A 57,415-nucleotide genomic window follows, 5' to 3' on the forward strand; every position below is an offset into this window, starting at 1 on the left:
CATCGTTCATCAGGCTCAGGCGCGGGTCGTACATCGTACGCAACAGGCCTTCAACCTTGAGGTTCGGATTGAGCAGCTCGGCGATGCGCTTGATGTTATCCACAAGGTCGCTCAAGCCTTCGAGTGCGAAGTACTCGCACTGCATGGGGATAATCACCCCGTCGGCGGCTACCAGTGCGTTCAAGGTCAGCATCGAGAGTGACGGCGGGCAGTCGATCAAAATGTAATCGTAGTTTTCGCGGATCGGGGCCAACGCACTGCGCAGGCGGCTCTCCTTCATCTGCATTTCCAGCAGAACCACTTCGGCCGCGGTCAGGTCCCGGTTGGCCGGCAACAGCTGGTAACCGCCGTGCTCGGAGAAATGCATGGCCTGGGCCAGGTCGCATTCCCCGATCAACAGGTCATAGACCGAGTTTTCCAGGCCGTGTTTATCCACACCGCTACCCATGGTGGCGTTGCCCTGTGGATCGAGATCGATCAGCAATACCCGACGCTTGGTTGCGACCAGGGATGCTGCGAGGTTGATACAGGTGGTGGTCTTGCCCACACCACCCTTTTGGTTCGCTATCGCGAATACCTTAGCCATTCTTGCTTGTGTTCCCAATCATGCCGTGCGGCGCAGTATCAGCAGATGGCGTTGGCCTTGGCAACCAGGAACGGCCAGGGCGTGTTCGCTATCGAGGTGGAAGTCTGTCGGCAATGCTACCAGCTCATCGGCGGGATGAACGCCCTTCATTGCCAGCCAGCGTGTATCGGTGTCACCGAGGTGGCGCGTCCAGTTGCTGAAGTTTTCCATGCTGCTGAAGGCCCGGGAGATGATCCCGTTGAAGGGTTGTGCAGGCTGGAACGCTTCGACGCGACTGTGGATAACTTGCAGGTTATCCAGTTTCAGCTCGAGCTTGACCTGTGTCAGGAAGCGGGTTTTCTTGCCGTTGCTGTCCAGGCAGGTCACTTGTGACTCGGGAAAGAGGATGGCCAGGGGAATGCCCGGCATACCGCCACCGCTTCCAACGTCGAGCCAGCGACCGTTTTCGACGAACGACATCACGCTCAGGCTATCGAGCAAATGACGGGACACCATTTCGTCGGGATCGCGGACCGCGGTGAGGTTGTAGGCCTTGTTCCATTTTATCAACAGGGCCAGATAACCCAACAGCTGTGCATGCTGGGTTTCGGTCAGAGCGACACCGAGCTGACGAGCGCCTGTGGATAACTCTTCTGCGTGTTGCGGGGTGACCAACGAACTCAAGCGCTTTGCTCCAACTGACGGCCCGCGCCGCGTTTTTTCAGATGAATCATCAACAGGGAAATGGCTGCCGGTGTCACGCCCGGGATGCGTGACGCCTGACCCAATGTCTCTGGACGGGTCGCGCCGAGCTTGCTCTGGATCTCTTTGGACAGGCCGGAAATGTTTGTGTAATCGATATCCACAGGCAGTTTTGTGTCTTCACTGGCCCGCAGACGGGCGATTTCATCCTGCTGGCGGTCGATGTAACCCGCGTACTTGGTCTTGATTTCGACCTGCTCGGCAACCTGTGGATCTTCTGCGCCCCCACCGGTCACGGCGATCAGACCAGCGTAGTCGATTTCCGGACGGCTCAGCAGATTGAGCAAGTTGTATTCATGGGTCAGTGGCGTGCCGAATTTTTCGGCAATCGCATCGCCCTGTTCGGTGCCCGGCCGTACCCAGGTGCTTTTCAAACGCTGCTCTTCCAGCTCGATGCTTTCGCGTTTTTTGCAGAACGCCGCCCAACGCGCGTCATCGACCAGACCCAATTCGCGGCCTTTTTCGGTCAAGCGCAGGTCAGCGTTGTCTTCACGCAGGATCAGGCGATATTCGGCACGGGAGGTGAACATCCGGTACGGCTCCTGGGTCCCGAGCGTAATCAGGTCATCGACCAATACGCCGATGTAGGCTTCGTCCCGACGCGGGCACCAGGCGTCTTTTCCTTGGGCACGCAGTGCGGCGTTGGTCCCGGCCAGCAAACCCTGGGCGCCAGCTTCTTCGTAACCGGTGGTGCCATTGATTTGCCCGGCAAAAAACAGACCGCCGATGACTTTGGTTTCCAGACTGTACTTCAGGTCACGCGGGTCGAAATAGTCGTATTCGATCGCGTAGCCAGGACGCACGATGTGTGCGTTTTCCATGCCGCGGATCGATTGCACGATCTGCAACTGCACATCGAACGGCAAGGAGGTGGAGATTCCGTTCGGGTACAGCTCGTTTGTCGTCAAGCCTTCCGGTTCGATGAAAACCTGATGGCTTTGCTTGTCGGCAAAACGATGAATCTTGTCTTCGATCGATGGGCAATAACGCGGACCGATGCCTTCGATCTCACCGGCAGCGGAATACATCGGCGAACGGTCGAGGTTCGCGGCAATGATTTCGTGAGTCCGTGCATTGGTGTGGGTTATCCAGCAACTGACCTGTCGCGGATGCTGCTCTTTGGACCCCATGAACGACATCACCGGAATCGGTGTATCGCCTGCTTGCTCGGTCATCACGGAAAAATCCACAGACCGTGCGTCGATACGCGGCGGTGTTCCGGTTTTCAGGCGACCAACACGCAGTGGCAATTCCCGAAGACGCTGAGCCAGCGCAATCGATGGCGGATCACCCGCGCGACCGCCGGAGAAATTCTGCAAACCGATGTGGATAAGTCCACCAAGGAAGGTACCTGTGGTCAAAACCACCGAATCGGCGAGGAAACGCAGGCCCATTTGGGTGACAACACCCCGGACTTGTTCTTGCTCGACGATCAAGTCATCAGCTGCCTGTTGAAATATCCACAGGTTCGGCTGGTTTTCCAGGATTTCGCGTACGGCCGCCTTGTACAGAACCCGGTCCGCCTGAGCACGGGTTGCACGTACGGCTGGGCCTTTGCGGCTATTCAACACGCGAAACTGGATGCCGCCTTTATCGGTAGCAATGGCCATCGCACCGCCGAGGGCGTCGATTTCCTTGACCAGATGGCTTTTGCCGATCCCGCCAATGGCCGGGTTGCAACTCATGGCACCGAGGGTTTCCACGTTATGCGTCAGCAATAGGGTCTTGACCCCCATACGTGCTGAGGCCAGTGCTGCCTCGGTACCGGCATGACCGCCGCCGATGACGATCACTTCAAAACGGGAAGGGAAATCCACCACGCACCTCGTGCCTGCTTAATTAGGTAATTCAGGAATAGTTTGAGCTCAGGTTTTCGGACCTGGTCGACAAGTATAGGGACTTCGCCCTTCCTAAAGAACCCTTTGCACAAAATTTAACCAGCTGTGGAAAAGTGGCGGTTATAGAAATTAAAAAGAGAGAAATTTATTAAATCTTTGTTTTTATGTTTATTTCTACTGACCGACCTTTCTGTGGATAGATTGCTACAGCCCAATAAATACGTTGTGTACAGAGATTCAAAACCCTGTGGTCATGTGCCAATGAGGCCCTTGGATAACCGGTTTAAGCCTGTGGATGAATGGGGTGCTTATCCACAGGGGCGGTTATCTTCAGTTTTGAGGCCCTGTTATCAACTGCCTTTAGCCGCGGTTATTAACAGGGCTTAATCCACAGAAAAGCGTCGATCGAAAGAAAGTCGGGCAAGGAAAAGCCGCTCAAGCAGAAAAATCTGCTCGACACTGGAGGGATGGTTTTGAAAATGGAGGGGGCAGACAGGCCAGGACGGCCTGCCTGTAGATAACAGAAAGACTATTTACCGATGCAGAAGCTGGAAAAAATTCGTCCCAACAGGTCATCGGAGCTGAATGCACCGGTGATTTCTCCCAGCGACTGTTGAGCCTGGCGCAAATCCTCGGCAAGTAATTCTCCGGCACCCGCCAGGGTCAATTGCGCGCGGCCGTGCTCAAGGGATGCACTGGCATGACGCAATGCTTCCAGGTGGCGCCTGCGAGCACTGAAGCTGCTTTCCGAGGTTTGTTCATAGCCCATGCAAGCCTTCAGGTGGTCGCGCAGCAACTCCAGGCCAACACCTGCAGACTTGGCGCTGAGGCTAATGGTGACGTGCCCGTCATCGCTGACTTCCAAGGCCATGGCTTCGCCTGTAAGGTCGGCTTTGTTGCGGATCAACGTGACTTTCGCCGGATCTGGGCGGGTTTCGAGGAACTCAGGCCATAGTGCGAATGGATCGAGCGCTTCCGGCGCGGTTGCATCGACGACGAGCAGCACCCGATCGGCCTCGCCGATGGCTTTCAATGCCCGCTCAACACCAATTTTTTCCACATGGTCGTCGGTATCGCGCAACCCGGCGGTATCCACCACGTGCAGCGGCATGCCATCGATGTGGATATGTTCGCGAAGGACGTCCCGCGTGGTGCCGGCGATCTCGGTGACGATGGCCGCTTCACGGCCGGCCAGCGCATTGAGCAGGCTGGACTTACCCGCATTCGGACGACCGGCGATGACCACGGTCATGCCGTCGCGCAGCAAGGCGCCCTGTCCGGCCTCCCGCATCACGGTGGATAACTCATCGCGCACCTTGTCGAGCATGCCCAGTACGTGACCGTCGGCCAGGAAGTCGATTTCCTCTTCCGGAAAGTCGATCGCCGCTTCGACATAAATACGCAACCCGATGAGTTGCTCCGTAAGGTTATGCACACGAGCCGAAAAGGCGCCTTGCAGGGAGCGCAATGCGTTGCGGGCCGCCTGAGCAGAACTGGCTTCGATCAGGTCGGCGATGGCTTCGGCCTGGGCCAGGTCGAGCTTGTCGTTCAGGAACGCACGTTCGCTGAATTCTCCCGGTCGGGCCAGACGACAGCCAAGTTCAAGACAGCGTTGAAGCAGCATATCCAGAACAACCGGGCCTCCGTGCCCCTGTAACTCCAACACATCTTCGCCAGTGAAAGAGTTCGGTCCGGGAAAATACAACGCGATGCCCTGATCGAGCACTTCGTCGTTTTCACCGAGGAACGGGCCGTAGTGAGCGAATCGCGGCTTGAGCACACGACCGCTAAAGGCCTCGGCCGCAACGCTGGCCAACGGCCCGGAAATACGAACGATGCCTACACCACCCCGACCTTGAGCGGTGGCGACGGCGGCAATGGTTTCACGAGGAGCGCTCATAAACCGGTATCCAGACAAAAGTGACAGATAGCAAAACGCCCCACTAGGGGGCGTTTTGAGTGGTTACCCACAGTGTAAGTCAGGCAGTCGCTTTGGCAGCTGCTTCGATCTTACGAGTGATGTACCACTGTTGGGCGATCGACAGGCAGTTGTTCACTACCCAGTACAGCACCAGACCGGCCGGGAACCACAGGAAGAAGAAGGTGAAGATGATTGGCATCAGCTTCATCACCTTGGCCTGCATCGGATCCGGTGGAGTCGGGTTCAACTGCTGCTGGATGAACATGGTTGCACCCATGATGATCGGCAGAATGAAGAACGGATCCTTGATCGACAGATCGGTAATCCACAGCATGAACGGCGCTTGGCGCATTTCAACGCTTTCCAGCAGAACCCAGTACAGCGAAAGGAATACCGGCATCTGCACGAGGATTGGCAAGCAACCACCCAGCGGATTGATCTTCTCTTTCTTGTACAGCTCCATCATGGCTTGCGACATTTTCTGCCGGTCATCGCCATGTTGCTCTTTCAGTGCAGCCAGTTTCGGCGCTACTGCACGCATGCGCGCCATGGATTTGTAGCTGGCGGCCGACAGAGGGAAGAAGATCCCCTTGATCAGCATGGTCAGGAAGATGATCGACCAGCCCCAGTTACCCACAATCGCGTGGATGTGTTGCAGCAACCAGAAGATCGGTTGTGCGATGAACCACAGGATGCCGTAGTCGACGGTCAGTTCCAGACCTGGGGACAACTCTTTCAGGACAGCCTGGCTTTTCGGCCCGGCGTACAGGACAGCGCTGGTTTCAGCCTTGGCACCCGGTGCAACGGTCAAAGATGGACCGGTGTAACCGATGATGTAGTTGCCTTTGCTGTCTTTACGGGTCTGAACGACGTTGTTTTCGCCCTTCGCCGGAATCCACGCGGTCACGAAGTAGTGTTGCAACCAGGCAACCCAGCCTCCGGTAACGGTTTCTTTAAGCGCAGCCTTGTCCATGTCCTTCATGGACACTTTCTTGTACGGTTCCGAACTTGTCCACAGGGCAGCGCCCAGGTAAGTCGCGGTACCAGTGGCGGTGCTGGAAGACGGATCGGAGCTGGCATCGCGCTTCAATTGCGCGAACATTGCACCCGACCAGGGCTGTGCGCTCTGGTTGTCGATCAGGTAGGAAACGGTTACGTCATACAGGCCGCGTTTCAGGGTGAAACGCTTGATGTAGTTGACGCCGTCCTTGCTGAATTTCAGATCCACGACCAGTTGGTTCTGGCCATCAGCCAGTTGATAAACCTTCTTCTCCGCCGAGTAAACCGGACGACCAGCAGGACTTGCATCCGGGCCGTTGCTGCCAATCAGGCCACTTTGCGCCAGATATGTCCGCTCGTTGCCGTTGTCGAACAGCTGGAATGGAATTTCCGGATGGTCCTGGCGACGTGGATACAGCGGCAATCTCAGTTGTGCGACATCACCACCTTGTGGATCGATGGCCAGATCGAGCACATCCGTTTTGATCTGGATGAGGTCGGTACTTGCAGCAACCGGAGTTTCGGCAGGTGCGCTGGTATCGTTTGCGGCGTGTGGAATGTCGTCACTGACGGACGCTTTATTGCCAGTGGCCGTATCCGGGAGGCCCGGTGCGGTCGTACTGGAAGCAACATTCTGAGTCGGCAAGGCAGCTTGGCCATAGTCCTGGTTCCATTTAAGAACCATAACGTAGGACACGATTGCCAGGGCGACGATCAGGATCGTGCGTTTGATATCCATGATTACTCGGCCATCGAAGAAGAACGGGAGGTAGGGATAGATGGAACCGGGTCATAACCACCGGGATTCCACGGATGACAGCGACCTAAACGACGAAAGGTCAGCCAGCCACCGCGCAGAAGGCCATGATTTTCAATGGCTTCTAACGCGTAGCAGGAACAACTGGGGTAGAAACGACAGTGACTGGCCATTAGGGGACTAATGGCGTAGCGATAAAACTGGATCGGAACGAGTGCCAGTTTACGCATCTGGACTGTCTACCCCTACAGTTTCGGTTTTGACTGCTGGTACCGGCGTGCTGCGTGCCAGACGCTTCCAGAGTTTGCCGAAATGCTGAATCAATTCGGGGTTTTCTACGTCACCCAAACCTTTGCGCGCGACGATAACGATGTCCCAGCCGACCAGCAAATCCTGGTTCAGGCGAAACGATTCGCGCATCAGACGTTTGAGGCGATTGCGCTCGACGGAGAGCTTTACGCTCTTTTTCCCGATAACCAGCCCGAGACGGGGGTGATCAAGATCGTTGTTGCGCGCAAGGAGCAGGAGATTTTTCCCCGGTACCTTGCCGGTAGGGGAGTCAAAGACTGCCTTGAAATGCCGGGGAGTAAGCAGACGCTTTTCCCGACTGAAGTCCTGACTCACCTCCAGTGCCGGCTTATCAAACTGCCAGACGCGCACGACCTTTGGCGCGACGACGCGACAGAACGGCACGGCCGTTCTTGGTAGCCATGCGAGCACGGAAACCGTGGGTACGAGCGCGTTTGATAGTGCTTGGTTGGAAAGTACGTTTCATTGTCGTGTTACCTGGTTCGTCCACAACGGGCCGGAATGGCCCCCGTTTTAAGAGACCGGGGATTCTAGAGAAAGCAAGCCTCTAGGTCAATTTCCAACCAACGTTTCCTTATAAATAGATCTCCAGAGGTTTTGTTCGGCCCTGATCCTTCGACAAACATAAAAATAAAGAAGGAAAGTATTTAAAGCTTTTCTGTAAAGCTTATAAAGGCTAGGGTCGCCCTCATCTGTGGATAACTGGCCTCAGCCCTTGTTGTACAAGCTGTACAGAGAATGACAACTACAGTGGAAAACCGTGTTCAGCCTGTGCTGCGCTGTCGGAAAACCTGTGTGTGAAAGGCAGTCTTATCCACAGCCAGGTTATCCACCGAGTTTCGCCCCCACTTGTGCAATGAGCTTAGAGGGGGTTATCCACAGACCTTATGCACAGACCATTGGTCGTCTTTTTGCCGTATAGAACCGTGATTCTTCTCGGTGCACGACTCACCTACGTGTGGATAAGTCGGCGTCTGGCCGTTACAATGGCCGCTTGTTTTTGCCTCACCGGCTTTCAACTTAGGGGATCTCCGTGTCAGTGGAACTTTGGCAGCAGTGCGTGGAGCTTTTGCGCGATGAGCTGCCTGCCCAACAATTCAACACTTGGATCCGTCCACTACAGGTCGAAGCCGAAGGCGACGAGTTGCGTGTCTATGCACCCAATCGTTTCGTCCTGGACTGGGTCAACGAGAAATACCTGAGTCGCGTCCTCGAGTTGCTCGACGAGCACGGCAACGGTATGGCGCCTGCGCTTTCCTTATTAATAGGCAGCAAACGCAGTTCTGCTCCGCGCGCTGCGCCGAATGCACCACTGGCCGCAGCGGCGGCCTCCCAGGTTCAGGCTGCTGCCGCGCCTGCGGCTGTGCCACCTCCTGCACCATCGAACAAGCGTTCGACGCCCAAGCCCGCTGAAGTCAGCGAGCAAGAACCTTCGCGTGACAGCTTCGACCCCATGGCCGGCGCCAGTTCGCAACAGGCTCCGGTTCGCGCCGAGCAACGTACCGTCCAGGTGGAAGGCGCGCTCAAGCACACCAGCTACCTGAACCGCACCTTTACCTTCGAGAACTTTGTCGAGGGTAAGTCCAACCAACTGGCCCGGGCCGCAGCCTGGCAAGTGGCGGACAACCCCAAGCACGGTTACAACCCGTTGTTCCTTTATGGTGGTGTAGGCTTGGGTAAAACCCACTTGATGCACGCTGTGGGTAACCACCTATTAAAGAAGAATCCGAACGCCAAGGTCGTGTACCTGCATTCCGAGCGCTTCGTGGCCGACATGGTCAAGGCTCTGCAGTTGAACGCGATCAACGAATTCAAGCGCTTCTACCGTTCGGTGGATGCATTGCTCATCGATGACATTCAATTCTTCGCCCGCAAGGAACGTTCCCAGGAAGAGTTTTTCCACACCTTCAACGCTCTGCTTGAAGGTGGCCAGCAGGTCATTCTTACCAGTGACCGCTACCCGAAAGAAATTGAAGGCCTTGAAGAACGCCTGAAGTCTCGCTTCGGCTGGGGCCTCACGGTGGCTGTGGAGCCGCCGGAACTGGAAACCCGTGTCGCGATCCTGATGAAGAAAGCCGACCAGGCCAAAGTCGATCTGCCCCACGATGCAGCGTTCTTCATTGCCCAACGCATTCGCTCCAACGTCCGTGAACTGGAAGGCGCGCTCAAACGCGTGATCGCCCATTCGCACTTCATGGGTCGCGATATCACCATTGAGCTGATTCGCGAGTCCCTGAAGGATTTGTTGGCGCTGCAAGACAAACTGGTCTCTGTGGATAACATTCAGCGCACCGTCGCCGAGTACTACAAGATCAAGATCTCGGATTTGCTGTCCAAACGTCGTTCACGTTCGGTTGCCCGCCCACGTCAGGTCGCCATGGCGTTGTCCAAGGAACTGACCAACCACAGCTTGCCGGAAATCGGTGATGTGTTTGGTGGGCGTGACCACACGACTGTTTTGCACGCCTGCCGAAAGATCAACGAACTTAAGGAATCCGACGCGGACATCCGCGAGGACTACAAGAACCTGCTGCGTACACTGACCACTTGATGAACACCAGCGCAGCTTTTAAGGCAAGGGACTAGACCATGCATTTCACCATTCAACGCGAAGCCCTGTTGAAACCCCTGCAACTGGTCGCAGGCGTCGTCGAGCGCCGACAGACCTTGCCGGTGCTCTCCAACGTGCTGCTGGTTGTCGAAGGCCAGCAATTGTCGCTGACCGGTACCGACCTTGAAGTCGAGCTGGTTGGTCGAGTGCAGCTCGAAGAGCCTGCTGAAACAGGTTCCATCACCGTGCCTGCACGTAAACTGATGGATATCTGCAAAAGCCTGCCGAACGACGCGCTGATCGACATCAAGGTCGATGAACAGAAGCTGGTAGTGAAGGCCGGCCGGAGCCGCTTCACCCTCTCGACCTTGCCAGCCAACGATTTCCCTACCGTGGAAGAAGGTCCGGGTTCGCTGACGTGCAGCCTGGAACAATCCAAACTGCGTCGCCTGATCGAGCGCACCAGCTTCGCCATGGCCCAGCAGGACGTACGGTACTACCTCAACGGCATGCTGCTGGAAGTCTCGGCAGGCGTTATTCGCGCCGTGGCCACCGACGGTCACCGCTTGGCGATGTGTTCGATGCAGGCTGATATCGGCCAACCGGACCGCCATCAGGTGATTGTGCCGCGCAAGGGTATCCTTGAACTGGCACGTTTGCTGACCGAGCCGGACGGTATCGTCAGCATCGTCCTGGGTCAGCACCACATTCGCGCAACCACCGGTGAGTTCACCTTCACCTCGAAACTGGTAGACGGCAAATTCCCGGACTACGAGCGTGTTCTGCCAAAAGGCGGGGACAAGCTGGTGTTGGGTGATCGTCAGGCGCTGCGCGAGGCATTCAGCCGCACCGCGATCCTGTCCAACGAAAAATACCGCGGCATCCGCCTGCAACTGGCTCCTGGTCAGCTGAAGATCCAGGCGAACAACCCGGAGCAGGAGGAAGCGGAAGAAGAAGTTGGCGTGGAGTACAACGGCGGCTCCCTGGAAATCGGCTTCAACGTCAGCTACTTGCTCGACGTACTGGGCGTGATGACCACCGAGCAGGTCCGCCTGATCCTGTCCGACTCCAACAGCAGTGCGCTGGTACAAGAGTCTGACAACGACGACTCGGCCTACGTCGTCATGCCGATGCGTCTGTAATCATGTTCAGCAGAAGCTAGATGTCCTTAAGTCGCGTCTCGGTCACCGCGGTGCGCAATCTGCATCCGGTGACCTTCTCCCCCTCCCCCCGAATCAATATTCTTTACGGCGCCAACGGCAGCGGCAAAACCAGTGTCCTGGAAGCCATTCATCTGCTGGGGCTCGCGCGTTCGTTTCGCAGCACCCGCCTGTTACCTGTCATTCAATACGAACAATTGGCGTGCACGGTATTCGGCCAGGTCGAACTCGCCGAAGGCGGACACAGCGCCTTGGGCATTTCGCGGGACCGCCAGGGGGAGTTCCAGATCCGGATCGACGGGCAGAACGCGCGTAGCGCGGCGCAACTGGCCGAGATCCTGCCGCTGCAGTTGATCAACCCGGACAGCTTCCGCTTGCTGGAGGGGGCGCCGAAGATTCGCCGACAGTTCCTCGACTGGGGCGTGTTCCACGTGGAACCTCGTTTCATGTCTACCTGGCAACGCCTGCAGAAGGCCCTGCGCCAGAGAAACTCTTGGCTGCGGCATGGTACACTTGACGCCGTTTCGCAAGCGGTTTGGGACAGGGAACTGTGCCAGGCCAGCGCTGAAATAGATGAATACCGCCGCGCCTATATCAAAGCCTTGAAACCGGTGTTTGAACAGACCTTGAGCGAACTGGTTGAGCTTGAGGGCCTAACGCTCAGCTATTACCGGGGCTGGGACAAAGACCGTGAACTGAGCGCTGTGCTCGCCGGATCCCTTCAGCGGGATCAGCAGATGGGGCATACCCAGGCAGGACCGCAACGAGCTGATTTGCGCCTCAGATTGGGCGCTCACAATGCCGCGGACATCCTGTCCCGAGGACAGCAAAAGTTGGTGGTCTGCGCATTGCGGATTGCCCAAGGTCACCTGGTCAGCCAGGCCCGACGCGGTCAGTGTATTTATCTGGTGGATGACTTGCCGTCCGAACTGGACGAGCAGCATCGCCGTGCGCTTTGCCGCTTGCTGGAAGACTTACGCTGCCAGGTGTTTATCACCTGTGTAGACCACGAATTATTGAGGGAAGGCTGGCAGACGGAAACGCCAGTCGCCCTGTTCCACGTGGAACAGGGCCGTATCACCCAGACCCACGACCATCGGGAGTGAAGGCATTGAGCGAAGAAAATACGTACGACTCAACGAGCATTAAAGTGCTGAAAGGCCTGGATGCCGTACGCAAACGTCCCGGTATGTACATTGGTGACACCGACGATGGCAGCGGTCTGCACCACATGGTGTTCGAGGTGGTCGATAACTCGATCGACGAAGCGCTCGCCGGCCACTGCGACGACATCAGCATCATCATTCACCCGGATGAATCCATCACCGTCAAAGACAACGGTCGTGGCATCCCGGTAGACGTGCACAAGGAAGAAGGCGTTTCGGCAGCCGAGGTCATCATGACCGTGCTGCACGCCGGCGGTAAGTTCGATGACAACTCCTACAAGGTATCCGGCGGCCTGCACGGTGTAGGCGTGTCGGTAGTGAACGCCCTGTCTGAAGAGCTCGTCCTCACCGTTCGCCGCAGCGGCAAGATCTGGGAACAGACCTACGTCCATGGTGTTCCGCAGGAACCGATGAAGATCGTTGGTGACAGCGAAACCACCGGCACCCAGATCCACTTCAAGGCTTCCAGCGAAACCTTCAAGAACATCCACTTCAGCTGGGACATCCTGGCCAAGCGGATTCGTGAACTGTCCTTCCTCAACTCCGGTGTCGGCATCGTCCTCAAGGATGAGCGCAGCGGCAAGGAAGAACTGTTCAAGTACGAAGGCGGCTTGCGCGCGTTCGTTGAATACCTGAACACCAACAAGACCCCGGTCAACCAGGTGTTCCATTTCAACATCCAGCGCGAAGACGGCATCGGCGTGGAAATCGCCCTGCAGTGGAACGACAGTTTCAACGAGAACCTGTTGTGCTTCACCAACAACATTCCGCAGCGCGATGGCGGTACTCACCTGGTGGGTTTCCGTTCCGCCCTGACGCGTAACCTCAACACGTATATCGAAGCCGAAGGCCTGGCGAAGAAGCACAAGGTCGCGACCACCGGTGACGATGCCCGTGAAGGCCTGACTGCGATCATTTCGGTAAAAGTGCCGGATCCGAAGTTCAGCTCCCAGACCAAGGACAAGCTGGTCTCTTCCGAAGTGAAGACCGCGGTCGAACAGGAAATGGGCAAGTACTTCTCCGACTTCCTGCTGGAAAACCCGAACGAAGCCAAGCTGGTTGTCGGTAAGATGATCGACGCGGCACGTGCTCGTGAAGCGGCGCGCAAGGCCCGTGAGATGACCCGCCGTAAAGGCGCGCTGGACATTGCCGGCCTGCCGGGCAAACTGGCTGACTGCCAGGAAAAGGACCCTGCCCTCTCCGAACTGTACCTCGTGGAAGGTGACTCTGCTGGCGGCTCCGCCAAGCAGGGACGCAACCGCAAGACCCAGGCGATCCTCCCGCTCAAGGGTAAGATCCTGAACGTCGAGAAGGCACGTTTTGACAAGATGATCTCGTCCCAGGAAGTGGGCACCTTGATCACCGCGCTCGGCTGCGGCATCGGTCGCGAAGAGTACAACATCGACAAGTTGCGTTATCACAACATCATCATCATGACCGATGCTGACGTCGACGGTTCGCACATTCGTACCCTGCTTCTGACGTTCTTCTTCCGTCAGCTCCCAGAGTTGATCGAGCGCGGCTACATCTATATCGCCCAGCCACCGCTGTACAAGGTCAAGAAAGGCAAGCAAGAGCAATACATCAAAGACGACGACGCCATGGAAGAGTACATGACGCAGTCGGCCCTGGAAGATGCGAGCCTGCACCTGAATGAAGAGGCACCGGGCATCTCCGGCGAAGCCCTTGAGCGCCTGGTGAATGACTTCCGCCTGGTGATGAAGACCCTCAAGCGTCTGTCGCGCCTGTACCCACAGGAACTGACCGAGCACTTCATCTACCTGCCGGCCGTGAGCCTGGAGCAACTGTCCGATCACGCAGCGATGCAGGATTGGCTGGCCCAGTATGAAGTGCGTCTGCGCACCGTCGAGAAGTCTGGCCTGGTCTACAAGGCCAGCCTGCGTGAAGACCGTGAGCGTAATGTCTGGCTGCCAGAGGTCGAGCTGATCTCCCACGGTCTGTCGAACTACGTCACGTTCAACCGCGACTTCTTCGGCAGCAACGACTACAAGACCGTCGTATCCCTGGGCGCTCAGTTGAGCACTCTGCTCGACGATGGAGCATACATCCAGCGTGGCGAACGTAAGAAAGCGGTCACCGAGTTCAAGGAAGCCCTGGAATGGTTGATGGGTGAAAGCACCAAGCGCCACACCATTCAGCGATACAAAGGACTGGGTGAAATGAACCCGGACCAGCTCTGGGAAACCACCATGGACCCAAGCGTTCGCCGGATGCTGAAAGTAACCATCGAGGACGCCATTGGCGCGGACCAGATCTTCAACACCCTGATGGGTGATGCGGTCGAGCCTCGCCGTGACTTCATCGAAAGCAACGCCCTGGCGGTTTCCAACCTGGACTTCTGATCCCGGTTCAATCGCCAAATAAAAAAGGCCAACGTCGAGCGTTGGCCTTTTTTGTGGTAAAAAATAAATCCTCTGCGAGTGTGAAACACCCACATTACAGGCATAAAAAAACCGGCTATATCAGCCGGTTTTTTTGCGCCCAAAAAAAACTTATGCACGTTTTTCGGTTTTTTTATGGTTTAAGAAATATCTATATAAATCATCAAGTTAGAATCAAAAAACAGCACTTTTCTCACAAACGGTACACAGGTTATCCACAGAACCTCAGACAACCACCTGATCGTTGGCAGCAGGGGCTTGTGGAGCCGGTGGCAGAGAGCCCATTTCCCGCTGCATCTGCTCGTTCCAGGCTTGAACCCGATCGTTCAAATCGGCGATGGCGCGTGGTCCGCTTCCTTCGGCATACATCGGCGCGCCGATGATCACGGTGATGACACCCTGCTTCTTCGCCCAACCGTTTTTTGGCCAGAACTTGCCAGCGTTATGTGCAATCGGCAGCACCGGTAGCTCGGCATTTACGGCCAACGCCGTACCGCCTCGCGAGAATTTGCCGATGGTGCCGTAGGGAACGCGCGTGCCTTCGGGGAAAATCAGCACCCAGACGTTATCCTTGAGCAATTCATCGCCTTTCTTGGCGACGTGCTTGAGTGCCGCTTTCGGGTTGTCCCGATCGATGGCGATCGGGCGCAGCATGGCCATGGCCCAGCCGAAAAAAGGCACGTAGAGCAGTTCGCGCTTGAGGACCTGGCTCAAGGGCTCGAAATAGGCCGAGAGAAAGAAAGTCTCCCAGGTGCTCTGGTGGTTCGACTGAATCACGCAGGGCTGTGCCGGAACATTTTCGGCACCCTTCACTTCGTAGCGAATGCCCAGGAACACCTTGCTCAGCCACAAGGCGCAGCGGCACCAATACACGTTGATGAACCGATAGCGCGCCTTGAACGGCAGAAAGGGCGCGATAAAAAAACTCAGGCTGCACCACAGCAGGGAACTGGTGCCCAGCAGCAGGTAAAAGAGAAATGTTCTGATGGCCTGCAGTATCGACATGGCGACGTTTACCGTTACGGGCACTGCCCGACTGTTCAAGCGCACTCCCGATCTGTCGAAAGCGCTCTAATTGTGGATAAGTTCTGCGGCAATCGCCGCCAGATCGTCGAAAATCAAAGTGCCTGACGGTAGGGTCTTGCCCAAAGTCTTTTCGCCTTTCCCGGTCTTAACTAAAACTGGCTGAGAATCGACGGCTTTGGCGGCTTCCAGGTCACCGAGACTATCGCCGACAAACCATAGATCAGTCAGCGATACGTTGTAATGTGCGGCGATGCTTTTCAACATCCCGGGTTTGGGTTTGCGGCAATCGCAGCCGTCGTCCGGCCCGTGCGGGCAGTAGACGATCAGGCCGACTTCACCACCCTGCTCCGCCACCAGTGAGCGCAAGCGCTCGTGCATGGCGTCGAGGGTGGCGAGATCGTAATAGCCGCGAGCGATGCCCGACTGGTTGGTGGCAACCGCCACCGTCCAGCCAGCCTTGCTCAACTGCGCGATGGCTTCGATCGAACCGGGGAGTGGAATCCACTCCTCCACCGACTTGATGTAAGCGTCGGAGTCGTAATTGATCACCCCGTCCCGATCGAGAATCAGCAGTTTCAAACAGTCTTACCCCAGCAACGAAATATCGGCGACGCCGAGGAACAAGCCACGCAGGCGCGCCAGCAGTGCATAACGGTTGGCGCGCACATTGGCGTCTTCCGCATTGACCATCACCGCTTCGAAGAACGCATCCACCGGCTCGCGCAATGCAGCCAGGCGAGCCAGCGATTCACTGTACTGACGTGCCGCGGCCATAGGCTGGACAGCCTGGTCAGCCTGCTGGATCGCCGAGTACAGGGAGAACTCGTTGGCATTGTCGAAGTACTTGGCTTCCACCACGGTCGGTACCGAGCCTTCGACCTTGCTCAGCAAGTTCGATACGCGCTTGTTCACCGCCGCCAGGGCCGCCGCTTCCGGCAACTTGCGGAAAGCCTGCACCGCTTGCACGCGCTGGTCGAAGTCCAGGGCCGAACCCGGGTTCAAGGCACGAACCGACAGGTAGGTGGCCACATCGACGCCTTCATCCTCATAACGGGCACGCAGACGGTCGAAGATGAATTCCAGTACCGCATCGTTGAGGCCGGCAGCTTTGACCTTGGCACCGAACGCATTCACGGCGAACGCCACGGCGTCGTTCAGGTCCAGATCCAGTTGTTTCTCGATCAGGATACGCAGCACGCCCAGGGCGGCACGGCGCAGGGCGTAGGGGTCTTTGCTACCGGTTGGCAGCATGCCGATCCCGAAAATCCCCACGAGGGTGTCGAGCTTGTCGGCGATGGCCACGGCCGCACCGGTCAGGGTGGCAGGCAATTCGGCACCGGCACCGCGCGGCATGTATTGCTCGTTCAGGGCCAGGGCGACATCTTCCGGCTCGCCGTCATTGAGGGCGTAGTAGTAGCCGGCGACACCTTGCATCTCCGGGAACTCGCCGACCATTTCGGTGGCCAGGTCGCATTTCGACAGCAAGCCTGCGCGAGCGGCCCACGAAGCGTTGCCGCCGATGCGCGCAGCGATGTAGGCGGCGAGCTTGGAAACGCGCTCGGCTTTGTCGTAGACGCTGCCGAGTTTTTCCTGGAACACCACGTTCTGCAGACGCTGGTTGAATTCTTCGAGCTTCTGCTTCTTGTCTTGTTTGAAGAAGAACTCGGCGTCGGTCAGGCGTGGGCGAACCACTTTTTCGTTACCGGCGATGATCTGCTGCGGGTCTTTGCTTTCGATGTTGGCCACGGTAATGAAACGTGGCAGCAACTTGCCTTCAGCATCCAGCAGGCAGAAGTACTTCTGGTTGTCCTGCATGGTGGTGATCAGCGCTTCTTGTGGCACGTCGAGGAAACGTTCCTCGAACGAGCACACCAGCGGCACCGGCCATTCGACCAGCGCGGTCACTTCATCGAGCAGCGCTGGCGGAACGATCGCCGTGCCTTCCTGGCGGGTGGCCAGCTCTTCGGTGCGCTTGCTGATGATGTCGCGACGCTCGTTGGCGTCGGCCAGCACGTAAGCGGCACGCAGGTCGGCCAGGTAGCTGGACGGCGAACCGATGCGCACGCTTTCTGGATGGTGGAAGCGGTGACCACGGGAGTCGCGGCCAGACTTCTGGGCAAGGATGGTGCAATCGATGACCTGGTCGCCGAGCAGCATCACCAGCCATTGAGTCGGACGCACGAATTCTTCCTTGCGGGCACCCCAACGCATGCGTTTCGGGATCGGCAGGTCGTTCAGCGAATCTTCGACAATGGTCGGCAGCAGGCTCGCGGTCGGCTTGCCAGCAATGCTCTGGCTATAACGCAGTTTCGGACCGCTCTGATCGATTTCGCTCAGGTCGACCCCGCATTTCTTGGCAAAGCCCAGTGCCGCTTGAGTCGGGTTGCCTTCGGCGTCGAACGCGGCCTGGCGTGGCGGGCCATCGAGGTTGATGCTGCGATCCGGCTGCTGGGTGGCCAGCGAGGTGATCAGCACCGCCAGACGGCGCGGCGCGGCATATACGGTTTTGGTCTCGTAGTTCAGGCCTGCAGCTTGCAGGCCCTTGTCGATACCGGCAAGGAATGCCTCGGCCAGGGTGTTCAGGGCCTTGGGTGGCAGTTCTTCAGTGCCCAATTCAACCAGAAAATCCAGAGCACTCATTGTGCAGCCTCCAGCTTGGCCAGTACTTCGTCACGCAGGTCCGGGGTCGCCATCGGGAAGCCCAGCTTGGCGCGAGCCAGCAGGTAGGCTTGCGCAACGGAACGCGCCAGGGTGCGAACACGCAGGATGTATTGCTGACGCGCGGTCACGGAAATCGCCCGGCGCGCATCCAGCAGGTTGAAGGTGTGGGACGCCTTCAACACCATTTCGTAGCTCGGCAACGGCAGCGGCTGGTCGAGTTCGATCAGGCGCTTGGCTTCGCTTTCGTAGAAATCGAACAATTCGAACAGCTTCTCGACGTTGGCGTGTTCGAAGTTGTAGGTCGACTGCTCCACTTCGTTCTGGTGGAACACGTCGCCGTAGGTCACTTTGCCGAACGGACCGTCAGCCCAGACCAGGTCGTAGACCGAATCCACGCCTTGCAGGTACATGGCCAGGCGCTCGAGGCCGTAAGTGATCTCGCCGGTTACCGGGTAGCATTCGATGCCGCCCGCTTGCTGGAAGTAGGTGAACTGGGTCACTTCCATGCCGTTGAGCCAGACTTCCCAGCCCAGACCCCAGGCGCCGAGGGTCGGCGATTCCCAGTTGTCTTCGACGAACCGAATGTCATGCACCAATGGGTCCAGGCCCACGTGCTTGAGGGAGCCCAGGTACAGTTCCTGGAAGTTGTCCGGGTTCGGCTTGAGCACCACCTGGAACTGGTAGTAGTGCTGCAGACGGTTCGGGTTTTCGCCGTAGCGGCCGTCAGTCGGGCGACGACTTGGCTGTACATAAGCGGCGTTCCAGGTTTCCGGGCCAATGGCGCGCAGGAATGTAGCGGTGTGGAAAGTGCCGGCGCCTACTTCCATATCGTAGGGCTGAAGTACCACACAACCTTGCTCGGCCCAGTATTGCTGGAGGGCGAGGATCAAGTCTTGGAAGGTACGCACGGCTGGCGTAGGCTGGCTCACGAAATTCACCTGTTTCTTGGGCTGCGATTTAAAGAGCGGGAGTATACCCGATTCGTTGCTGCGCACGCCCCCTGGAGCCCTATGCCACGCTGCTTTTGGTGTACCGAAGATCCGCTGTACATGGCCTATCACGATCAGGAGTGGGGCACGCCGCTACGCGATGCGCAGGCATTGTTCGAGTTGCTTTTGCTCGAAGGGTTCCAGGCCGGCCTTTCCTGGATCACCGTGCTGCGCAAGCGCGAGCATTATCGCCGGGTGATGTACGGCTTCGACGTCCAGCGCGTGGCGCAGATGAGCGACGCGGAAATCGATGAACTGATGCTCGACCCGGGGATCATCCGCAATCGCCTCAAGCTTAACGCGGCCCGACGCAATGCCCAGGCCTGGATGGCACTGGAGGATCCGGTGGCGTTTCTCTGGTCCTTTGTCGGCGGTGTGCCGAAGATCAATCATTTCAAGGATCGCAGCGAAGTGCCGGCGATCACACCCGAGGCAGTGGAGATGAGCAAAGGCTTGAAAAAGGCCGGGTTCACCTTCGTTGGCCCGACCATTTGCTACGCACTGATGCAGGCATCGGGCATGGTCATGGACCACACCCGCGATTGCGATCGCTACGCGATGCTGGTCAACGGCGGTTAGAATGGCCGCCTCGCGCACAGCACAAGATCAGGAGTGACCTGTGGATAAGTTGAAAGGCGCCTTGCTGGTAGGCGCTCTGCGGCTGTTTGCCCTGCTTCCGTGGCGGGCCGTTCAAGCCGTGGGCTCGGCGATAGGCTGGGTCATGTGGAAAACCCCGAACCGTTCCCGCGATGTGGTGCGGATCAATTTGTCCAAGTGCTTTCCCGACATGGACCCCGCCGAGCGTGAGCACCTGGTGGGCCAGAGCTTGCGGGACATTGGCAAGTCCCTGACTGAAAGCGCCTGTGCCTGGATCTGGCCGGCCCAGCGCTCCATCGACCTGGTCCGCGAGGTGGAAGGCCTCGACGTATTGAAAGACGCCCTCGCCTCCGGCAAAGGCGTGGTGGGTATTACCAGTCACCTGGGCAACTGGGAAGTGCTCAACCACTTCTACTGCAGCCAGTGCAAACCGATCATTTTCTATCGCCCGCCAAAATTGAAGGCGGTGGATGAGTTGCTGCAAAAGCAACGGGTTCAACTGGGCAACAAGGTGGCCGCTTCCACCAAGGAAGGCATCCTCAGCGTGATCAAGGAAGTGCGCAGAGGGGGTGCGGTGGGTATTCCAGCCGACCCGGAACCGGCCGAATCCGCGGGGATCTTCGTGCCGTTCTTCGCCGTACAGGCGCTGACCAGCAAGTTTGTGCCGAACATGCTCGCCGGTGGCAAAGCGGTGGGCGTGTTCCTGCATGCGTTGCGGTTGCCGGACGGTTCGGGCTACAAGGTGATCCTGGAAGCCGCGCCCGAGGCCATGTACAGCACCGATACCGCCACTTCTTGCGCAGCCATGAGCCAGGTCGTCGAGCGCTATGTGAGGGCGTATCCGAGCCAGTACATGTGGAGCATGAAGCGCTTCAAGAAGCGTCCTGCGGGTGAAGAACGCTGGTACTGAACCGGATGGCTTGCGCTATCTGCAGTCAGTGCGCCTGACGGTCGAGTTTCTTCAGAAACACTGTCATTTCTTTTTCGGCCTGTTTGTCGCCGTGGTTTCGGGCGGCTTCCAGGCCTTTCTCCCAGGCTTGTCGCGCAGCCGCGACATCCGCCAGCGCCAGATGAGCCTTGCCTAACAGCTTCCAGGCGGCCGAGTACTTCGGATCGATCTCAACGCAACGCTGGAAATGCTCGACGGCCTTGGCGTTTTCCCCGAGATCCAGGTAACCCTTGCCCAGGCCGAAGCGCAGCAATGAGTTATCCACACCCTTGGCGAGCATTTTTTCCAGGGATTCGATCATGGAATAAACTCCGAATAGGTGTCGTTTTCGATATCGCCTTCGCCGGCATGCCGGCTCCTACAGGTTATGCGCGATCCTCTGTAGGAGCTGGCTTGCCAGCGAAGGCGTCCTAAAGGTTCAGAAGAAGCTCAACCCGACGTGGAACAGCTTTTCCACATCGCGAATATGCTTTTTATCCACAAGGAACAGGATCACATGGTCACCGGCGGCGATCACGGTGTCATCGTGCGCGATAATGACCTCTTCATCGCGAATAATCGCACCAATCGTCGTGCCCGGTGGCAAGCCGATGTTTTCGATGGCCTTGCCGATCACCTTGCTCGATTTCGCGTCGCCGTGGGCAATGGCCTCGATGGCTTCCGCAGCGCCGCGGCGCAGTGAGTGCACGCTGACGATATCGCCGCGCCGCACGTGTGCCAGCAAGGTGCCGATGGTTGCCAGTTGCGGGCTGATGGCGATGTCGATGTCGCCGCCCTGGATCAGGTCGACGTAGGCCGGGTTATTGATGATGGTCATCACCTTCTTCGCCCCCAGGCGCTTGGCCAGCAGCGACGACATGATGTTGGCCTCGTCGTCGTTGGTCAGGGCCAGGAAGATGTCCGCGTCGGCGATGTTCTCTTCCAGCAGCAGGTCACGGTCCGAGGCGCTGCCCTGCAACACCACGGTGCTGTCGAGGGTGTCCGAGAGATGCCGGCAGCGTGCCGGGTTCATCTCGATGATCTTCACTTGGTAACGGCTTTCAATGGCTTCGGCCAGGCGTTCGCCGATTTGCCCGCCACCGGCGATGACGATGCGCTTGTAGGTCTCGTCGAGACGGCGCATTTCACTCATGACCGCGCGAATATTCGCCCGGGCGGCGATGAAAAATACTTCGTCATCCGCTTCGATCACCGTATCGCCCTGGGGCAGGATCGGTCGGTCGCGACGGAAAATGGCGGCCACGCGGGTTTCGACATTCGGCATGTGTTCACGCAGCTGGCGCAGTTGCTGACCCACCAGCGGCCCGCCGTAATAGGCCCGCACCGCAACCAACTGCGCCTTGCCCTCGGCGAAGTCGATCACCTGCAAGGCGCCCGGATGCTGGATCAGGCGCTTGATGTAGTTGGTGACCACTTGCTCGGGGCTGATCAGCACATCCACCGGGATCGCTTCGTTGTCGAACAATTCGTTGCGGGTCAGGTACGCCGCTTCACGCACGCGGGCGATCTTGGTCGGTGTATGAAACAGGGTATGGGCAACCTGGCAGGCCACCATATTGGTTTCATCGCTGCTGGTCACGGCGACCAGCATGTCGGCATCATCGGCGCCAGCCTGGCGCAGAATACTGGGCAGCGAACCGCGGCCTTGTACCGTACGGATATCCAGCCGGTCGCCGAGGTCACGCAAGCGTTCGCCATCGGTGTCGACCACGGTAATGTCATTCGCTTCGCTTGCCAGGTGCTCCGCCAGCGAACCGCCGACCTGCCCCGCTCCGAGGATGATGATTTTCATCCAGTCACTCCGTTGAATCCGTTTAGCCGCGTGCGGCGGCGATCTTGATCAGCTTTGCGTAATAGAACCCGTCGTGGCCGCCTTCCTGGGCGAGCAGTTGCCGACCATGGGGCTGCTTGATCCCGGCCGTCGTGGCCAAGTCCAGTTCGCGGGCACCCGGGGTGCGAGCGAGGAAGGCCTCGATCACTTCGGTGTTTTCGGTCGGCAGCGTGGAACAGGTGGCATAGAGCAGAATGCCGCCGACTTCCAGTGTCATCCACAGGGCGTCCAGCAATTCTCCTTGCAGCAACGCCAACGCGGCGATGTCATCGGCCTGGCGCGTCAGCTTGATGTCCGGGTGGCGGCGAATCACGCCGGTGGCCGAGCACGGTGCATCGAGGAGGATGCGCTGGAAGGGCTTGCCGTCCCACCAGGTGGCGGTGTCGCGGCCGTCGGCGGCGATCAGTTCAGCACTCAATTTCAGGCGTTCGAGGTTCTCGCGCACCCGCACCAGGCGTTTGGCTTCAAGGTCCACGGCGACGACGCCGGCCAGTTTGGGTTCGGCTTCGAGGATATGGCAGGTCTTGCCGCCGGGTGCACAGCAAGCGTCGAGCACGCGTTGGCCCGGCGCCAGGTCCAGCAAATCGGCAGCCAGTTGTGCCGCTTCGTCCTGCACGCTGATCCACCCTTCGGCGAAGCCTGGCAGGCTGCGCACGTCGGCGGCTGCATCGAGGATGATGCCGTCGCGGCTGTAAACGCATGCATTGGCGGCGATACCCGCTTCACTGAGCAGGCCAAGGTAGGCCTCACGGCTGTGATGGCGGCGGTTGACCCGTAGGATCATGGGTGGGTGCGCGTTATTCGCCTTGCAAATGGCTTCCCACTGTTCGGGCCAAAAAGCTTTGAGCGACTTTTGCAGCCAGCGCGGGTGAGCGGTACGCACTACGGGGTCGTGCTCCAGCTCGCTCAACAGGGTTTCGCTTTCCCGTTGCGCGCGGCGCAGTACGGCATTGAGCAAGGCCTTGGCCCAAGGTTTTTTCAGCTTGTCGGCGCAACCCACGGTTTCGCCGATCGCGGCGTGGGGAGGGACTCGGGTGTAGAGCAGTTGGTAGAGGCCCACCAGCAAGAGCGCTTCAACATCGGCGTCGGCAGCCTTGAACGGTTTCTGCAGCAGCTTGGCCGCCAGCGCCGATAAGCGCGGCTGCCAGCGAGCGGTGCCAAACGCCAGATCCTGGGTGAAACCGCGATCACGGTCTTCGACTTTGTCCAGTTGTGTCGGCAATGAACTGTTGAGCGAAGCTTTGCCGCTCAGGACAGCGGCGAGTGCCTTGGCGGCGGCCAAACGCGGGTTCATTGAGCGTCCACCGCTTGACCGAGGACGGTGCCGATGGCGAATTTCTCACGACGGCTGTTGAACAGGTCGCTGAAGTTCAGCGCCTTGCCACCGGGCAATTGCAGGCGGGTCAGGCACAGGGCCTGCTGACCGCAGGCAACGATCAGCCCGTCTTTGCTGGCAGCAAGAATTTCACCCGCTGTCCCCTGCCCTTCGGCCACGTTCGCCGCCAGCACTTTCAGCGCTTCGCCGTTCAGTGTGCTGTGGGTGATCGGCCAAGGATTGAAAGCGCGAACCAGACGCTCCAGCTCAACTGCTGGCCGCGTCCAGTCGATGCGCGCCTCATCCTTGTTCAATTTGTGTGCGTAGGTGGCCAGGCTGTCGTCCTGCACTTCACCTTCCAGCGTACCGGCGGCGAGGCCGGCAATCGCCTGGAGCACGGCGGGCGGACCCATTTCGGCCAGACGGTCGTGCAGGCTGCCACCGGTATCCTGGGCGCTGATCGGCGTGATGACTTTGAGCAGCATCGGCCCGGTGTCGAGGCCGGCTTCCATGCGCATCACCGTCACGCCGCTTTCGCTGTCACCGGCTTCGACGGCACGCTGGATCGGCGCCGCACCGCGCCAGCGAGGCAGCAGGGAAGCGTGGCTATTGATGCAACCCAAGCGCGGAATATCCAGTACCACTTGCGGCAGGATCAGGCCGTAGGCAACCACCACCATCAAGTCCGGCTTCAGTGCGGCCAATTCGGCCTGGGCGTCGGCATTGCGCAAGGTCGGGGGTTGCAATACCGCAATATTGTTTTCAAGGGCGAGTTGCTTGACCGGGCTCGGCATCAGCTTTTGCCCACGCCCCGCCGGACGATCCGGCTGTGTGTAGACCGCAACGATCTCGTAAGGGCTGTCGAGCAGGGCCTTGAGGTGTTCGGCGGCGAATTCCGGGGTGCCGGCAAAGACAATGCGCAGTGGCTCAGTCATGAAAGCTCTCGATTACAAAGCATCTTGAAAAGAAAAAGGCTTGCCGCGGCAAGCCTTTGAAGAGGGGCATCAAGCGTTCTGGCGATGAAGTTTTTCCAGTTTCTTCTTGATACGGTCACGTTTGAGCGTGGACAGGTAGTCGACGAACAATTTGCCGTTGAGGTGGTCGCATTCGTGCTGGATGCAAACGGCGAGCAGGCCTTCGGCGATCAGTTCGTATGGCTGGCCATCGCGGTCCAGGGCCTTGACCTTGACCTTTTGCGGGCGATCGACGTTTTCGTAGAAACCCGGCACCGAGAGGCAGCCTTCCTGGTATTGCTCCATCTCGTCGGTCAGGGGCTCGAACTCGGGGTTGATGAACACCCGTGGTTCGGTGCGGTCTTCGGAGAGGTCCATCACGACGATACGTTTGTGCACGTTGACCTGGGTCGCGGCGAGGCCGATGCCTGGCGCTTCATACATTGTTTCAAACATATCATCGACCAGCTGACGCACTTCGTCGTCCACTACGGTCACTGTCTTGGCGATCGTACGCAGGCGCGGGTCAGGGAATTCGAGGATGTTTAAAATGGCCATAAGCTCTGATTACTGCACGTGTGAAGTAAAGTCGGGTCGATGGCCTGGCTGCTCCAGAGAAGATGCAGGCTACCGTTGTAAAACGTAGCTCCCTTCTTTTCATAAGCAAGCGGGGAGCGAGCCACCGAGGGCTCTGGCGTTTCACGCGAACATACATAATAAAGGGATTCATCGCATGAGGAAATCACTACTCGCCCTGCTCCTTCTGGCCTCGGCAGGTTTTGCGCATGGGCAAGTGCAACTTCGGGAGGGGTTTCCACAGCAGTACACCGTCGCCGCGGGCGACACACTTTGGGACATATCGGGTAAGTACCTGCGTGAGCCCTGGCAGTGGCCGCAACTCTGGCAGGTCAATCCACAGGTTGAAAACCCGAACCTCATCTACCCCGGGGATACGCTATCGCTGGTCTACCTCAACGGCCAACCACGACTGACCCTCACCCGCGGCACCTCGCGAGGCACCATTAAGCTTTCGCCACGGGTGCGCAGCAGCCCTGTGGCCGACGCCATATCGAGTATCCCGCTGAAATCGATCAACAGCTTTTTGCTGAGTAACCGCATCGTCGACAACGCCGAGGATTTCGACAAGGCGCCTTATATCGTTGCCGGTGATGCCGAACGCGTACTCAGTGGCACCGGCGACCGTATCTTCGCCCGCGGCCTCGTCGACCCGGCTCAACCGGTGTATGGCATTTTTCGTCAGGGCAAGGTCTACACCGATCCGCAGACCCAGGAATTCCTGGGCATCAACGCCGATGACATAGGCGGTGGTGAGATCGTCGCCACTGAAGGTGACGTCGCGACGCTGGTGCTGCAACGCACCACCCAGGAGGTGCGTCTCGGCGACCGCCTGTTCAGCGGCGAAGAACGGTCGATCAATTCGACGTTCATGCCCAGCGCTCCCGACACCCAGGTCAATGGCCTGATCATCGATGTACCGCGCGGGGTCACGCAGATCGGTGCGCTGGACGTAGTCACCTTGAACAAGGGAAAACGCGATGGCCTGGCCGAAGGGAATGTCCTGGTCGTGATGAAAACCGGTGAAACCGTGCGTGACCGGATCACCGGACAGCCATTGAAAATTCCGGATGAACGCGCCGGTCTTCTGATGGTTTTTCGCACCTACGACAAGCTCAGCTACGGACTGGTGCTGAAGGCCTCGCGTTCTTTGGCGGTGCTGGACAAGGTGCAGAATCCTTAGCGAACTTCACAAGTTACCAACAGAGTTATCCACAGCTTATTCCCATTTCGATGGGGGCTCATAACGATCAAGGATGATCCATGTCGATACCCGCTGTTTCATCGGTTTCCCCTGCGGAACTGGAAGCACGTTTACGTCTGCACCGGTTACCGGAACTTGGTCCGGCGCGTTTCCGGAAATTGCTGGAAGCCTTCGGTTCGGCGTCCAAAGCCATCAGTGCACCCACCAGTGCGTGGCGAGCGTTGGGCTTGCCGCAGGTGTGTGGCGAGGCCCGGCGCGCCCCTGAAATTCGTGACGGAGCCAGCCACGCATTGGCCTGGATAGAGCGTCAGGACCAGCATTTACTGATGTGGGACCAGCCCGACTACCCGGCGCTGCTGGCGCAAATCAGCGACGCGCCACCGTTGTTGTTCGTGGCGGGCGATCCACAGATCCTGGAAAAACCGCAGTTGGCGATGGTCGGCAGTCGTCGTGCTTCACGGCCAGGCATGGACACCGCTGCCGCGTTTTCTCGCAGCCTGGCGGGTGCCGGGTTTGTCATTACCAGCGGTCTGGCCTTGGGGATCGATGCAGCCGCGCACCAGGCGGCACTGGATGTTGGTGGGCGAACGGTCGGGGTACTTGGCACGGGCCTCGAAAATTTTTATCCACAGCGTAATCGGCGCCTGGCGGACGCAATGATCGCATCGGGCAGCGCGGTGCTCTCGGAGTTTCCGCTGGACGCCGCTCCGAGCGCCAGCAACTTCCCCCGACGCAACCGGATCATCAGCGGTTTGTCCCTCGGCGTGCTGGTGGTTGAAGCCAGTGTTGCCAGTGGTTCGTTGATCACGGCCAGGCTGGCGGCGGAACAGGGGCGCGAGGTGTATGCGATTCCAGGGTCGATTCATCATCCCGGTGCTCGCGGTTGCCATCAGTTGATCCGCGACGGCGCCGTGCTGGTGGAAACCATCGAGCATATCCTCGAAGCCTTGCGCGGCTGGCAGCAGCTACCGTTTTCAACAGAAACACTCGCGACCGTAACGAGTCATCCGCTACTTGTACTGCTCCACGCGGCCCCCCACACCAGTGAAGCACTGGCCGATGCCAGCGGTTGGACCTTGCCCAAGGTCCTGGCGACGTTGACGGAGCTGGAAATGGATGGCCGCGCAGTCTGCGAAAACGGGCGCTGGTTTGCGCGGGTAAGCTAGGTTTTACGAGGAAGATCGGTAAACTGCGCAGAGCCTTATTCTGGAGAATTTTTCATGGTCAACAGTTGGCGTGTGCAGCAAGCCGCACGAGCAATTCGCGCAGGGGCGGTGATTGCCTACCCAACCGAAGCTGTCTGGGGTCTGGGTTGCGACCCGTGGGATGAAGAGGCAGTGGATCGTTTGCTGCTGATCAAGGGGCGGTCCGTGGACAAGGGCCTGATACTGGTGGCCGACAATATCCGCCAGTTCGACTTCCTCTTTGACGATTTTCCCGAGCTGTGGATGGATCGCATGGCCAGCACCTGGCCGGGGCCGAACACCTGGTTGGTGCCGCATCAGAACATGCTGCCGCAGTGGATTACCGGCGTGCATGAAACGGTGGCGCTGCGGGTCAGCGATCACCCGCAGGTGCGGGAATTGTGCGCACTGGTCGGGCCGTTGGTGTCGACGTCCGCCAACCCCCAGGGCCGGCCGGCAGCGCGCACGCGGATTCGCGTGGAGCAGTATTTCCGTGGTCAGGTTGATCTGGTGTTGGGTGGGAACCTGGGTGGGCGCAAGAACCCGAGTGTTATCCGGGATCTGGCGACCGGGCATGTTGTGCGCCCGGACTGATACCGCGTCATCGTTCTTCGCTGGCAAGCCAGCTCCTACAGGGTTCTGTGATCGACACAAAACCTGTAGGAGCGGGCTTGCTCGCGAAGAGGCCTTCAAGGCAATAAAATGACCGATCCGGTCGTACGCCGCGCGGACAACTCGGTCTGCGCCTTCGCTGCGTCCGCCAATGGATAACGCTGGCTGATATCCACCTTCACTTTGCCGCTGATGATCATCTCGAACAGTTCATCGGCCATACGCTGCAGGTTTTCCGCGTTATTGGCGTAGGTCGCCAGCGTCGGGCGAGTGACGTACAACGAGCCTTTCCCCGCCAGAATCCCCAGGTTCACCCCGTCCACCGCCCCGGACGCATTGCCGAAGCTCACGACCAGCCCACGGGGCGCCGCGCAGTCCAGAGAGGTCAGCCAAGTGTCCTTGCCGACGCCGTCGTACACCACCGGGACCTTTTTGCCGTCAGTCAATTCCAGTACGCGTTGCGCGACGTTTTCATGGCTGTAGTCGATGGTCGCCCAGGCACCATTGGCCTTGGCCAGCGCGGCTTTCTGCGCCGAGCTCACGGTGCCGATCAACTTCACGCCCAAGGCCTTGGCCCATTGGCAGGCCAGGGAACCGACGCCACCGGCAGCGGCGTGGAACAGGATGGTCTCGCCCCCCTTGAGTTCATAGGTCTGGCGCAGCAGGTACTGCACGGTCAGGCCCTTGAGCATCACACCCGCAGCCTGCTCGAAACTGATGGCGTCCGGAAGGTGTACCAGGTTGGCCTCGGGCAAGACGTGGACCTCGCTGTAGGCACCCAACGGGCCACTGCCGTAAGCCACGCGATCGCCGACCTTGAATCGGGTCACTTCGCTACCGACCGCTTCGACAACGCCCGCGCCTTCCGAACCGACCCCCGATGGCAGAGCCGGTGGCGGATAAAGGCCGCTGCGGTAATAGGTGTCGATGAAGTTCAGGCCGATGGCCTTGTTGGTCACGCGGACCTGCTGCGGGCCGGGCTCGGAGGGCTGATAATCGACATACTCAAGCACTTCGGGGCCACCGTGGGCACGGAACTGGATACGCTTTGCCATCTGCACTCTCCTGAGATTGTTTTACCAAGCGACCTATGGGACTGCGAAGCGTGATCTGCGTCAACTGCGACGAGCGCTTCGGCGGTGGTATGCTACGCGCCCATTTGCGCAGGCTGGCTCCTGTGGAGCGCCGCGTAGCTTTGCCCGATCCAAGGTGATGCCATGACTACCCGCACCGAGGCCGTTAAAGCCTACCTGCTCGATCTGCAAGACCGTATTTGCGCTGCCCTGGAGGCCGAAGACGGCGGTACGCGCTTCGTCGAAGACGCCTGGACCCGGCCTGCCGGCGGTGGCGGACGCACCCGAGTGGTCGAAAATGGCGCGGTCATCGAAAAAGGCGGCGTCAACTTTTCCCACGTCTTCGGCAGCGGTTTGCCACCGTCGGCCAGTGCCCACCGGCCGGAACTGGCCGGACGCGGTTTCGAGGCCCTGGGTGTATCGCTGGTGATCCACCCGCACAACCCGCATGTACCGACTTCCCACGGCAACGTGCGGTTTTTCATCGCCGAAAAAGAAGGTGAAGAGCCGGTCTGGTGGTTTGGCGGCGGCTTCGACCTGACACCGTACTACGGCAATGAAGAAGATTGCGTGCACTGGCACCGCGTCGCCGAACAGGCCTGTGCGCCTTTCGGTGCGGACGTCTACCCGCGTTACAAGGCCTGGTGCGACAGCTACTTCTACATCAAGCATCGCCACGAACCGCGGGGAATCGGCGGCTTGTTTTTCGATGACCTGAATGAGTGGGATTTCGACACCAGCTTCGCGTTCATGCGTGCTATCGGTGACGCCTACATCGAGGCGTACCTGCCCATCGTGCAGCGCCGCAAAAACGACGCCTATACCGCCAAGCAGCGGGAGTTCCAGGAGTACCGTCGTGGGCGTTACGTCGAATTCAACCTGGTCTACGACCGTGGCACCTTGTTCGGGCTGCAATCGGGCGGTCGCACCGAGTCGATTCTCATGTCGCTGCCACCGCAAGTCCGCTGGGGTTACGACTGGAAAGCCGAGCCTGGCAGCGAAGAAGCGCGCCTGACTGAGTATTTCCTGCAAGATCGCGATTGGTTGGCCAAGGCCTGAACGAGGAATCCAGATGGACCGTTACGTCGTATTCGGTAACCCGATTGGCCACAGCAAATCGCCGTTGATTCATCGTCTGTTCGCCGAGCAGACCGGGCAGAAACTCGACTACAGCACTTCACTGGCGCCACTCGATGATTTTTCGAGCTGTGCCCGGGCGTTTTTCCTCGAAGGCCGTGGTGCGAATGTGACAGTGCCATTCAAGGAAGAGGCTTATCGCCTGGCCGACAACCTCACGGCGCGGGCACAGCGGGCCGGCGCGGTGAACACACTGAGCAAGCTGGAAGATGGCAGTTTGCTGGGCGATAACACCGACGGTGCTGGCCTGGTACGGGACCTGACGGTCAATGCCGGGTTCAGCCTCAAGGGCAAGCGCATCCTGCTGCTCGGTGCCGGTGGCGCAGTGCGCGGTGCGTTGGAGCCGTTGTTGGCTGAGCAACCGGCGTCGGTGGTCATCGCCAACCGTACGGTGGACAAAGCCGAGTTGCTGGCCGAACTGTTCTGCGATCTGGGCCCGGTATCGGCCAGTGGTTATGACTGGCTGCAAGAGTCGGTAGACCTGATCATCAATGCGACGTCCGCGAGTCTGTCGGGCGATGTGCCGCCGATTGCCGCCAGCCTGATCGAACCGGGCAAGACGGTGTGCTACGACATGATGTACGGCAAGGAGCCGACCTCGTTTTGCCGTTGGGCCAGCGAGCATGGCGCGGCGGTGTCGATGGATGGGCTGGGGATGCTGGCCGAGCAGGCGGCGGAAGCCTTCTTCCTGTGGCGCGGGGTCCGTCCGGATACGGCGCCGGTGTTGGCCGAGCTTCGTCGGCAACTGGCTGCGTAAGCCCCCTGTAGGAGCGAGCCTGCTCGCGAAGAACCCAAGGACAACGCATGCATCCTGAATGCACGCGTTATCGTTGACGTCCATCGCGAGCAGGCTCGCTCCTACACGTATCAGGTTGTTTCAGTCTTCAAACCGGATCGGGCATTTCTCTGCCCCTTCCAGCTTCCTCAATTCATCCACCACCTGCGGCCGAGCCCGGCGCAGGGTCAGGCTGCGGTCCTGGCGCAGTAACCGCCGTGCTTCCTGATGCAGCATCTCAACCCCTGAATAGTCGATGAAGTTGATCTGCTGCGCCTCGATCACCACGCGTGCACCCTGCATTCGCTGCAGGCGAACTTGCAGGTAGTGGCTTGCGCCGAAAAAGATCGAGCCCCCGACCCGCAGAATGTCTTCATCGCCGTCACGCAAATGCTGCACCCTTGGTTGCGAGGTGCGCTTGAGGTAAAAGAACAGCGATGCCAGCACCCCGGCATAGATCGCTGTCTGCAGTTCCAGCAGCAGCGTGGCGACACAGGTCAGGCCCATGACCACGAACTCGGCGCGGCTGACCCGTAGCAACGCCCGAATGCCACGATGGTCCACCAGGCCCCAGGCGATCAGCAAAATACTGCCGGCCATGGCCGGGATGGGAATGCGTGCGATCAGACTGGCACCGAAAACGGCGAACAACGCTACCCACAAAGCCGAAAAGACTCCCGCCAACGGCGAACAGGCCCCCGCTTCGTAGCTCAGGCCTGAACGAGTGAAGGAGCCGGCCGACAGCGATCCGGAAAAAAACGCGCCGGCAATATTGGACAAACCTTGGGCCCGGACTTCCTGATTGGCGTCGAGCAACTGTTGCGAGCGCGCCGACAGCGAACGGGCAATCGACAGGCTGGTGACCAGCCCGAGCATTCCGACCGCCACGGCACTGGGCAACAGGCGCAGGATCAGGTCGAGGTCCAACGGCAATGGGCTAAAAGGCGGTAGCTTACCGGTGAAGGCGCTCACCAACTTTACGTGACCGAACATGGAGGGCCAGAGCCAGACCAGCACGGCAGCCAGCACCAGGGTAATCAGCAGCGTCGGCCAGCGCGGCAAGCACAGCTTGAGGATCAAGCCGACCGCCACGGTGGCCAATCCGAGAATGAGCGAAGGTTTATCCACTTCACCCAGGTGTGCGGTCAGTGTGATGAAACTGTCCAGTGCGGTGGCTTGGCTGGGCAGCTCCAGCCCCAGCAAGTTGGGCAACTGGCCGACGGCAATGACCACCGCCGCGCCAAGGGTGAAGCCAAGCACCACCGAATGAGAGACGAAATTGACCAGCGCACCAAAGCGCAGCAACCCCAGCAGCCACTGGAAAATCCCTGCCAGAAGGGTCAGCAACAGGATCACGGTGACGTAGTCCTGCGTTGCAGGAATGGCCAGGGGACTGACGCTGGCGTACAGGACGATGGAAATGGCCGCCGTCGGACCGCAGATCAAATGCCACGACGAGCCCCACAGGCAAGCGATCAACACCGGGATGATCGCCGCATACAAGCCGTATTCCGGTGGGAGGCCGGCAATCAGCGCGTAGGCGATGGATTGCGGCAACGCGAGAATCGCGCCACTGAGGCCGACGATCAGGTCACGACCGACGCTGGCGCGGGTTTGCCTGGGTAACCATGTGAGGAATGGGAAGAGTGAATGGCGGCTGGGAAGGGCCATGGGTCCTCTCGGATTGGGTTTTGCACAAGGGTATCAGGACGACGCAATCCATGTGGCGAGGGGATTTATCCCCGTTCGGCTGCGAAGCAGTCGTTAATTAATTGCATGCTTTGGGGCCGCTTCGCGGCCCAGCGGGGATAAATCCCCTCGCCACAGGTCGGGTGGTCAGAGCTTGGCTTTCACTGCCGGCAACGCATCTTTGCCATCCACGGTCTTCACGCCATCGAGCCACTTGTCCAGCACTGCCGGGTTGGCCTTGATCCACGCCTTGGCCGCATCGGCATTGCTGACTTTCTTGTTCACCACCTCGGCCATGATGCTGTTCTCCATCTCCTGGGTGAAGCTCAGGTTGGTGAGCAGCTTGCCGACGTTCGGGCAGGCCTGTGCATAACCTTTGCGGGTCAGGGTGTGGACGCTGCCGGTATCGCCAAAGTACTTCTCGCCACCCTTCAGGTAATGCATTTTCAGCTGCACATTCATTGGGTGCGGCGTCCAGCCGAGGAAGGTCACGAACTTCTGTTTCTTCACCGCGCGGGACACTTCCGCAAGCATGGCCTGCTCGCTGGATTCGATCAGTTTCCACTGACCCATGTCGAAATCATTTTTCTTGATGATCTCTTGCAGCGAAATGTTCGCCGGTGCGCCAGACCCGATGCCATAGATCTTGTGGTCGAACTTGTCGGCGTATTTGTTCAGGTCGGCAAAGTTATGCACACCGGCATCCCAGACGTAATCCGGGACAGCGAGGGTGAACTCGGTGCCGTCGAGGTTCTTCGCCAGTTGCGTGACGTCCCCGGTGGCGACGAACTTGTCGTAGAAACCCTGCTGCGCCGGCATCCAGTTGCCGAGGAAAACATCCACCTGGCCATCCTTGAGCCCGCCAAAGGTAATCGGCACCGCGAGGGTGTCGACCTTGGCCTTGTAGCCCATGCCGTCCAGCAGAAACCCGGTGATGGCGTTGGTGGCGGCGATATCGCTCCAGCCAGGGTCGGCCATTTTCACCGTCTCGCAACTTTGATCGGCATACACCGATGCACTGCCCAGGGCCAGAAGTCCGACCGTCAGTACTGTGGATAACCTTTGCATGGACTTCCCCTTAACATTATTGGTTTTGGCAGGGTTGTGGATAACGTGCTTTGCGCTCCAGATCGTCGAGGTCGATGTGATTGCGCATGTATTGCTGACTGGCATCCACCAGTGGCTGGTGATCCCAGCTCTTCAGCTTGCCGATGGTCAGGGCATCGGCGACGAAACGCCGGCGCCGCTGGCTCGCGAGCACCTGTAGATGGATGGCTGGAATGTCCCATTTGGCGCGAGCTTCGGCGAGAAAATCGTCGAAAATTTGACGATGTTGCGGCGATTGGCTGAGTTCTTCCAGTTCTCGCGGGTCATTGACTACATCGAAGAGCAGACAGGGGTCATCTTCACTGTAGATGAACTTGTAAGCGCCACGACGAATCATCATCAATGGACTGATAGTGCCTTCGGCCATGTATTCGCCGAACACTTCATCGTGTCCGCCCTGCCCTCGCAGATGCGCAACCAGCGAACGACCATCGAGCGGCAAGCCCGGATCCAGAGTGCCGCCGGCCAGTTCCACAAAGGTCGGCAACAGGTCGGCGGTGGATACCGATGCACTGACCCGGCCGGCGCCGAATTGCCCTGGAGCACTTATCAACAGGGGGACACGAGCGGCCATCTCATACCAGTGCATTTTGTACCAGAGGCCCCGTTCGCCGAGCATGTCACCGTGGTCGCCGGAAAATACGATGATGGTGTCATCGATCAGCCCGGTCTCCTCAAGGGTTTGCAGGAGTTTGCCGACGTTGCTGTCGATATAGCTGCATGCACCGAAGTAGGCACGGCGAGCGTCGCGGATTTTATCCACAGGCAGCGGTTTGTCCCACAGGTCATAGACCTTGAGCAATCGCTGGGCGTGTGGATCGAGGTCGTGTTGATCCGGTGTTGCCGGCAACGGAATGTCAGCGTCGTCGTACAGGTCCCAGAAGGCCTTGGGAATTGTGTAGGGATCGTGGGGGTGAGTCATCGAGACCGTCAGGCAAAACGGCTGGTCGCCATCCTCGCGAATGTGGTCGAACAGGTACTGCTGCGCCTTGAACACCACCTCTTCATCGAAATCCAGTTGGTTGGTGCGCACGCAGGGGCCTGCCTGCAGCACCGAGGACATGTTGTGGTACCAGGTCGGACGCACATCCGGTGCGTCCCAATTCACCGCCCAACCGTAATCGGCCGGGTAGATATCGCTGGTCAGGCGCTCTTCATAACCGTGCAGTTGGTCCGGACCACAGAAATGCATCTTGCCTGACAGCGCGGTGCGGTAGCCTAGGCGCCGCAGGTAATGGGCATAAGTCGGCACATCGGCGGGGAAATCCGCTGCGTTGTCATAGGCACCGATCTTGCTCGGCAGCTGACCGCTGACCAGGGTGAAGCGCGAAGGTGCGCACAGCGGGCTGTTGCAATAAGCGCTGTCGAATACCACGCCCTCGGCGGCGAGGCGGCTCAGATTAGGCAATTTGATAGGCGAAGGGCCGTAGAACGGCAACATTGGCGCGGCCATTTGATCGGCCATGATGAAAAGAATGTTCTTGCGCTTCATGTGATCGCGGCATTCCATAGTGGATGTTTATGCGAGAGTGCTGGGGTCGAGGATGTAACCCATACACTTTGCGGTAAAGCCCACGGGCGGCAATGACTAGGATAAGCACAGCTTATGTATGACGCGCTTGGTGACCTTTCTCTGGATTTGCTCCGCGCTTTCGAATCAGCGGCCCGGCAACGCAGCTTTACGGCAGCGGCGGTCGAACTGGGAACCACGCAGCCGGCGGTCAGCCAGCAAATCAAACGACTGGAGGAGCAGTTGGGGGCTCGACTGTTCGACCGCATCTATCGCGGCATCGAACTGACTGAGGCGGGAGCTATCCTATTCGAACAAGTTCAGCTGGGTTTGCAGAATATCGATGCAGGATTGAGCGCAATTAGCGCCCAACATCAGCATGAAGTGCTACAAGTCGCTACCGATTTTGCCTTTGCCGCCTATTGGCTGATGCCTCGGTTGCACCGCTTTCACGCGGCCAACCCACAGGTCGACGTCAGTCTGGTGACCAGTGAACGTAGCCATAACATGTTGCGCAGCGATATCGATGTAGCAGTGCTGTTCGGCGATGGCCGCTTCAAGCAAGGCGAGAGTCGTTGGCTGTTCAGCGAGGAAGTGTTCCCGGTGTGCAGCCCGCAACTACTGAATGATCGTGCCCTGCCCCTACCCGCTCGATCATTGTTGGAGTTTCCACTTCTGCACCTGCGTGGCGAAAACAGCAGCCTCTGGTTTGACTGGAGCGGGGTCTTCCGCGAGTTGGGCATCACCTCGCCCCCGGCGCCCGGCCAATTGCGTTTCGATAATTACACCTTGTTGATTCAGGCCGCCATTGGCGGCCAGGGCGTGGCGATTGGCTGGCGGCACCTTGTGGATAACTTGCTGGCACAAGGTTTGTTGTGTCGACCGATTGCCGAAACGGTGATCTCCAGGCTGGGTTATTACGTCGTGTTACCACAACGCAAACGGCGTGGCGCCTTGATCCAGCAGTTTGTCGATTGGTTGATGGCCGAGCAGGCCAGCAGTGCGCAATCGTTGAGCGGGATGGCACTGCCCTCAATTGCGATCTAGCTATCGGTGGCAACAAAATTTACGTGCTCGCCAATATGCAGGTTCAGATGCAACTCATCAGCGATCCCCACTGCCGTGCGGGCCAAACGTGCCAGCGGCTCGGCCAGCCCCGGCTCAAGGTTGCCGCCAATCTGGCTGAAATGTTCGATGGTCAAGCCAGGCACTCCGCGCGGGGCGTTCACCATCGTCCAGTGCAAGGCACTGCTTTGTAGCGCTTCGCGGATTTCTTCCGCAGCGTGGCGCTGCAACCCGTCTTCGATTTCAGGATCGTCCAGGATCTCAAAGTCCCCCACTAGAAATAACCGAGCGATACCCGCTGCCTGCATGCCATCGAGCAATGCATCCACCGCCAACACCTGCTCGACCGGGCCGGGCACAATGTTTTTCTCCACGTGTTCACTGTTGAATGGCAAACCGGGTGCGTCTAATAAACAGATAACCGCCGAACTGCCGGCCACGCTTTGCTTGACCCGTTGCGCGTCGAAAAGATCGCCAGTCTTGGTTCGCAAGCCCGGGCGCGGTGCCAGTGCCGTCAAGTCATCGAGAATGGCGATCACTTCATGTTGGCGCCGCAGCATTTCAGCCATCAGCGCACTGCCCAGGCTACTCATGGCACCATAAAGCACCACTTTCACCACCGGGGTTTCGGCATTTTTCATGGCTGAACTCCCTTGTTTTCCTTCCTGTATGGCATTCGACCTACAGGAAATGGTGAGGGTTCGACTCGGTTTTGGAGGGATTCAGATGCAACGGATCAAGGGTTACCACGCCCATGTCTATTTCGATGCCAGCACCATCGACCAGGCGCGGGCCCTGTGTGAGCAAGCGGCGCAATTGTTCCCGCTGAAAATGGGCCGGGTACACGAACGCCCCGTTGGCCCACACCCGGATTGGAGCTGCCAACTGGCGTTCGGCCCTGAGCTCATCGGTGAGGTATTGCCGTGGTTGGCACTCAACCGCAAGGGGTTGGTGGTGTTCCTGCACCCCGACACCGGGGACGATTTGCTGGATCACAGCGAGCACGCGATCTGGATGGGCGCGATTCGCCCGCTCGACCTGTCTATTTTCTGATCAGAGTGTTTCTTCGGCTTCGCCCGGTAAATGCTCATCCAGATGCAACCACGGCAGGCGGCTGTCGGTCCAGATGTGGCGTTCGGCTGGGGCCTTTTCCGGGTGATCGAGGGTAGCGATGGTTACGTCGATGCTGCCCGGGCTCAGGTGAGTCACCAATGCCAGTTGCGCCCCGCAGTTACCACAGAAAAAGCGCGCGCAGGTTAGCGAAGACTCGTAACGCGCCGGTTTTCCCGCCAGCCATTGAAAGGTCGATGCCGGCACTGTGATCCAGGTGGTTACGATACCGCCGCTGACCCGCCGGCAAATCGAGCAATGGCAATGGGCGATATCGTGCAATGGGCCGCTGAATTGATAGCGAAGCTGTCCGCAATGGCAGCCGCCGGTATGCATATCGACCATGCTGTTTCTCCTGATGCATTTTCACTGACGTCTTCGCGAGCAGGCTCGCTCCCACAGGGGATCAAAACCATTGTGGGAGCGAGCCTGCTCGCGAAGGGCACAACTCGGTCTCCCCTCCCTGCCCCGGTCCGACGACCGGTTGCGCATCCGGTCAATGCTTTCATCGGCGAAAGCTGGCTGAAAGCTTCCCCGATTAGGATCGCCCTCACTGCCGGCAACAGACCGGTTGGCTAAAGCGAATGTTCGATTGTTCGCCCAGCCCATTAAACAACAACAATGGTGACCCTGATGTCCTCTTCTCTTCGCCGCTTCGCTGCAACTCCGCCCGTACGTCTCGTGCTTCCCGTTCTGCGCTGATCCCATCCGATCCGCCCATTTCCCTAGCCGCGCTACGCCTGGAGTATTCCCATGCTGACTTTCCTTGGCTTCGCCATGGTCATCACGTTCATGTTCCTGATCATGACCAAGCGCCTGTCCGCGTTGATCGCCTTGATCATCATCCCGATCGTTTTCGCCTTGTTTGGCGGTTTCGGCCCGAAAATCGGCCCGATGATGCTCGAAGGCATTACCAAGCTCGCGCCAACCGGCGTGATGCTGATGTTCGCAATTCTGTACTTTGCCCTGATGATCGACTCCGGCCTGTTTGACCCGGCCGTGCGCAAGATCCTCAAAATGGTCAAGGGCGACCCGTTGAAAGTGTCGGTGGGTACCGCCGTCCTGGCGCTCGTCGTTTCCCTCGATGGTGACGGCGCGACCACCTACATGATCTGCGTGGCCGCCATGCTGCCGCTCTACAGTCGTATCGGCATGAGCCCGCGGATCATGGCCGGCTTGATCATCCTCGCCGGTGGCGTGATGAACATGACTCCGTGGGGTGGCCCGACCGCCCGTGCCGCCAGTGCGCTGCACGTCGATCCATCGGCCATCTTCGTGCCGATGATTCCCGCGATGGCCGCCGGGGTCCTGGCCATCCTTGCCATTGCCTACTTCTACGGCAAGCGTGAACGTGCGCGTCTGGGGGAGTTGCATCTGGTCGGCGATGAGGTCGATCACAGCGAGATCACCGTTTCGCAATTCCCGGACGCACGTCGGCCGAGTCTGATCTGGTTCAACGGCGCCCTGACCCTGGTCCTGATGTGCACCCTGATCGCCGGCCTGTTGCCGCTGCCGGTGCTGTTCATGGTGGCGTTCAGTATCGCGATGATCGTCAACTACCCGTGCCTGCAACAGCAGAAGGATCGCGTCGCGGCCCACGCCGGTAGCGTGCTGGCGGTGGTCGGGCTAATCTTTGCCGCGGGTATCTTCACCGGTATCCTGTCGGGCACTGGCATGGTCGATGCCATGTCCAAAAGCCTGCTGTCGGTGATTCCGGACTTCCTCGGCCCATACCTGGCAGTGATCACGGCGTTGGTGAGCATGCCATTCACCTTCTTCATGTCGAATGATGCATTTTATTACGGCGTGTTGCCGGTACTGGCCGAAGCCGCCAGCCATTACGGTATTACCGCGGTGGAAATGGCACGTGCCTCGATCGTCGGTCAGCCCGTCCACTTGTTGAGCCCGCTGGTACCATCGACTTACCTCTTGGTGGCCCTGGCTGGCATCGACTTCGGTGATCACCAGCGCTTCACCCTGAAGTGGGCAGTGCTGGTTTGCATGTGCATACTGGTTGCTGCATTGCTGATGGGGATTTTTCCGCTGTTCAGCACTCTATAAGCCCAAGACTCACCATTTCGGGTCCAGGCTTCGCGGTTTGAAGTCGGGGCCCTTTTTGGTTTAACAATCGCTCAAAGGAATACACATGGAATGGCTGACCAACCCTGAAATCTGGGTTGCCTTCTTTACCCTGACTGCCCTGGAAATCGTCCTGGGTATCGATAACATCATCATGATTTCGATCCTGGTCAGCCGCATGCCCAAGCACATGCAACAGCGCACCCGGATTTTCGGCCTGGCGCTGGCCATGGTCACGCGGATTCTGTTGCTGTTGTCGATCACTTGGGTCATGCGCCTTACCTCCGACCTGTTCGAAGTGTTCGGCCAGGGCATCTCCGGGCGTGACCTGATCCTGTTCTTCGGTGGCTTGTTCCTGCTGTGGAAGAGCTCGCAAGAGATGTACCACGCGCTGGAAGGTGAAGACGAAAGCGATGACGAGCCTTCGATGAAGGGCGGCAACTTTCTCTACACCATCATCCAGATCGCGATCATCGACATCGTGTTCTCCCTGGACTCGGTGATCACTGCCGTCGGCATGGTTTCCCATGTACCGGTCATGGTGGCGGCGATTGTCGTGGCGGTGTTGGTGATGATGCTAGCCTCGGGCACTATCAGCGCGTTCATCGACAAGCACCCTTCTCTGAAGATGCTGGCGCTGGCGTTCCTGTTGATCGTCGGTATGGTGCTGATTGCCGAATCCTTCGACGTGCACGTGCCAAAAGGCTACGTCTACTTCGCCATGGCGTTCTCGCTGGCGGTGGAGGCGATCAATATCAAGATGCGCACCGCCATTGCGAGAAAGAAGAAGCAGCAAGACCCGGTGAAACTGCGCAAGGACATTCCGGGGCAGTAAGCCGAATGCGGTAATACGCAAAACCTGTGGGAGCGGGCTTGCTCGCGAAGACGGAGTGTCAGTCGACATCATTGTTGCCTGACACAACGCTTTCGCGAGCAAGCCCGCTCCCACAATTGTTTTGGGTGGGCCGGTCCAGCCTGTTTTCATGACAGTTTCATTTCAATCGCGTCTTTAGCTATGCGATGCTGGCGTCCAGACCGTTAGCCAACTACAGCTTAACTACAGAACGTAGAATGTCGCGCGGCACCGCCAACTTGCTCCTTTGGGGCGCTACCACCACAGGGGGCCAGCATGCTCACCCTGCTCAATTTGCTCTCAGCCGTGGCCTTGCTGATCTGGGGCACGCATATCGTCCGAACCGGCATCTTGCGGGTCTACGGTTCCAACCTGCGCCACGTCATCGGCCAGAACATGTCCAAGCGCTGGTTGGCGTTCATCTCGGGGATCGTCGTGACCGCGATGGTCCAGAGCAGTAACGCCACGGCGATGCTCGTCACGTCGTTTGTCGGCCAGGGCCTGATGGCGCTGACCCCTGCCCTGGCAACCATGCTGGGGGCCGATGTCGGTACGGCGTTGATGGCACGGGTGCTGACCTTTGATCTGTCATGGCTCTCGCCACTGCTGATTTTTCTCGGGGTGATTTTCTTCCTGTCGCGCAAACAGACGCGACTAGGGCAAATGGGCCGGGTCAGCATCGGCCTGGGGTTGATCATTCTGGCGCTACAACTGATTGTCGAAGCAGCCGCGCCGATCACCCACGCCCAAGGGGTGAAAGTGATTTTCGCCTCGCTGACCGGCGACATTTTGCTCGACGCCCTGGTCGGCGCGTTGTTCGCGATGATTTCCTACTCCAGCCTGGCGGCGGTCCTGCTGACCGCGACCCTCGCCGGCGCCAGCGTGATCAGCCTGCCGGTGGCCATCGGCCTGGTGATCGGCGCCAACATCGGCAGCGGCATTCTCGCGTTCCTCAGCACCAGCATGCAGAACGCCGCCGGCCGCCAAGTGGCGTTGGGCAGCCTGTTGTATAAGATGATCGGGCTGTTGCTGATCATTCCCGTGCTCGACCCCTTGGTGCACTGGATCGACAGCCTCGACTTCAGCCCCCAGGAGATGGTGATCGGCTTCCACCTGCTCTACAACACCGCGCGTTGCCTGATCCTGCTGCCCAGTGTCGGGCCGATGGCCAGGTTCTGTGCGTGGATACTGCCCGAACGTCCGCAAACCAACGGTATGGCCAAACCCCGGCACCTTGACCCGACAGCATTGGTCACGCCAAGCCTGGCATTGGCCAACGCGGCCCGGGAAACCCTGCGCATGGGCGATCTGATCGACAACATGCTGGAAGCCACGCTCGACGTGCTGCACGGCAAGCAAACTGCAGTGACCCAGGAGATGCGTCGTCTGAGTGATGACGTGGAGGCGCTCTACAGCGCGATCAAGCTGTATCTGGCGCAAATGCCCCGGGAAGACTTGAGTGACCAGGACAGCCGGCGCTGGGCGGAAATCATCGAACTGGCGATCAACCTCAAGCTTGCCAGTGACTTGATCGAGCGCATGCTGCGCAAAGTCCAGCAACAGAAAACCTCCCAGCGCCGGTCGTTTTCCGAAGTGGGGCTGGAAGAGTTGGCCGGGCTGCACAGCCAGTTGATCTCCAACCTGCGCCTGGGCTTGTCGGTGTTCCTGAGTGCCGACAAGGAAAGTGCCCGCCAGTTGCTGCGTGAGAAACGTCGCTTTCGCGCACAGGAACGCCGCCTGGCCCACGCGCATGTCAGTCGTTTGCAACGTAAGATCGTGCAAAGTATCGAGACCAGTTCGCTGCACCTGGAGTTGATCGCCGACATGAAGCGGTTGAATTCGCTGTTTTGCAGCAGTGCCTACGTGGTGTTGGAAACTTCCGACACTGGCGCGCTGGCGGTCGACGATTTGGCTGATATCACGCATTCGCCTTGAACGTCTGGCACGGTGGTCAGTCAGTAACATTGGTTTCGGGTTCAAGATCATCGCGAGCAGGCTCGCTCCCACAGTTGATTTGAGAACCCTGTGGGAGCGAGCCTGCTCGCGATGGCTGCCTGGAAAGCGACACGGATCTCCAATCAGCCGTATGGAAGCTCGTTATGCGTTGCCTGTTGTTCGCCTGTCTGTTGCTTGGCTCATTCCCTTCGTTTGCCCTGGATCGCTTCCAGGTCGAAGGCTACACCCTGCGCAACGGTTTGCAGTTGTTGCTCAAGCCCGCCCCTGAGCGCGGCCACGTGGCGATCCGGTTGGTGGTCGGGGTAGGCCTGGATGATTTCGGTTGCGCCGATAAAGAATTGCCGCACCTGCTCGAACACCTGCTGTTCAGCGGCATCGACGCCAGCGGTGAAGGCGGCCTGGAGGAGCGCATGCAGGCGCTGGGCGGCGAGTGGAATGCTTTCACCAGCAACGCCGACACCACCTTTGTGATCGAAGCCCCGGCGAAAAACCAGCGCAAGGTGCTCGATCTGCTATTGGCGTTGCTGACGCAGACTCATTTCGACGACGACGCCATCCACGCCGCCAAGCAAGTGGTCGAGCGTGAAGATGGTGGCCACTACACCCACCTGCAACGCTGGCTGGATCGCCAGGACCTGGGCAATACCGCCAGCAAACAACTGGCCGTGGAACTGGGCCTCAAATGCCCTGAGCGTGCGCAAGTCCATCACCTGACCCGCGAACAGCTGGAGAACGTGCGCAAGGGCTGGTACGCGCCCAACAACATGACGCTGATTGTCGTCGGCGACCTCGACCGCTTGCTGCCGGCCTATCTGGATCGGGCTTATGGCGCGCTGACCGCCATCGACCCGACAGAGCACCCGCCCCTGCCACAAATCCAGGCCAGCGCGGCCCATGAGCGCAACCTGATTCGCGGCTTCGTCGGTGGTGGGGCCAAGCTGCACTGGCTGGTACCGGAGCCGGTACTGGACAATCAGCACGATGAAACCTTCGACCTGCTCAAGGACTATCTGGACTGGGCACTCTATCGCCAACTGCGCCTGGCGCACAGCTTGTCCTATGGTCCCTGGGCCGAGCGCGAGGTGTTTGGCGGCGTTGGCTTCATGAGCCTGAATGCCGACCTGGATCGCGACGACGTGGCCGAAGCGCAAGAGGTGCTGGATGAGCTGAAGGCCGGTTTGCTCAAGGATGGTCTCAACGCCGAGACCTTCAATCGCCTCAAACAGGCCGCCATCGCCCGCCAGTCGTGGGCCGTTCAAGGCAACAGCGCCCTGGCCGATTACTACTGGAGTTCTCTGGGAGACTATGCAGACGGCCGTTTCGCCAACCCGGTCAGGGAGTTGCAAGCCGTCACGCTGGCGCAAGCGAACAAGGCCATGCGCGAATTGCTCTTGCAACCGGGCTATATGCGGATCGAAAAACCGTTGGTGAGTTATGACCAATTGATGTGGATGATCGCCGGGTTGTCGGGGTTGTTGCTGCTGAGCCTGGCGGCATGGCGTTTTCATCGCAGAAAGTAAGCACGTTCGCCGATGAGGCGGTAATCTGTCAGGGATTTTTCCTACGACTAATGTGAACCGCCGAATGCCGACCCTGACCCTCTTCGTCCAGCGCATCCTCGAGCTGATGAAGCGTTACCCCGGGGTCATCGCGGCCGGTGGCTTTATCTCCGGAATCGGCAGCTTCATTCTGGTGGATCGCCAGCAGGGTCTGGCGAGCTGGATCACCACCATCATGCTGATCAGCTGGGTCTGGCTGATGCTGGAAAACAGCCTGACCAAGCTGTTCACCAGAATCTTCAAGCGGGAAATCCCCCAGCCACTGCTGCGTTACGCGACGCAGATGATTCACCAGGAAAGCCTGTTCTTCGTCCTGCCGTTCTTTTTCATCACCACGACGTGGAACAGCGGCCAGTTGTTCTTCACCGGGCTGTTGGGTATCGCGGCGCTGATTTCCATCATCGACCCGCTCTACTACAAGTGGCTGGCACCCCGGCGTTGGGCGTTTCTGGCGCTGCACACCCTGACCCTGTTCGCCGCCCTGCTCACCGCATTGCCGGTGATCATGCACCTGACCACCTCGCAAAGCTTCAAATGGGCACTGGGCATCGCCGTGCTGTTGTCGTTCCCCAGCCTGGCGTCGATCTTTCCGATCCGCACCGTGCGCAATGCCCTGGCGATCCTGAGTATTACCGTGGGAATCGGCGGTGTCGGCTGGGTACTGCGTTCGTGGGTACCGCCCGCGACCCTGTGGATGACCGACGTGGCCATCAGCACGCAGATGCAGGATCGCACCCCCGGCGCCAGCCTCGAAGAAGTCAGCGCCGAGCAGATCCGCGGCGGTGGCCTCTATGCCTACACGGCGATCAACGCGCCACGCGGACTGGACGAGCGGATTTATCACGTGTGGCAATTCAACGGCAAAGAGGTCGATCGCATCCCTCTCGATATTCACGGTGGACGCAAGGAAGGCTACCGGGCCTGGACTCACAAGCAGAACTTCCCTGGCAATCCGGCAGGCAAATGGCAGGTGCGGGTGTTGACCGAAGACGGCCAATTGATCGGTGTGCTGCGCTTCAAGGTATTAGACAGCACACCGGTCAAAGAAAAGTGAGTGAGTTCGTGTTATTACATAGCTCTGCGTAATAGCCGAAAAAGCACGGAGCTTATGACCAGCAGCACAGTGGCCGGCAATGCCCAACTGGACACCTCGCACTCCCCGCCTCAGATTCGGGTGACGGGAGACTGGACGCTTGCCCATTACGCCGACCTCAAGCACCTGAGTGAAAAGCTCGAAGGCCAGTACGACGACAGCACCCACATCGACCTCAATGGCCTCGGCGCCCTTGATACGGCCGGCGCCTCGCTGCTGGTGGAACTGTTGGGTTCCGAGCGCCTGGGTCGATCCGCCGAACATCCCGATTGCACCCTCTCCACTGCCGACCGCGCGTTGTTGCAAACCGTCTATCAGTCGATGACGGATTTCTGCGTGCCGCTCAAGGAGCCGGAAATCAGCGTCGGCATTCAATTGCTGACCCGCATCGGCCGCGCGGTGGACGCGGTCTGGCAGGACACCCTGCAATTGTTGGGGTTCGTCGGCCTGATTCTGGAAACCATCGTGCGTGGTCTGTTTCGCCCCAGCCGCTGGCGCATCACGCCGATGGTGGCGCACATCGAACAGACCGGTCTCGACGCCGCGCCCATCGTTGCCCTGTTGACCTTTCTGGTGGGCGCCGTGGTGGCTTTTCTCGGGGCGACGGTGCTTACCACCTTCGGCGCCAGCGTGTTCACCGTGGACCTGGTGGCGTTTGCCTTCCTGCGCGAATTCGGCGTGCTGCTGACCGCAATCCTGATGGCCGGGCGCACCGCCAGTGCGTTCACCGCGCAGATCGGCTCGATGAAAGCCAACGAGGAAATCGACGCCATTCGCACCCTGGGCCTGGACCCGATCGAGTTGCTGGTGGTGCCGAGAGTCCTGGCGTTGCTGGTCGCCTTGCCAATGCTGACCTTTCTGGCGATGGTCTCGGGGATTATCGGTGGCGGCGTCGTCTGCGCGGTAGCGCTGGATATTTCGCCGGCGATGTTTCTGTCGCTGTTGCAGTCGGACATCGGCGTCCAGCACTTTCTGGTGGGGATCGTCAAAGCGCCGATCTTCGCGTTTCTCATTGCAGCGATCGGTTGCCTGGAAGGCTTTAAAGTCAGCGGCAGTGCGGAGTCCGTTGGCGCCCACACCACCTCCAGCGTGGTGCAGTCGATTTTCGTGGTGATCGTGCTCGATGCCGTGGCCGCGCTGTTTTTCATGGAGATGAGTTGGTGAGTCGTTTACCCCGAGCGCCCGCCGAGGCGGTGATCGAAGTCCGCGGGCTGTGCAATCGTTTCGGTAGCCAGAGCGTGCACGAAAACCTCGATCTGGATCTGTACAAGGGCGAGATCCTGGCCGTGGTCGGGGGATCCGGCAGCGGTAAATCCGTGCTGCTGCGCAGCATCGTCGGTTTGCGCCAGCCCAGCGAGGGCGTGGTGAAAGTCTTCGGTAAAAACCTGCCGACCCTGCCCGAGCACGAGCGCTCCCTGATCGAACGGCGCTTTGGTGTGCTGTTCCAGAAAGGCGCCCTGTTCTCTTCGTTGACGGTGACCGAGAACGTCGCCCTGCCCCTGATCGAACACGCGGGATTGAGCCGTGACGAAGCCGAGCACCTGGCGGCGGTAAAACTGGCCCTGGCTGGCTTGCCGCTGTCGGCGGCGGACAAGTACCCCGCGTCCCTGTCCGGCGGCATGATCAAGCGTGCGGCACTGGCACGGGCCTTGGCGCTGGACCCGGACATCCTGTTTCTCGACGAGCCCACCGCCGGTCTCGATCCGATTGGTGCCGCCGCCTTCGATCAACTGATCCTGACCCTGCGCGATGCCTTGGGCCTTAGCGTGTTCCTGGTGACCCACGACCTCGACACGCTCTACACCATCACCGACCGAGTGGCAGTGCTGGCGCAGAAGAAAGTGCTGGTGGCCGATGCCATTGATGTCGTCTCGGAAACCGACGACGCGTGGATTCATGAATACTTCCATGGCCCTCGCGGCCGCGCGGCGCTGACGGCCGCTCAACAGCTCAACGAGGTCTGACATGGAAACCCGAGCCCATCATGTATTGATCGGCCTGTTCACCGTGATTGTGGTGACAGGCGCCCTGCTCTTTGGCCTGTGGCTGGCCAAGTCCAGTGTCGACACCGAGTTCAAGGACTACGAGGTTGTATTCAACGAGGCGGTCAGTGGTCTATCCAAGGGCAGCCCGGTGCAGTACAGCGGGATCAAGGTCGGCGACGTGGTGCTGTTGCGGCTGGACCCGAAAGACCCGCGTCGGGTGCTGGCCAGGATTCGTCTGGGCGGCGAAACACCGATCAAGGAAGATACCCAGGCCAAGCTGGCGCTGACCGGGGTCACCGGAACATCGATCATCCAGCTCAGCGGCGGTACGCCCCAGAGCCCGCCCCTCAAGGGCAAGGACGGCAAACTGCCGACCATTGTCGCTTCGCCCTCGCCCATCGCCCGGTTGCTCAATGACAGCAACGACCTCATGGCCGGGGTGAACATGCTGATGCACAATGCCAACCTGATGTTTTCCACGGAAAACATCGAGCGTATCAGCAAGACCCTGGAACATCTGGAAGTCACCACCGGCACCATCGCCGACCAGCGTGGCGATATCCGTCAGGCCATGCAGCAACTGGCGGCGGTCGGCAAACAGGCCAGCACCATGATGGAACAGACGTCGACACTGATGCGCAGCGCCAACGGCTTACTCAATGATCAGGGCAAGCAGATGTTCGGCAGCGCCGAACAGGCCATGAAATCGCTGGAACAGAGCAGCGCGACGATCAGCAAGCTGCTCAGCACCAATCAGGACTCGTTGAACAGCGGCATGCAGGGCCTCAATGGCCTGGCGCCGGCAATACGCGAGCTGCGGGAAACCCTGACCTCGTTGCGCTCCATCTCCCAGCGCCTCGAGGCCAACCCCAGCGGTTACCTGCTGGGCAGTGACAAGAACAAGGAGTTCACCCCATGAAGCTGTCTACCCTCGCCCTCCTCGCCAGCTTCACGTTGATCAGCGCCTGCTCGATCCTGCCCAAGCCAGAACCCTTCGATCTCTATCGATTGCCTTCGGCGCAAAGCAGTGTGGCGCCTGCTCACGCCACGCCGCAGCACTGGTCGTTGCGCCTGAACAAACCCCAGGCCAGTGAAGCGTTGAACAGTCCGAACATCGCCGTCATCCCCCAGGGCGACGTGATCAGCAGCTACAAGGGTGCACGTTGGAGCGACCCGGCGCCGGTGCTGATGCGCAATCGCCTGCTCGATGGTTTCCAGCGTGACGGTCGGGTGACGCTGCTTAGCACCGATGACAGCAACTTTCAGGCGGATCTGGAGCTGGGTGGCAGCTTGCAGGCGTTTCAGACCGAATATCAGGGTACCAACGCCGACGTGATCGTGCGCCTGGACGCCTTACTGGTGCGTGGTTATGACCAGCGAATCCTCGCCAGCAGACGTTTTGAAGTGCGCCAGCCTTTGAGCGATGTGAAGGTGCCGGCGGTGGTGGCCGGATTTGGCCAGGCCAGCGATCAACTGACGACGCAGGTGGTGGCGTGGGCGGTTGAGCAAGGGAAAAAGGTCGCACCGCCACCAAGGCCGTGAACCTGGCGCAAAACCCCTGTAGGAGCGAGCGTGCTCGCGATGGGCGCTAAAACAACACGGGTTACCAGACACCCCGCGTTATCGTTCAGCTCATCGCGAGCATGCTCGCTCCTACAGGGATTGTGGTTAGCCGAAGAACCAGTAGCAGACGCCAATGGCGCCCAATACACCGGCCAATTCCGCCAGTAACGCACACCCCACCGCATGCCGCGCTCGCTGGATGCCCACTGCGCCGAAGTACACCGCCAGCACATAGAACGTGGTTTCTGTACTGCCCTGAACCGTCGCCGCCACCAGCGCCGGGAAGCTGTCCACACCCGACGTTTTCATCGTTTCGATCAGCATCGCCCGGGCAGCGCTGCCGGAGAAGGGTTTGACCATCGCCGTTGGCAGCGCATCGACGAAGCGCGTGTCCCAGCCGGCCCATTCCACCAGGTGACGAATCCCGTCCAGGCCGAAATCCAGGGCGCCGGACGCGCGCAACACGCCCACGGCGCACAGCATCGCCACCAGATACGGCAGCAGGTTCTTCGCCACGTCAAAGCCTTCCTTGGCGCCTTCGACGAACGCTTCGTAGACCTTGACCTTGCGCAACGCGCCAATCACCAGAAACAGCATGATCAAGCCAAATAGCGTCAAGTTGCCGAGGATCGACGACAAACCTGCCAGTGCGCTCGCTGACATCGTCCCCAGAAGCGCCATGAAACCACCGAGGGCGAGGGCGCCGGGAATCAGGTACGCCAACACCACCGGGTCCCAGACGCGCAGGCGTTGCATGAAGGCCACGGCCAGGAAGCCGACAATGGTCGAGCAACTGGTGGCGAGCAGGATCGGCAGGAACACCAGCGTCGGGTCGGGCGCACCTTGCTGGGCGCGGTACATGAAGATCGTCACCGGCAGAAGGGTCAGGGAGGAGGCGTTGAGCACCAGGAACAGGATCTGCGCGTTACTGGCAATCGTATCGCTGGGATTGAGCTCCTGCAGCGCCTTCATGGCCTTGAGGCCGATCGGCGTGGCGGCGTTGTCCAGGCCCAGGCCGTTGGCGGCGAAGTTCAGGGTGATGAGGCCGATGGCGGGGTGGCCAGGCGGGACTTCCGGCATCAGGCGCAAGAACAGCGGCCCCAGGGCCTTGGCCAGCCATTCGACGATCCCGGCCTTCTCGGCGATCCGCAGAAAGCCCAACCACAGGGTGAGGGTACCGAACAGCAGAACCATGACTTCGACGGACAACTTGGCCATGGCGAAGATGCTTTCCACCATCGCCGCGAAGATCCCGGCGTTGCCGCCGATCAACCATTGCGCCAGCGCCGACACGGCAGCCACGATGAAGAAGCCAAGCCACAGGCCATTGAGCATCAGTCAAATCCCCCAAAAGATGCGCGAATGATAGCGGGGTGGCCAGAAACGACAAACCCCGGATTTTCTCCGGGGTTTGTCGTAGGAGCGAGCAAGCTCGCGATGGACGTCAACGATGACGCGGGCGTTCTGGATGCGCGCGGTGTTCCGGCCTCCATCGCGAGCATGCTCGCTCCTACAGGAGGGGTATTTGCATTAGTTGCTGGAGGTTTCACCCGCTGGGAGCTTTTCCTTGCTGCGCCAGTGCGGCAGGGAGTTCCAGTAGCGCTGCCCCTTGGCGTCGTCGTACATGCCTTCCCAACGAGCGATGACCAGCACGGCCAAGGCATTGCCGATCACGTTCAGAGCGGTACGTGCCATGTCCATGACACGGTCGACACCGGCGATGAATGCCAGGCCTTCGAGCGGGATGCCGACGCTGCCCAGAGTAGCGAGCAGTACTACGAAGGACACGCCAGGTACACCGGCGATGCCCTTGGAGGTGACCATCAGGGTCAGCACCAGCAGCAATTGCTGGCTGATCGACAGATCAATGCCATAGAGCTGGGCAATGAAGATGGCCGCGATGCTCTGGTACAGGGTCGAACCGTCCAGGTTGAACGAGTAACCGGTTGGCACGACGAAGCTGCAAACGGCTTTGGGCGCGCCATAGGCTTCCATTTTTTCGATCACACGCGGCAGCACGGTTTCGGAGCTGGCGGTGGAGTAGGCCAGTACCAGCTCATCCTTGAAGATGCGCATCAGCTTGAGCACCGAGAAGCCGAACAGGCGAGCGATAAGGCCCAGCACCACGAAGGCGAAGAAGGCGATGGCGAAATAAACCAGGATGACCAGTTTGGCCAGTGGCAGCAGGGAAGCGAAGCCGAAGTTGGCCACGGTCACCGCGATCAGTGCGAATACGCCGATCGGTGCGTAGTTCATGATCATGTGGGTGACCTTGAACATGCTTTCCGATACGCCCTGGAACATCTTCACCAGCGGCTCGCGCAGGTCCGCCTGCAGGCTTGACAAGCCGAGGCCGAACAACACCGAGAAGAAGATAATTGGCAGCATTTCGCCGCGAACCATGGCGGCAAAGATATTCGACGGGATCAGGTTGAGGATGGTTTCGATGAATGCGTGTTCATGCTGAACCTCGGCCGCCGTGGCCTGGTACTTGGAAATGTCCACAGTGCCCAAGGTGCTCATGTCGATACCGGCGCCCGGGTGGAACAGGTTGGCCAGCAGCAGACCCACGACAATGGCGATGGTGGTGACGATTTCGAAATAGACAATGGTCTTGAAGCCGATACGCCCCAGCTTCTTGGCGTCACCGACGCCAGCAATGCCGACGATCAGGGAAGAGATGACGATCGGAATCACGATCATCTTGATCAGACGGATAAAGATATCGCCTGCCGGTTGCAGGACGTTGCTGATCCACCAGGCTTTTTCGGCACTGAAATGGTTGAGCAGCGCACCGATTGCAATCCCCAATACCAGACCGATGAGGATCTGCCAGGCGAGGCTAAGCTTTGCCTTCTTCATATCTTTACCCTTACTTCAGTTTGACTCGGGCAGATGCATGAACGGCCTCGCTTGTGGCGAAAACGTCAGAGCACTTGCCCCCGTATAAGGAGCCCCGGAGCGCTTGTTAGTGGCTCTCTGGCAGGCGAAAAAAGGCGCAACTATTCCGATGCAAGGAAGCGACGTCTAATGCCGTAAACGCCTACCCTATGCCGAATCGGCATGAGGTTTTTTGACTGAAACGCGCGTCCCAACCGGTTCGAATACGACATATTGGCAGGCATAAGTGCCGTGAACCGGCCATCACAGAGCAGATTGTATGTTTTTTGAGCAGTGGGGAAGGGTGTCAAAATGACTGGAATTCAGCAGATCTGCGCACAGATATGAGCGCAAAAGAAACGCGATTTTTCTCGATGTACGGTCGCTCATGACGCTTCTGGAGACTTTTCCCGCAGGTGCTGCAACCTTCAAGCACTACGCAAGCTCGTCGAACCCAGCTCGGCCGGCGAACTTGCGTGGCAGCTTTACCTGACCCGGCCCTTGCGCAGGCACTCCCTGTACCCGTAGGTCACTCCGCCCCTGAAGCAGGCAGAACGTCCCGACCCCTTGGTCATGCGCCTGCCTTCCTCAGGTGGCGCAGCGCGAAAGAAGCGATGCGCTTCTTTCGCGTCTTGAACTTTGTTCAACCTCGTCCGCGACGGCCGAAGAAGAAGGACGCAATGAACATCACCAGGAACACGACAAAGAGAATCTTGGCGATACCCGTGGCGGTGCCCGCGATACCACCGAAGCCCAGAACTGCGGCGACAATGGCAATGATCAGGAACGTGATTGCCCAGCTCAACATGATGATTCTCCTTACGCTTCTATTAAGAGGTATTGCTATCCCGGCGCGTCGAGCGCACCAAGTTGACGTGCTCAGAACACCCAACGTTCTTGACGGGGCATCTCATTGGCCGGTTGCGCCTGGTCGACGTCCATCATTCTCATCGGGGTGATATCTACCGAACCGCTGCCTGCCGCGCTGAAATGGGTTTGGGTCGGAAGTTCAAACGAAATGCGCGGGGCTTCTGGCTGCTGACTCTGTTCCCATAGAAGAAACTGTTGACCGGCGATCAAGGTGATCACCAGCGCAAGTATCGCAAACAGGCCTTGCTGAACATGCAGTGGCGAGAAATGCAATTGGGCGGCACGTTGGCGAATCATCCTGAAGCTCCTCCCACGCTGGGGAAATTGGGCTGAGGGCATTTGTTGTCTGCCCTGCGTTAACCAGGTTATTGCAGCCTGCATGCCAGTTTTTTTTCCTAAAAAAAGCCTTTAAAAACAATTAGTTATGTTTATCGTGCGGATGTGAATCGACGCATCCTGCACGATGAGCCCTCGTCCGGTCGTGCGTAATGCACGACGCCTGGCAAACACATCGCAATCTTTTTGAATTGAGAGTAGGGCGCGGCTGTCAGAAATGGACGCAAGGCCTCTCTGATAAATGGGGGGGCGTTCCAATCAGCTGATTTCGGGCGCTGCAGCGAGGGGACAAGAGTTAGCTACCCTGCTAAGGCAGGAATGGATCAGAATAAACCATGCAACTTGCCCGATTTTTCCGGGACTAACCAAGATCATTCTTTAAGGAGCGTAGGAAAATGGAATCCGCCACTGAGCATCAAGGCCGCATTCTTCTGGTGGATGATGAGTCTGCCATCCTGCGAACCTTCCGCTATTGCCTTGAAGATGAAGGCTATAGCGTTGCGACCGCTAACAGCGCTGCGCAAGCTGAAGCCTTGCTGCAACGTCAAGTTTTCGACCTGTGCTTCCTCGATTTGCGCCTGGGGGAGGACAACGGTCTGGACGTGTTGGCACAGATGCGCATCCAGGCCCCATGGATGCGCGTGGTGATCGTCACCGCGCATTCGGCCGTAGACACCGCCGTTGACGCAATTCAGGCGGGTGCCGCCGATTATCTGGTCAAGCCGTGCAGCCCCGATCAATTGCGCTTGGCCACGGCCAAACAGCTGGAAGTGCGGCAATTGTCGGCTCGTCTGGAGGCCCTGGAAGGTGAGGTGCGCAAACCCAAGGAAGGTCTGGACTCTCACAGCCCGGCCATGAAGGTCGTGCTCGAGACCGCCCGCCAGGTGGCTAATACCGACGCCAACATCTTGATCCTCGGCGAGTCCGGCACCGGTAAAGGCGAGTTGTCCCAAGCGATTCACGGCTGGAGCAAGCGCTCAAAAAAATCCTGTATCACTATCAACTGTCCGTCGCTGACGGCCGAGCTCATGGAAAGTGAGTTGTTCGGCCACAGCCGGGGGGCATTTACCGGTGCCAGCGAAAGCACCTTGGGGCGCGTCAACCAAGCTGATGGCGGGACCTTGTTTCTCGACGAAATCGGCGATTTTCCCCTGGTTTTACAACCAAAGTTGCTGCGCTTCATTCAAGACAAGGAATACGAGCGGGTGGGTGACCCCATCACGCGTCGGGCCGATGTGCGCATTCTTGCGGCCACCAACCAGAACCTGGAAGACATGGTCCGCGACGGGCGCTTTCGCGAGGACCTGTTGTATCGGCTCAATGTCATTACGTTGCACCTGCCACCCCTGCGCGAGCGCCGGGAAGACATTCTCAACCTCGCAGACCGGTTTCTGGCCCGTTTCGTCAAGGAATACGCGCGCCCGGCACGGGGTTTCAGCGACGAAGCCCGTGAAGCGCTTCTGGGTTACCGCTGGCCGGGGAACATTCGCGAACTGCGTAACGTAGTGGAGCGTGCGAGCATTATTTGCCCGCAGGAGCGGGTCGAGATCAGCCACCTGGGCATGGCTGAAGCGCCGATCAACAACGCACCGCGTATTGGTGCGCCGTTAAGCCTGGATGAGCTGGAAAAGGCCCATATCGGTGCCGTCCTCGCCACCGCAGGCACGCTGGATCAAGCCGCCAAGACCTTGGGAATCGATGCGTCGACGCTGTATCGCAAGCGCAAGCAGTACAACCTGTGAGTTCGCGGCGATGAAACCGGCGATGAAGTTGCAGACCCGGCTGTTCCTCAGCATTTCTGCACTGATCACTGTCGCACTGCTTGGGCTACTGCTCGGTCTTGTCAGTGTGTTGCAGATGGCCGGGAGCCAGGAAGCGTTGGTGCGCAACAATTTCGTCACTCTGGATCTGGGGCTCAAGTTGCGACAAACACTGGGCGATCAGTTGCTCATCATGCTCAGTGAAAAAAGCGATCCTGCCGCCCTCGAGGCGTCCAGGCAGCGTTACCTTGAGCTGCTGGAGGAAGGCATTGCCCAGGAACCGCCAGATGAAACCCACGGCTTCAAAAAGGCCAAGGCTGATTATTTGAGCTTTATAGGTGCGTATGAAGTGTCCCCTGACCCGACGCGCGTACTCAGTGGCAACGATGAGCTGACCGAAAAATTCAATCTATTGCGCAATGGCTTGATTACGGAGCACAAGCGGGCGCTGGATGACATCAGCACTGTCGAACGCAAAGCCCGTGAGCGTGCACTGCTGATTGCCGGGCTGCTTGGCCTGGTTGGGCTGGCGGTGTTGATCATCGGCTTCATTACCGCACACGCCATCGCCCGGCGATTCGGTGAGCCCATCGAGGCCCTGGCGCAGGCAGCGGATAATATTGGCCAGGGAAATTTCGACGTCACACTGCCGGTGTCATCGGCCGTGGAGCTGAATCAGCTGACTCGTCGGTTCGGGATCATGGCCGAGGCATTGCGTGAACATCAGGCCACTAACGTCGATGAGTTGCTGGCGGGACAGCAGCGTTTGCAAGCGGTGCTCGATGGTATCGACGATGGCTTGCTGATGATTGATCGCCAGGGGCATCTGGAGCACCTTAACCCTGTAGCGCAGCGCCAGTTAGGCTGGGACTCCGATCGGCTCGGGCGAGGCTTGGGTGAGGCGCTGGAGCATCCCGAACTCGATGAGCAACTGCAGCTGGTACTGCGTGGCGGTACGCTGGAACGTATGCCGGATGACCTGAGCATCGAGGTCGATGGCGAGACGCGGTTGCTGACGTATAGCCTGACGCCGGTCATCCACACCCAAGGGCATATCCTCGGTGCAGTGATGGTGCTGCACGATGTGACTGAACAGCGTGCCTTCGAACGGGTGCGTAGCGAGTTCGTCTTGCGCGCCTCCCATGAACTGCGCACGCCCGTGACGGGCATGCACATGGCATTTGGGCTGTTTCGCGAGCGCTCGCATTTTCCACCGGAGTCCCGCGAGGCGGACCTGCTGGACACGGTCAACGAAGAAATGCAGCGGCTGATGCAACTGATCAATGACTTGCTGAATTTCTCCCGTTACCAGAACGGCTTGCAGAAACTGACCCTGGCGCCATGCTCCATCGAGGATTTGCTGGAGCAAGCGCAGATTCGCTTTGCCGACGGAGCCCGAGAGAAGGGTGTCGAGCTGTTGATAGAAGTCCAGGGACCCTTGCCTAGGTTGCAAGCCGATCAGGCGCAACTGGACCGGGTGCTCGACAATCTGATCGATAATGCACTGCGTCATACCGCCACCGGCGGGCGGATACGCCTGCAAGCCAGGCGTCATGGGGAACGGGTCATCATCAGCGTCGAAGATAACGGTGAAGGCATCGCCTATGGCCAACAAGGCCGGATCTTCGAGCCGTTTGTCCAGGTCGGCCGCAAGAAAGGCGGGGCTGGACTCGGTTTGGCGTTGTGCAAGGAAATCGTGCAACTGCATGGAGGGCGAATGGGTGTTTACTCGCGACCGGGGCAGGGGACTCAGTTTTATATGACGTTGACGGTGTAGGCGCTTTTTACGCTTCGTCATCCAGGCGTCGACCAGCCAGTCGGCGACCTCGGGTTATCAATTCAATGAACTGCACCGCACTTAGTGCATGGGCAAACAGCCAGCCCTGGCCGAATCTCACCCCCTCACTGCTGAGGAGCGCCGCCTGGGCTTCATGCTCGATGCCTTCGGCAATCACCTTCAAATGCAGTGACTGGGCCATGTGAATAATATGCGGCGCAACACCGCTGCTCGCTGCGTCGTGGCCCAGCGCATCGATGAAAGCTTTGTCGATTTTCAGGCAATCCACCGGCAGGGTCTGCAGGTAGGCGAGACTGCAGTAGCCGGTGCCAAAGTCATCGATCAGTACCTGGTGCCCGACATCCCGCAAGGCTTGCAGGTTTTCCCGGGCCACCACCACATCGATCAATCCGCGTTCGGTGACTTCAAAGGCAATCTGCTTGGCCGCCACCCGGTGCAGGGTCAGCAAGCGAGCCATCACTTGGCCGATCCGCGGGATCATGACATCGCAAGCTGCCAGGTTGACCGAGATGTACAACTGCGGGTTGGCCCGCAGCAGTTGCCCCAGTTGCTCAAGCAGGCGTTGCAGGACAAAGTCGGTCATCTGGCGGATCTGCCCGGTGTTCTCTGCCATCGGGATAAACAGGTCGGGACTGGTCAGGGTGCCGTCCGGCCTTCTCCAGCGCAGCAAGGCTTCGGCCCCGACGCAGTTGCGGCTGTCGAGATCAAAGATCGGCTGATAGAGCACCTGCAGCTCACCTCGGCGGATGGCTCCCGTCAGCTCCGCGTCCAGTGACTGGCGCTGGCGCACCAGCAAAAACACCAGGAAACCCACGCAAAGAGCCAGTAGCAGACAGGCGGGTAGCAACCACCACCACACGGGCGGTATATGGGTGCCACTGCGCGGGCTG

The 57,415-nt window shown here is 59.1% G+C and carries 52 protein-coding genes (2 of these 52 cut by a window edge); 24 read left to right on the forward strand and 28 right to left on the reverse strand.

Annotated features, from left to right (window positions below; genetic code table 11):
- The 8 genes from QLG10_RS01010 to rpmH all read right to left on the reverse strand — a co-directional run.
- Positions 1-586: the 5' portion of a ParA family protein gene (locus QLG10_RS01010; RefSeq protein ID WP_008064610.1), read on the reverse strand. The gene continues 212 nt to the left of window position 1, outside the view; only the first 586 of its 798 coding nucleotides appear in the window; it begins with the start codon at positions 584-586; the stop codon falls past the left edge of the window.
- Between the two features lie 18 nt (positions 587-604).
- On the reverse strand, positions 605-1,249 hold the full coding sequence (rsmG, locus tag QLG10_RS01015) for a 16S rRNA (guanine(527)-N(7))-methyltransferase RsmG (RefSeq protein WP_008064612.1): 645 nt from the start codon (positions 1,247-1,249) through the stop codon (positions 605-607).
- Complete coding sequence (mnmG, locus tag QLG10_RS01020; RefSeq protein ID WP_110748358.1) at positions 1,246-3,144, reverse strand: tRNA uridine-5-carboxymethylaminomethyl(34) synthesis enzyme MnmG; 1,899 nt, start codon at positions 3,142-3,144, stop codon at positions 1,246-1,248. Before mnmG ends, rsmG begins: the two co-directional genes overlap by 4 nt.
- A gap of 550 nt (positions 3,145-3,694) precedes the next feature.
- Positions 3,695-5,065 (reverse strand): tRNA uridine-5-carboxymethylaminomethyl(34) synthesis GTPase MnmE, encoded by a 1,371-nt coding sequence (gene mnmE, locus QLG10_RS01025; RefSeq protein ID WP_110748361.1) that lies wholly within the window; start codon positions 5,063-5,065, stop codon positions 3,695-3,697.
- Between the two features lie 79 nt (positions 5,066-5,144).
- Complete coding sequence (yidC, locus tag QLG10_RS01030) at positions 5,145-6,824, reverse strand: membrane protein insertase YidC (protein ID WP_110748363.1); 1,680 nt, start codon at positions 6,822-6,824, stop codon at positions 5,145-5,147.
- Positions 6,825-6,826: 2 nt separating this feature from the next.
- Entirely contained in the window at positions 6,827-7,072 is a 246-nt protein-coding gene (yidD, locus tag QLG10_RS01035) for a membrane protein insertion efficiency factor YidD (RefSeq protein WP_080725322.1), read from the reverse strand.
- On the reverse strand, positions 7,065-7,466 hold the full coding sequence (gene rnpA, locus QLG10_RS01040) for a ribonuclease P protein component (RefSeq protein WP_197677877.1): 402 nt from the start codon (positions 7,464-7,466) through the stop codon (positions 7,065-7,067). The genes yidD and rnpA overlap by 8 nt, the downstream gene beginning before the upstream one ends.
- A 16-nt stretch (positions 7,467-7,482) precedes the next feature.
- Positions 7,483-7,617 carry a 50S ribosomal protein L34 gene (rpmH, locus tag QLG10_RS01045; protein ID WP_003213577.1) on the reverse strand — a complete coding sequence of 45 codons (135 nt, stop codon included), beginning with the start codon at positions 7,615-7,617 and terminating at the stop codon, positions 7,483-7,485.
- A 567-nt stretch (positions 7,618-8,184) separates the two neighbouring features.
- Here rpmH and dnaA point away from each other — a divergent pair.
- From dnaA to gyrB, 4 genes are read left to right on the forward strand one after another with little or no spacing between them, the layout of a single operon-like run.
- Entirely contained in the window at positions 8,185-9,702 is a 1,518-nt protein-coding gene (gene dnaA / locus QLG10_RS01050; protein WP_033041071.1) for a chromosomal replication initiator protein DnaA, read from the forward strand.
- Between the two features lie 38 nt (positions 9,703-9,740).
- Positions 9,741-10,844 carry a DNA polymerase III subunit beta gene (gene dnaN, locus QLG10_RS01055; protein WP_020797992.1) on the forward strand — a complete coding sequence of 368 codons (1,104 nt, stop codon included), beginning with the start codon at positions 9,741-9,743 and terminating at the stop codon, positions 10,842-10,844.
- A gap of 20 nt (positions 10,845-10,864) precedes the next feature.
- Entirely contained in the window at positions 10,865-11,968 is a 1,104-nt protein-coding gene (gene recF, locus QLG10_RS01060) for a DNA replication/repair protein RecF (protein ID WP_008064628.1), read from the forward strand.
- Between the two features lie 5 nt (positions 11,969-11,973).
- Positions 11,974-14,391, forward strand: a complete 2,418-nt coding sequence (gene gyrB / locus QLG10_RS01065; protein WP_282485279.1) for a DNA topoisomerase (ATP-hydrolyzing) subunit B — start codon at positions 11,974-11,976, stop codon at positions 14,389-14,391.
- A 264-nt stretch (positions 14,392-14,655) separates the two neighbouring features.
- On the opposite strand, the gene QLG10_RS01070 is transcribed toward gyrB, so the two are convergent.
- The 4 genes from QLG10_RS01070 to glyQ form a co-directional block, all read right to left on the reverse strand.
- A complete protein-coding gene (locus QLG10_RS01070; protein WP_110748366.1) occupies positions 14,656-15,435 on the reverse strand; it encodes a lysophospholipid acyltransferase family protein in 780 nt (259 codons plus the stop codon).
- 66 nt (positions 15,436-15,501) lie between these two features.
- Positions 15,502-16,035: a D-glycero-beta-D-manno-heptose 1,7-bisphosphate 7-phosphatase gene (gene gmhB / locus QLG10_RS01075; RefSeq protein ID WP_110748369.1), complete on the reverse strand. Its 534-nt coding sequence runs from the start codon at positions 16,033-16,035 to the stop codon at positions 15,502-15,504.
- Between the two features lie 6 nt (positions 16,036-16,041).
- Positions 16,042-18,096 (reverse strand): glycine--tRNA ligase subunit beta, encoded by a 2,055-nt coding sequence (gene glyS / locus QLG10_RS01080; RefSeq protein WP_110748371.1) that lies wholly within the window; start codon positions 18,094-18,096, stop codon positions 16,042-16,044.
- Complete coding sequence (gene glyQ, locus QLG10_RS01085) at positions 18,093-19,046, reverse strand: glycine--tRNA ligase subunit alpha (RefSeq protein ID WP_003213601.1); 954 nt, start codon at positions 19,044-19,046, stop codon at positions 18,093-18,095. Before glyQ ends, glyS begins: the two co-directional genes overlap by 4 nt.
- An 81-nt stretch (positions 19,047-19,127) precedes the next feature.
- On the opposite strand from glyQ, the gene tag reads away from it, so the two are divergent.
- Both tag and QLG10_RS01095 read left to right on the forward strand, forming a co-directional pair.
- Positions 19,128-19,685, forward strand: coding sequence for a DNA-3-methyladenine glycosylase I (gene tag / locus QLG10_RS01090; RefSeq protein ID WP_033045429.1), 558 nt, complete (start codon positions 19,128-19,130; stop codon positions 19,683-19,685).
- 40 nt (positions 19,686-19,725) lie between these two features.
- Positions 19,726-20,613: a lysophospholipid acyltransferase gene (locus tag QLG10_RS01095; RefSeq protein ID WP_110748374.1), complete on the forward strand. Its 888-nt coding sequence runs from the start codon at positions 19,726-19,728 to the stop codon at positions 20,611-20,613.
- 25 nt (positions 20,614-20,638) lie between these two features.
- On the opposite strand, the gene QLG10_RS01100 is transcribed toward QLG10_RS01095, so the two are convergent.
- The 5 genes from QLG10_RS01100 to def form a co-directional block, all read right to left on the reverse strand.
- A complete protein-coding gene (locus QLG10_RS01100; RefSeq protein WP_020797999.1) occupies positions 20,639-20,953 on the reverse strand; it encodes a tetratricopeptide repeat protein in 315 nt (104 codons plus the stop codon).
- Positions 20,954-21,070: 117 nt separating this feature from the next.
- Entirely contained in the window at positions 21,071-22,444 is a 1,374-nt protein-coding gene (gene trkA, locus QLG10_RS01105; protein ID WP_020798000.1) for a Trk system potassium transporter TrkA, read from the reverse strand.
- 22 nt (positions 22,445-22,466) lie between these two features.
- On the reverse strand, positions 22,467-23,777 hold the full coding sequence (rsmB, locus tag QLG10_RS01110) for a 16S rRNA (cytosine(967)-C(5))-methyltransferase RsmB (protein WP_110748377.1): 1,311 nt from the start codon (positions 23,775-23,777) through the stop codon (positions 22,467-22,469).
- Entirely contained in the window at positions 23,774-24,733 is a 960-nt protein-coding gene (gene fmt, locus QLG10_RS01115) for a methionyl-tRNA formyltransferase (protein WP_110748380.1), read from the reverse strand. Before fmt ends, rsmB begins: the two co-directional genes overlap by 4 nt.
- Positions 24,734-24,802: 69 nt before the next feature.
- Positions 24,803-25,309 carry a peptide deformylase gene (def, locus tag QLG10_RS01120; RefSeq protein ID WP_008064647.1) on the reverse strand — a complete coding sequence of 169 codons (507 nt, stop codon included), beginning with the start codon at positions 25,307-25,309 and terminating at the stop codon, positions 24,803-24,805.
- Between the two features lie 175 nt (positions 25,310-25,484).
- Between def and QLG10_RS01125 the strand changes: the two genes are divergently transcribed.
- From QLG10_RS01125 to QLG10_RS01135, 3 genes are all read left to right on the forward strand, one after another.
- Positions 25,485-26,510 carry a LysM domain-containing protein gene (locus QLG10_RS01125; protein ID WP_282485280.1) on the forward strand — a complete coding sequence of 342 codons (1,026 nt, stop codon included), beginning with the start codon at positions 25,485-25,487 and terminating at the stop codon, positions 26,508-26,510.
- Positions 26,511-26,590: 80 nt separating this feature from the next.
- Entirely contained in the window at positions 26,591-27,697 is a 1,107-nt protein-coding gene (dprA, locus tag QLG10_RS01130; protein ID WP_110748386.1) for a DNA-processing protein DprA, read from the forward strand.
- A 54-nt stretch (positions 27,698-27,751) separates the two neighbouring features.
- The gene (locus QLG10_RS01135) at positions 27,752-28,309 is read left to right on the forward strand and encodes an L-threonylcarbamoyladenylate synthase (RefSeq protein WP_020798005.1); all 558 of its coding nucleotides are present in this window, start codon (positions 27,752-27,754) and stop codon (positions 28,307-28,309) included.
- A gap of 95 nt (positions 28,310-28,404) precedes the next feature.
- On the opposite strand, the gene QLG10_RS01140 is transcribed toward QLG10_RS01135, so the two are convergent.
- Positions 28,405-29,382 carry an NADPH:quinone reductase gene (locus tag QLG10_RS01140; protein WP_020798006.1) on the reverse strand — a complete coding sequence of 326 codons (978 nt, stop codon included), beginning with the start codon at positions 29,380-29,382 and terminating at the stop codon, positions 28,405-28,407.
- A 162-nt stretch (positions 29,383-29,544) separates the two neighbouring features.
- Here QLG10_RS01140 and hemF point away from each other — a divergent pair, with 162 nt between their 5' ends.
- Both hemF and aroE read left to right on the forward strand, forming a co-directional pair.
- Positions 29,545-30,459 (forward strand): oxygen-dependent coproporphyrinogen oxidase, encoded by a 915-nt coding sequence (gene hemF, locus QLG10_RS01145; protein ID WP_282485281.1) that lies wholly within the window; start codon positions 29,545-29,547, stop codon positions 30,457-30,459.
- Positions 30,460-30,472: 13 nt separating this feature from the next.
- On the forward strand, positions 30,473-31,294 hold the full coding sequence (gene aroE, locus QLG10_RS01150; RefSeq protein ID WP_110748392.1) for a shikimate dehydrogenase: 822 nt from the start codon (positions 30,473-30,475) through the stop codon (positions 31,292-31,294).
- 120 nt (positions 31,295-31,414) lie between these two features.
- On the opposite strand, the gene QLG10_RS01155 is transcribed toward aroE, so the two are convergent.
- From QLG10_RS01155 to betC, 3 genes are all read right to left on the reverse strand, one after another.
- Entirely contained in the window at positions 31,415-32,983 is a 1,569-nt protein-coding gene (locus QLG10_RS01155; protein WP_282485282.1) for a SulP family inorganic anion transporter, read from the reverse strand.
- A gap of 165 nt (positions 32,984-33,148) precedes the next feature.
- On the reverse strand, positions 33,149-34,069 hold the full coding sequence (gene choX / locus QLG10_RS01160) for a choline ABC transporter substrate-binding protein (RefSeq protein WP_179054925.1): 921 nt from the start codon (positions 34,067-34,069) through the stop codon (positions 33,149-33,151).
- A 16-nt stretch (positions 34,070-34,085) separates the two neighbouring features.
- Positions 34,086-35,600 carry a choline-sulfatase gene (gene betC, locus QLG10_RS01165; RefSeq protein ID WP_282485283.1) on the reverse strand — a complete coding sequence of 505 codons (1,515 nt, stop codon included), beginning with the start codon at positions 35,598-35,600 and terminating at the stop codon, positions 34,086-34,088.
- Positions 35,601-35,714: 114 nt separating this feature from the next.
- Between betC and QLG10_RS01170 the strand changes: the two genes are divergently transcribed.
- Positions 35,715-36,665, forward strand: a complete 951-nt coding sequence (locus QLG10_RS01170) for a LysR family transcriptional regulator (protein WP_110748413.1) — start codon at positions 35,715-35,717, stop codon at positions 36,663-36,665.
- Here the strand turns inward: QLG10_RS01170 and QLG10_RS01175 are convergent.
- Positions 36,662-37,324, reverse strand: coding sequence for an NAD(P)H-binding protein (locus QLG10_RS01175; protein ID WP_110748415.1), 663 nt, complete (start codon positions 37,322-37,324; stop codon positions 36,662-36,664). The two genes, QLG10_RS01170 and QLG10_RS01175, sit on opposite strands and share 4 nt — an antisense overlap.
- A gap of 85 nt (positions 37,325-37,409) precedes the next feature.
- Here QLG10_RS01175 and QLG10_RS01180 point away from each other — a divergent pair, with 85 nt between their 5' ends.
- On the forward strand, positions 37,410-37,736 hold the full coding sequence (locus QLG10_RS01180) for a DOPA 4,5-dioxygenase family protein (protein WP_110748418.1): 327 nt from the start codon (positions 37,410-37,412) through the stop codon (positions 37,734-37,736).
- On the opposite strand, the gene QLG10_RS01185 is transcribed toward QLG10_RS01180, so the two are convergent.
- Positions 37,737-38,138: a GFA family protein gene (locus tag QLG10_RS01185; RefSeq protein WP_282485284.1), complete on the reverse strand. Its 402-nt coding sequence runs from the start codon at positions 38,136-38,138 to the stop codon at positions 37,737-37,739.
- Between the two features lie 408 nt (positions 38,139-38,546).
- Between QLG10_RS01185 and QLG10_RS01190 the strand changes: the two genes are divergently transcribed.
- The 9 genes from QLG10_RS01190 to QLG10_RS01230 all read left to right on the forward strand — a co-directional run bounded on the left by QLG10_RS01190 (position 38,547) and on the right by QLG10_RS01230 (position 48,860).
- Positions 38,547-39,854 carry a CitMHS family transporter gene (locus QLG10_RS01190; RefSeq protein WP_020798016.1) on the forward strand — a complete coding sequence of 436 codons (1,308 nt, stop codon included), beginning with the start codon at positions 38,547-38,549 and terminating at the stop codon, positions 39,852-39,854.
- Positions 39,855-39,939: 85 nt separating this feature from the next.
- Positions 39,940-40,707 (forward strand): TerC family protein, encoded by a 768-nt coding sequence (locus QLG10_RS01195; RefSeq protein ID WP_110748423.1) that lies wholly within the window; start codon positions 39,940-39,942, stop codon positions 40,705-40,707.
- A 294-nt stretch (positions 40,708-41,001) separates the two neighbouring features.
- Positions 41,002-42,660 carry a Na/Pi cotransporter family protein gene (locus QLG10_RS01200; protein ID WP_110748426.1) on the forward strand — a complete coding sequence of 553 codons (1,659 nt, stop codon included), beginning with the start codon at positions 41,002-41,004 and terminating at the stop codon, positions 42,658-42,660.
- 164 nt (positions 42,661-42,824) lie between these two features.
- Positions 42,825-44,201 (forward strand): insulinase family protein, encoded by a 1,377-nt coding sequence (locus QLG10_RS01205; protein WP_188263305.1) that lies wholly within the window; start codon positions 42,825-42,827, stop codon positions 44,199-44,201.
- 64 nt (positions 44,202-44,265) lie between these two features.
- Positions 44,266-45,294 (forward strand): DUF5924 family protein, encoded by a 1,029-nt coding sequence (locus tag QLG10_RS01210; protein WP_110748432.1) that lies wholly within the window; start codon positions 44,266-44,268, stop codon positions 45,292-45,294.
- A gap of 54 nt (positions 45,295-45,348) precedes the next feature.
- The gene (locus QLG10_RS01215; protein WP_020798021.1) at positions 45,349-46,497 is read left to right on the forward strand and encodes an ABC transporter permease; all 1,149 of its coding nucleotides are present in this window, start codon (positions 45,349-45,351) and stop codon (positions 46,495-46,497) included.
- Complete coding sequence (locus tag QLG10_RS01220) at positions 46,494-47,297, forward strand: ATP-binding cassette domain-containing protein (RefSeq protein ID WP_282485285.1); 804 nt, start codon at positions 46,494-46,496, stop codon at positions 47,295-47,297. Before QLG10_RS01215 ends, QLG10_RS01220 begins: the two co-directional genes overlap by 4 nt.
- A 1-nt stretch (position 47,298) precedes the next feature.
- Positions 47,299-48,237: an MlaD family protein gene (locus QLG10_RS01225; protein ID WP_282485286.1), complete on the forward strand. Its 939-nt coding sequence runs from the start codon at positions 47,299-47,301 to the stop codon at positions 48,235-48,237.
- Entirely contained in the window at positions 48,234-48,860 is a 627-nt protein-coding gene (locus QLG10_RS01230; RefSeq protein WP_110748437.1) for an ABC-type transport auxiliary lipoprotein family protein, read from the forward strand. The genes QLG10_RS01225 and QLG10_RS01230 overlap by 4 nt, the downstream gene beginning before the upstream one ends.
- Positions 48,861-48,986: 126 nt before the next feature.
- Here the strand turns inward: QLG10_RS01230 and QLG10_RS01235 are convergent, their stop codons facing one another.
- From QLG10_RS01235 to QLG10_RS01250, 4 genes are all read right to left on the reverse strand, one after another.
- Positions 48,987-50,216, reverse strand: a complete 1,230-nt coding sequence (locus QLG10_RS01235) for a spore maturation protein (RefSeq protein WP_110748442.1) — start codon at positions 50,214-50,216, stop codon at positions 48,987-48,989.
- Between the two features lie 195 nt (positions 50,217-50,411).
- Positions 50,412-51,743 (reverse strand): glutamate/aspartate:proton symporter GltP, encoded by a 1,332-nt coding sequence (gltP, locus tag QLG10_RS01240; RefSeq protein WP_282485287.1) that lies wholly within the window; start codon positions 51,741-51,743, stop codon positions 50,412-50,414.
- A gap of 661 nt (positions 51,744-52,404) precedes the next feature.
- On the reverse strand, positions 52,405-52,569 hold the full coding sequence (locus QLG10_RS01245) for a DUF1328 domain-containing protein (RefSeq protein ID WP_003170804.1): 165 nt from the start codon (positions 52,567-52,569) through the stop codon (positions 52,405-52,407).
- Between the two features lie 71 nt (positions 52,570-52,640).
- Positions 52,641-52,928 carry a hypothetical protein gene (locus QLG10_RS01250; RefSeq protein ID WP_110748448.1) on the reverse strand — a complete coding sequence of 96 codons (288 nt, stop codon included), beginning with the start codon at positions 52,926-52,928 and terminating at the stop codon, positions 52,641-52,643.
- A 434-nt stretch (positions 52,929-53,362) separates the two neighbouring features.
- On the opposite strand from QLG10_RS01250, the gene algB reads away from it, so the two are divergent.
- Both algB and QLG10_RS01260 read left to right on the forward strand, forming a co-directional pair.
- A complete protein-coding gene (gene algB, locus QLG10_RS01255; RefSeq protein WP_248678813.1) occupies positions 53,363-54,709 on the forward strand; it encodes a sigma-54-dependent response regulator transcription factor AlgB in 1,347 nt (448 codons plus the stop codon).
- A 10-nt stretch (positions 54,710-54,719) separates the two neighbouring features.
- Positions 54,720-56,504 carry a KinB sensor domain-containing domain gene (locus QLG10_RS01260; protein WP_110748453.1) on the forward strand — a complete coding sequence of 595 codons (1,785 nt, stop codon included), beginning with the start codon at positions 54,720-54,722 and terminating at the stop codon, positions 56,502-56,504.
- A 7-nt stretch (positions 56,505-56,511) separates the two neighbouring features.
- Here QLG10_RS01260 and QLG10_RS01265 read toward each other — a convergent pair whose 3' ends face one another.
- On the reverse strand, positions 56,512-57,415 hold the 3' portion of the coding sequence (locus QLG10_RS01265; RefSeq protein ID WP_110748456.1) for an EAL domain-containing protein. 707 nt of this gene lie beyond the right edge of the window; 904 of the gene's 1,611 nt are visible here — the last part of the coding sequence; its start codon lies beyond the right edge, outside the window; its stop codon occupies positions 56,512-56,514.

The sequence above is a fragment of the Pseudomonas sp. V98_8 genome, assembly GCF_029967975.1.
Lineage (GTDB): Bacteria > Pseudomonadota > Gammaproteobacteria > Pseudomonadales > Pseudomonadaceae > Aquipseudomonas > Aquipseudomonas umsongensis.

Excerpts from the sequence above, each read along its gene's own strand:
- algB (WP_248678813.1), top strand. The coding sequence starts at position 53,363 with ATGGAATCCGCCACTGAGCATCAAGGCCGCATTCTTCTGGTGGATGAT.
- QLG10_RS01245 (WP_003170804.1), bottom strand. The coding sequence starts at position 52,569 with ATGTTGAGCTGGGCAATCACGTTCCTGATCATTGCCATTGTCGCCGCA.
- QLG10_RS01070 (WP_110748366.1), bottom strand. The coding sequence starts at position 15,435 with ATGTCGATACTGCAGGCCATCAGAACATTTCTCTTTTACCTGCTGCTG.
- QLG10_RS01190 (WP_020798016.1), top strand. The coding sequence starts at position 38,547 with ATGCTGACTTTCCTTGGCTTCGCCATGGTCATCACGTTCATGTTCCTG.
- QLG10_RS01155 (WP_282485282.1), bottom strand. The coding sequence starts at position 32,983 with ATGGCCCTTCCCAGCCGCCATTCACTCTTCCCATTCCTCACATGGTTA.
- mnmE (WP_110748361.1), bottom strand. The coding sequence starts at position 5,065 with ATGAGCGCTCCTCGTGAAACCATTGCCGCCGTCGCCACCGCTCAAGGT.
- recF (WP_008064628.1), top strand. The coding sequence starts at position 10,865 with ATGTCCTTAAGTCGCGTCTCGGTCACCGCGGTGCGCAATCTGCATCCG.
- dprA (WP_110748386.1), top strand. The coding sequence starts at position 26,591 with ATGTCGATACCCGCTGTTTCATCGGTTTCCCCTGCGGAACTGGAAGCA.
- QLG10_RS01140 (WP_020798006.1), bottom strand. The coding sequence starts at position 29,382 with ATGGCAAAGCGTATCCAGTTCCGTGCCCACGGTGGCCCCGAAGTGCTT.
- hemF (WP_282485281.1), top strand. The coding sequence starts at position 29,545 with ATGACTACCCGCACCGAGGCCGTTAAAGCCTACCTGCTCGATCTGCAA.
- QLG10_RS01100 (WP_020797999.1), bottom strand. The coding sequence starts at position 20,953 with ATGATCGAATCCCTGGAAAAAATGCTCGCCAAGGGTGTGGATAACTCA.
- def (WP_008064647.1), bottom strand. The coding sequence starts at position 25,309 with ATGGCCATTTTAAACATCCTCGAATTCCCTGACCCGCGCCTGCGTACG.
- fmt (WP_110748380.1), bottom strand. The coding sequence starts at position 24,733 with ATGACTGAGCCACTGCGCATTGTCTTTGCCGGCACCCCGGAATTCGCC.
- QLG10_RS01230 (WP_110748437.1), top strand. The coding sequence starts at position 48,234 with ATGAAGCTGTCTACCCTCGCCCTCCTCGCCAGCTTCACGTTGATCAGC.
- QLG10_RS01200 (WP_110748426.1), top strand. The coding sequence starts at position 41,002 with ATGCTCACCCTGCTCAATTTGCTCTCAGCCGTGGCCTTGCTGATCTGG.
- aroE (WP_110748392.1), top strand. The coding sequence starts at position 30,473 with ATGGACCGTTACGTCGTATTCGGTAACCCGATTGGCCACAGCAAATCG.
- yidC (WP_110748363.1), bottom strand. The coding sequence starts at position 6,824 with ATGGATATCAAACGCACGATCCTGATCGTCGCCCTGGCAATCGTGTCC.
- choX (WP_179054925.1), bottom strand. The coding sequence starts at position 34,069 with ATGCAAAGGTTATCCACAGTACTGACGGTCGGACTTCTGGCCCTGGGC.
- QLG10_RS01170 (WP_110748413.1), top strand. The coding sequence starts at position 35,715 with ATGTATGACGCGCTTGGTGACCTTTCTCTGGATTTGCTCCGCGCTTTC.
- QLG10_RS01135 (WP_020798005.1), top strand. The coding sequence starts at position 27,752 with ATGGTCAACAGTTGGCGTGTGCAGCAAGCCGCACGAGCAATTCGCGCA.
- QLG10_RS01225 (WP_282485286.1), top strand. The coding sequence starts at position 47,299 with ATGGAAACCCGAGCCCATCATGTATTGATCGGCCTGTTCACCGTGATT.
- glyS (WP_110748371.1), bottom strand. The coding sequence starts at position 18,096 with ATGAGTGCTCTGGATTTTCTGGTTGAATTGGGCACTGAAGAACTGCCA.
- rpmH (WP_003213577.1), bottom strand. The coding sequence starts at position 7,617 with ATGAAACGTACTTTCCAACCAAGCACTATCAAACGCGCTCGTACCCAC.
- betC (WP_282485283.1), bottom strand. The coding sequence starts at position 35,600 with ATGAAGCGCAAGAACATTCTTTTCATCATGGCCGATCAAATGGCCGCG.
- QLG10_RS01180 (WP_110748418.1), top strand. The coding sequence starts at position 37,410 with ATGCAACGGATCAAGGGTTACCACGCCCATGTCTATTTCGATGCCAGC.
- QLG10_RS01175 (WP_110748415.1), bottom strand. The coding sequence starts at position 37,324 with ATGAAAAATGCCGAAACCCCGGTGGTGAAAGTGGTGCTTTATGGTGCC.
- trkA (WP_020798000.1), bottom strand. The coding sequence starts at position 22,444 with ATGAAAATCATCATCCTCGGAGCGGGGCAGGTCGGCGGTTCGCTGGCG.
- QLG10_RS01250 (WP_110748448.1), bottom strand. The coding sequence starts at position 52,928 with ATGATTCGCCAACGTGCCGCCCAATTGCATTTCTCGCCACTGCATGTT.
- gltP (WP_282485287.1), bottom strand. The coding sequence starts at position 51,743 with ATGAAGAAGGCAAAGCTTAGCCTCGCCTGGCAGATCCTCATCGGTCTG.
- rsmB (WP_110748377.1), bottom strand. The coding sequence starts at position 23,777 with ATGAACCCGCGTTTGGCCGCCGCCAAGGCACTCGCCGCTGTCCTGAGC.
- QLG10_RS01215 (WP_020798021.1), top strand. The coding sequence starts at position 45,349 with ATGACCAGCAGCACAGTGGCCGGCAATGCCCAACTGGACACCTCGCAC.
- QLG10_RS01205 (WP_188263305.1), top strand. The coding sequence starts at position 42,825 with ATGCGTTGCCTGTTGTTCGCCTGTCTGTTGCTTGGCTCATTCCCTTCG.
- QLG10_RS01260 (WP_110748453.1), top strand. The coding sequence starts at position 54,720 with ATGAAACCGGCGATGAAGTTGCAGACCCGGCTGTTCCTCAGCATTTCT.
- QLG10_RS01195 (WP_110748423.1), top strand. The coding sequence starts at position 39,940 with ATGGAATGGCTGACCAACCCTGAAATCTGGGTTGCCTTCTTTACCCTG.
- QLG10_RS01235 (WP_110748442.1), bottom strand. The coding sequence starts at position 50,216 with ATGCTCAATGGCCTGTGGCTTGGCTTCTTCATCGTGGCTGCCGTGTCG.
- dnaN (WP_020797992.1), top strand. The coding sequence starts at position 9,741 with ATGCATTTCACCATTCAACGCGAAGCCCTGTTGAAACCCCTGCAACTG.
- yidD (WP_080725322.1), bottom strand. The coding sequence starts at position 7,072 with ATGCGTAAACTGGCACTCGTTCCGATCCAGTTTTATCGCTACGCCATT.
- tag (WP_033045429.1), top strand. The coding sequence starts at position 19,128 with ATGCCACGCTGCTTTTGGTGTACCGAAGATCCGCTGTACATGGCCTAT.
- QLG10_RS01125 (WP_282485280.1), top strand. The coding sequence starts at position 25,485 with ATGAGGAAATCACTACTCGCCCTGCTCCTTCTGGCCTCGGCAGGTTTT.
- QLG10_RS01210 (WP_110748432.1), top strand. The coding sequence starts at position 44,266 with ATGCCGACCCTGACCCTCTTCGTCCAGCGCATCCTCGAGCTGATGAAG.
- QLG10_RS01185 (WP_282485284.1), bottom strand. The coding sequence starts at position 38,138 with ATGGTCGATATGCATACCGGCGGCTGCCATTGCGGACAGCTTCGCTAT.